Genomic DNA, 53,669 nt, shown 5'->3' on the forward strand with positions numbered 1-53,669 from the left:
CCGCGCCTGCGCGCCATGCGGACCCGTGTTCCCGCGGTGCAGCGACATGCACTGCCGCACCGCCGGGCGCAGCGCCGTATCGGGCGGCGCGGCACCCGCCAGCACCGCACGGCAGCGCCCTTCGGGCAGTTCCGCGGCGCCGCCGGCGACCCGACTCAGTAGCTCTTGTACGACAGGAACTTGCCCGACATGACGATGTTCACGCGGTCGCCCATCGGGTGGGCCTCGCGCTGCAGATCCATCTTGAAGTCGATGGCGCTCATGATGCCGTCGCCGAATTCCTCGTGGATCAGCGCCTTGAAGGTGCTGCCGTAGACGCTCACCAGCTCGTAGAAGCGGTAGATCAGCGGGTCGGTCGGCACCGAGGTGGGCAGCGAGCCCTTGTAGGGCGTGACCTGCAGCCACTTCACCGCGTCCTCGGACAGGCCGAAGACTTCACCGAGGATGAGCGCCTGCTCGCGGTCGAAGGTCATCTGGCCCAGGCAGCCAGCCGTCACCCACTCCTTGCTCAGGCCGACCTTGGCGGCCACGTCGGACCATTTGAGGCCTTTGATGACCTTGGTGGAGATGATTTTTTCGGTGACGGCAAGACGGGTCATGGAAGCTCCTGTGTGTGGAAAGTGAACCTCTGAGCTGAAGCACGCGTTGTGCCCGCCTCATGAGCAGTCTATGGTGAATGAAGCCATGAAGCCCTCACCGAACACGCGCTTACCCAGCGCGGCCGGCTCTTGGGATCACTCCACGCGCACGAAGGTCTGACGCACATGGCTGCGGTCCAGCATGTCGAAGTGCCACCACTCGTTGTCGATGCCGTTGAAGCCACCGGCCGCCATCGCACGGCGCAGCAGCTCGCGGTTGCGCAGCTGCGCCGGCGTGAGCGCACCGCTTGCCAGGTGCTGCGCTTCGAGCCGCGGGTGCGACAGCTCGGTCATCACGTCGAAACCGGTGCCCATGTCGAGCTCGCGGCCGCTGGCGTCCACGAGGGTGGCATCGAGCGCCATGCCAAAGGAATGGATGGAGCCGCGCGCCGGGTCGGCCACGTACTCGCGCAGGCCCGTGCCGTCGAGGTAATCCCACAGCTCCACCTGTACGCGGTGGGGGCGCAAGGCGTCGAGCACCAGCAGCCGATGGCCAGGCGCGGCGCTCGCCACCTGCGCGGCGCCACGCGCCAAGCCATCGGCCGCCAGGTGGTGCAGCCAGGCGCAGTCGAGTGTGCCGTAGAGATCGCGGCCCACGAAGTTGCGCGTGCCGGCATAGCGCAGGTCGACTACCACGCCGGGGATGGACGAGAGCGGGCGAAAGTGGGGGTGGGTGGCGATGTGCTCGCAGCGCATGGGGTGGGTGCAGAGGTCTTTGCACAAGCATAACGACGCCCCGACGCGCCCGGGGTTCTCTCAGCGTTGCAGCCGCCGGTATTGCGCAAAATGGCGCAGCGCCCGCTGCGCTTGGCCTTGCTGCTCGTGCAAACGAGCCAGGTTGAAGTGTGCGTCGGCGCAGTCGGGGGCCAATGCCAGGCACTGCTGGTAGCTCGCGATAGCATCGTCAAGGCGACTCAAGTCTTCCAGCGCAATGCCGCGGTTGAAGTGCAGCATGGGCTCATCGGGCAGGTTCTCCACCACGCTCGCCAGCAGGGCGGCGGCATCTTCGCAGCGGCCTTGTTCGCACAGCAGGGCGCTGAGGTTGAGGTAAGCGTCGGTGTCGCCGGCATCGGCTTCGATGGCACGGCGGTAGGCCTGCTCGGCGCCGAGCTTGTCGCGGGCTTCAAGCGCCTGGGCTTGAGCGAACCAGTCTTCGCCAGCAGGCGCTGCTGCAGCGTCTGCTGGCTCAGGCGTGCGCTCCAGGATGGCCACGCCGCCAGCGCCCGAGGCGATGTCGAAATCCATCAACAACTGGCCCGACTCGGCGGCCCATTGGATGGAGCCGTCGCGCACCGCCACGTCGCTGCCGACTGCCGTGATGCGCAGCCCGGTGAGTGGTAGCTGGTCGGGGAGCGTGGCCTTCAGGTGCGACAGCGCGCGCAAGAGCTTGCGCGGCGGAATGTGCGCCGCGCGTAGGCGGTGCGCCGTGCGCAGCAGCACCACGTCTTGAAAGGTGAAGCGGTAGGCATTGCGCGGGCCGCGCGCAGGCGACACAAAGCCGGCGTTGATGAGGCCAGCGACCACGCGAGCGGGCAGGCCCAGCATCGACTGCACGCTGCGCAGGCTGAAGCTCGTGTCGGGCGCTGCTGGGGTGCTCACTTCCTCGCTCGGCTGCGGGCCGGCGCCGGCTCGGCCGCGCTTGCAGCAGCGGCGCGGCGCACTGGCTTGCGTTCTTTCGAGGCTTCGGCAGGAACGGGCGCAGCCTTGACCGGCACCGCCTTGGCAGCGCCCTTGTTGCCCAGGCTGGCCCGCAGCGCTTCCATGATGTCGATCACCTGGCCGCCGCCCATGGGCGCAGCCTCGGGGTGCTCATTGACCACGATTTTCTTGCCGCTGATCTTCTTGTCGATGGCGGCGAGGATGCGCTCTTTCTCTTCGTCCTTGAACTGTGCCGGGTCATAGTTGTCGACCGAAATCTGCTCGATAAGCTGGGTGGCCAGCTGCACCTCGGCCGCCGAGACCGCTTGGGTCTCGATGCCGATCTCTTTCATCGAGCGCACCTCATCGGCGTAGAGCAACTGCTGCAGCACCAAGCCTTCTGCGGTTGGGCGCACCTGCACCACGTATTGCTTGCTCTTCCATGCCCATTTGGCGAGCGCGCAGCGCTTGGTCTTGCGCATGGCTTCCATCAGCAGCGAGTAGGGCTTGGCGCCGCGCTTGTCGGGGCCGAGGAAGTAGGCACGGTCGTAGTAGATCGGGTCTACGGCCTTGTCGGGCACGAAGGCCACGATGTCGATCACGTGGCTCGCCTCGGCTTCCAGCGCCTTCAGCTCGTCGGGCGCGAAGATCACGAAGCGGTCGGTCTCGAACTCGTAGCCGCGCACCATGTCGGCACGCTCCACCACTTTCTGCGTCTTCTGCGAAATGTATTGCTGCTTGACGCGCGAGCCGTCTTTGTCGAGCAGGTTGAAGCCGATGGCGCCCGAACTCTCGGTGGCCGAATACACCTTCACCGGGATGGAAACCAGCCCGAAACCGAGGGTGAGCGAGGCGATGGAACGGGCGGCCATGGTCGTGGGCGCGTTAAGTCTTGTGCGACTTCAGGTGCCGCTCCACATCGGCGGCTTGCGGACCGGCAGCTTTCACCGCCTGCTGCAATTGCTCGGCAGAGATGCCGAACTTGCGCGACCAATATTGCACTTCATGAACCTCTTTGAGGCTGATGCGCGAGCGATCGGGCTCGCCGCGGTTTTTCAGATCGTCTGCCATGGGCTTCTCCTGAGTCTTGGTATCAGGAAAGGCTACGCCCGCGCACTCATCAGCGCCGTCAGGGATGGTGCGCATCGCGTGTAGGACTTTGCGCACGCCGGCACCGCCTCATCGCTTCCAAAAATACGCCGCGGAACTGTCGATCTCTACGGCCCTCGAACGTCGTGTCACGACAGCGCACCTCTTTTTCGGAAGCTGCGTTTTGTTTATTCCAAAGGAGATGCCATGTTCTACATAGACGGGTTTGTCGTGGCCGTGCCCACGGCCAAGAAGGAGATCTATCGGCAGCAGGCTCAGGAGGCGGCCGCAGTGTTCAAGGAGCACGGAGCACTCACCATCGTCGAAGGCTGGGGTGACGACGTGCCCGAAGGCAAGCTCACCTCGTTTCCCATGGCCGTGAAGCGGGAAGAAGGCGAGACGGTGGTCTTTTCCTGGGTCACCTGGCCGTCGCGCAGCGTGCGCAACGCCGGCATGGCCAAGGTCATGGCCGACCCACGCATGCAGAGGGAAATGGCCTTCGACGGCAAGCGGATGATCTACGGCGGCTTCGAGGCCATCGTCAGCACCTGAAGGCCTGCACGCCTGACACGCAGCGAAAAGAAACGAAACAAACCGATCCCTGCGTGAAAGGACAACGCAGCCCAGCGCCTCGACCATCCTTCTCATGTTCAACCGACTGAGAAGGATTCCCCATGAGACCTTGGATCAAACGCACGCTGATCGGCGTGTTCGGCGCTTCGGTGCTGATGGGCGGCGTGGCCGCATGCTCACATCGCATGCACCATGGCCCCTGGGGCGGCCACATGACCGAGGCCGAGCAGGCCAAGTGGCGTGAGCGCATGGTCGATAGCGCGGGCCGCAAGCTCGACCTCGACGCGGCGCAAAAGGGCAAGCTCGCCATCCTGGCCGAAACGCTCAGCGCGCAGCACAAGGCCATTGCCGCCAACGGCGGCGAGCCGCGCAGCGCCTTGCAGGCGGTGCTGGCCGGAGCCCAGTTCGACCGTGCCCGTGCGCAGGCCCTGGTCGACGCCAAGGCCACGGCGGTGCGCGAGGCCTCGCCAGCGGTGATAGCCGCAGCGGCCGATTTTTACGACAGCCTGAAGCCCGAGCAGCAAAAAAAGGTGCGCTCGGTGCTGGAGCGTGGAGGCCGCCATGGCTGGCGTGGCTGACGCTGCCGGCGCGGTGAACGCGGTCACCGCCCGGCCGGTGTCGGCGGTGCCGACGGCCGCGCTGCGCTCGGGGCTGTTGGCAGTGCCACCGCCACTCGTCGCGCTCACGCTTGCCGGCGCGGCGCTCGCCGCACACTACGCACTGTGGGGCGCCACGGCGCCGTTTGGCCGCGTGGCACTGGCAGGCGCTTCGATAGCCGGGTTGGGCCAGGCCTGGGTGCTCTGGGCCTGGGCGCACTTTCGGGCGGCGCGCACGCCGCTGCGAACGGCCGACATGCCGCTGCAGCTGATCGAGGAAGGCCCGTACCGCTACGGGCGCAACCCGATGTACCTGGGCATCACGTTCATGCTGCTGGGCACCTCGCTGGGCTTGGGCGCGCCGCTGCTGGCACTGAGCGCCGGCTTGTTTGCGGCCACCGTGAGCGGCGCGCACATCCCGCACGAAGAGGCGCAGATGCTCAAGCGCTTTGGTGGCTGGTACCGCGACTACACCGCCTCGACCCGGCGTTGGCTTTGATGTGTCAGCATCGTGCCCATGCACCGCATCTTGCTGATCGACGACGACGAAGAGCTCGCGCCGCCGCTGGCCACGTACCTCAAGCGTTTCGACCTGGCGCTCGACAGCGCGGCGCGCCCCAGCCTGGGCCTGGCGCGGCTGGCGGCGCAGCCCTATGACGCCGTCATCCTGGACGTGATGCTGCCCGAGATGGACGGCTTCGAGGTATGCCGCCGCATACGCCATGACAGCGACATTCCAGTGCTGATGCTCACTGCGCGCGGCGACGTGACCGACCGCGTGGTGGGCCTGGAGCTGGGTGCCGACGACTACCTGCCCAAGCCCTTTGAGCCACGCGAGCTGGCGGCGCGGCTGCAGACGATCTTGCGGCGCCAGCGCAGCCCGGGCGGTGAAGCGGGGCGCAGCGGCAAGCTGGTGTTCGACGGGATCGAGATCGACCTGCTGCGGCGTGAAGTGCGCCGCCAGGGCGAGCTGCTGGAGCTCACGGGCACAGAGTTCGAGTTGCTCACCCTGCTGGCGCGCGAGCCGGGCCGCGTGTTCAGCCGCGATGAAATTCTCAACCGCCTGCGTGGGCGCGAGGCCGACCTTTTCACCCGCGCGGTCGACATCCTCATCAGCCGCCTGCGCCGCAAGCTGGAGCCGCTGCCGCTGATCAAGACCCTGCGCAACGCGGGCTACACCTTTGCCGGTGTGCTGCGCCCGTGATGCGCCGCCGGCAACGCGCTTGGCAGGCGCATCTGCACGCACACAAGCGCTGGCACCAGCGCTTCAGGCACTCGCTGCGCTGGCGGCTGGTGGTGCTGTTTCTCATGCTCGCCGCAGGCACGGTGGTGGTGTTTGTCGTGGGCACACGGCTGGCCCTGAGCGGTGGCTTCGAAGTGCTGGTGAAGCCCCTGCTCTCCGACTACGTCGACCGCCTCGCGGCCGAAGTGGGCTCACCGCCCGACGTGGAGCGCGCCAAAGCGCTGGTGGCACGACTGCCGGTGTCGGTGCGCATCGACGGGCCAGTCGTGCAGTGGGACTCCCGCCCATTGCACCGCAACGGCTGGGACGAGTGGCACGACGACGGCCGACACGGGGGCAATGGGGGCATGAGCAACATGCTGACCCGCACCACCGCCGACGGCCACCGCATTCAGTTCGGCCTGGGCGAGGTGGTGTGGCGCGACAAGCATCCCTGGCTCGGGCTGGTGCCGCTCATCGGCCTGCTGCTGCTCACGCTGGCCGCCTACGCCACGGTGCGCCGCATCTTCCGCCCGCTAGACGACATACGCGCCGGCGCACTGCGCTATGGCGAGGGCGATTTCAGCCAGCCCATCCCCTTGCGGCGCCGCGACGAGCTGGGCGACCTGGCCGAGCAGGTGAACGCGATGGCCACCGGCCTGCACGGCATGCTCAAGGGCCAGCGCGCGCTGCTGCTGGCCATCAGCCACGAGCTGCGCTCACCGCTCACGCGGGCGCGGCTCAACGCCGAGCTGTCGGCCGAAGGCGCCGAGCGGCAGGCGCTGCTGCGCGACCTGTCGCTGATGAGCGAGCTGATCACCGACCTCTTGGAAAGCGAGCGCCTGGCGGCCGGCCCGGCTGCACTGAAGCGCGAGGCCACCGACCTCAACACGCTGGTGCAAGAAGTGGTGGCAGGCGGGTTCAGCGAGCAGGCGGTGCGCCTTGATCTGGCTGAAGACCTGCCGCCGCTGATGCTCGACCGCCCCCGCGCCACGATGCTGGTGCGCAACCTGATCGACAACGCCTGTCGCCACGGCGCCGGCACGGGCGAGCCGGTGACGGTCAGCACGCAGGTCGATGGCGAGTTTGTGCGCTTCGCCGTGCGTGACCATGGGCCTGGGGTGCCTGACGACCAGCTGTCGCGGCTCGCCGAGCCGTTCCACCGCCCCGACACCGCCCGCACCCGCGCGGCGGGGGGTGTGGGTCTTGGCCTGTACCTGTGCAAGCTGGTGGCGCAATCGCATGGCGGCATGCTGGCGCTGCGCAATGCGACGCCGGGGTTGGAGGCCGAGGTGCGCTGGCCGGTGTGAGGTAAGCCCTGGCCAGCGCCGCCAGCGGCGGCGATATTCTTGTCCTGCTGTCGAAACCCGGCTGCCAGCCCCGTCATTGTCAGGCGAGGCAAATTCGCCTTGCGCTCACGACCTCACGGAGAACCACCATGCAATACATGCTGCTGATTTACGCTGACGAATCCATGATGCCCGCGCCCACGCCCGGCCAAACCGTGCAAATGCACCCGGCCTATGTGGCCTACACCCAGGCCTTGCACGACGCCAAGGTGTGGCGCGGCGGCGACCGCCTGCAGCCTACGGCCAACGCCACCACAGTGCGCATGGTCGACGGCAAAACCGAGGTGCTGAACGGCCCTTACGCCGAAACGCGAGAGCAGCTGGGCGGCTACTACCTGATCGACGTGCCCGACCTCGACGCGGCGCTGTCATGGGCGGCGCGCTGCCCCACGGCGAGCATGGGCGGCCGCGTCGAGGTGCGCCCGCTGTGGTTGATGCAGTAACCGCAGCTGCACGCACTACCGCCGAGGCGGTGGCGCGCCGCAGCTACGGCAAGTTGATCGCATTTCTGGCGGCGCGCACGCGCGATGTGGCGGGGGCCGAAGACGCGCTGTCGGAGGCCTTTGCGTCGGCGCTCGCCCACTGGCCCACGAGCGGCGTGCCGCACAACCCTGAGGCCTGGCTGCTCACCGCCGCACGCCGCAAGATGATCGACGCCGCGCGCCAGCGCCACACGCAAGACGGCACGGCCGAGCAGCTGGCGCTGTTCGCCGAGCTGGCCCCGTGGAGCGACAACACAGGTGACGACGTGCACATCCCCGACGACCGGCTGGCGCTGATGTTTGCCTGCGCGCACCCCGGCATAGAGCTCGGGGTGCGCGCGCCGCTGATGCTGCAGGTGATCCTCGGTTTCGACGCGGCGGCCATTGCGTCGGCATTCCTGGTGGCGCCGGCGACCATGGGGCAGCGGCTGGTGCGGGCCAAGGCCAAGATCCGCCACGCCGGCATTCCGTTTCGCGTGCCCGACGCGGGCGAGCTGCGCGACCGCCTGGGGGCCGTGCTCGAAGCCATCTACGCGGCTTATGCCGAAGGCTGGGTCGACCCCGCGGGTACCGACCTGCGCCGGCGCAACCTGGCCGAAGAGGCGATCTGGCTGGGCAGCCTGGTGGCCACGCTGCTGCCGCAAGAGCCCGAGGCGCTGGGGCTGCTGTCGCTGATGCTGCATGCCCATGCGCGGCGCGACGCACGGCGTGACGGGCAAGGCGGCTACGTGCCCCTGGCCGCGCAAGACGTGTCGCGTTGGGATGGCCGCATGATCGAAGAGGCCGAAGCGCTGCTGTCGCGGGCGGCGGTGCAGGGTGCCGTGGGCCGCTACCAGCTGGAAGCGGCAATCCAGTCGGCGCATGGTGTGCGGCGCCGCACCGGCCAGGCTGATTGGCCGGCCATCGAGCAGCTGTATGACGCGCTGCTTGCCATGACGGGCTCGCCGGTGGTCGCCATCAATCGGGCCATTGCAGTGGCCGAGACGCGCGGGCCGGCCCTTGCGCTGGCCTTGCTCGATGAACTGGCCGGCGATGCACGGCTGGCGCAGTACCAACCTTATTGGGCCGCGCGGGCAGGCTTGTTGGCACGCGTGGGCGACCTGCCTGCCGCCGACCGCGCCTATCTGCAGGCGATGGGGCTGGAGCCCGATGCCGCGGTGCGCAAGTTTCTGCAGCAACAGCGCGCCGCACTGGCCCCACGGTCTTCAGAGTAGCCCCAACAAAGCCGGGCTTTTCAAATGATCGAGAAACGGCAACCCCTTTAGAATCGCACCCATCCAAGGCGCAAACCGACCGCACGATTGGGCGGACACACGGGAACCCGTAACCCAGCGCCGAAGTGAGACCGTCAGGGCCGCGTACACGATTGAGTGACTCGCCGCTTTGCCCGGAAGACCGAGCCCGCCACCAGAAATGGTTGCGGGCTTTTCTTATGCCTGACCTTGCATGCTTTCGTTACGACACCATGCCGACCAGGGCGTCGACGATGACCGCTTGGCTGCTCGGCCGCACCAGACGTGACACTTCTCGCCCGTCGCGCAAGAAGACGAGCGTGGGCCACAACTTCACGCCGAACGAGCGCCCGAGGGGGCGGCCCGAGCCGTCTTCCACCTTCAGGTGCTGCACGTCAGGGTGCGCGGCCAAGGCTTGCTCCACGAGCGGTTGCGCGGCGCGGCAATAGCCACACCAAGCGGTGCCGAACTCGAGCACGACGGCGCCTTGCAGCGCATCGACCTCGCTGCGTGAAGGGGCAGTGTTGGCGTCATCACGGGGCATCGTCATGGTGGTGTGCGCAGATGCGTTTTGTAGCAACCGCGACAGTCTAGAGAAGGTGGCGCGAGCGTGCTTTTGCTCACGATTTCTCCACCCCCGCGGCAGTCTCTTTTCCCTAGCATTCACGCCGTGAAAGCCATGGCGCACGGGTGCCCGGCACAGCGCGGGAATCACGATGCGTTTTGGTTGGAAGGCCCTCATCGGGCTGCTGGTGGCGGGGTGTGCGGCCGTCTCGCCGACAGGCGCAGCGGCGTCGTCGCCTGACGCGTGGCCTGCCACCGAGCCGGACACCTCTTCCGTCACGGCACAGGCCCTCACGCCCGACGTCCGCTACTTGCTGCAATGGGCGCTCGAAACGGGCGACCCCCATCACCAACCGTTTGCCGTCGTCGACAAAAGATCGGCGCGCATCTTCGTCTTCGATGCCAAAGGTGAACTCGTCGGCGCGGCCCCTGTGCTGCTGGGCCAGGCGGTGGGCGACCACACGCTGCCCAGCGTGAGCGACGAAGAGGTGTCGCAGCTCGCACTCGCCAACCGCACCACACCGGCCGGTCGCTTCGCGTCGCAGCCCGGGCGCAACCTCAGCGGCGAGGCCATCGTGTGGTTCGACTATGCAGCGGCACTTGCGATTCACCGCGTGCGCCCCGGCGCCACGCACGCACGGCGGCTGGCAAGTCTGACAACCGCCACACCCGCCGACAAGCGCGCGTCGCTGGGCTGCGTGGTGGTCTCGCCCGCCTTCTATGAGACGGTGCTGCAGCCCACGCTCGGTCAACGGCGGGGTGTTGTCTACGTGCTGCCCGAGCGTCAGCCGGTGCAGGCGATGTTCGGCCGGCCGCAGCCGGTTGCGCACGCTCCCTGAGATCGCCTCGACCCGAAGGTCAGCGCGAAGACAGGGCTTGCGACGACACCGGGTGCGAAAGCACCCACGACATGGTCACGCTGCCATGATGGGTTCGAGACCCCAACCGTCAATCGTCGCGGCCGCCAAAGATGCCCAGCAGGGCCAGCAGTGACTGAAACACGTTGTAGATGCTCAGGTAGACGCCCAGCGTGGCGGTGATGTAGTTGGTCTCATGCCCGTCTTGCACGCGCTTCAGGTCGTACAAGATGAAGGCTGAGAAGATGCCGATGGCCAGCACCGACAGCGAAATCATCAGCGCGCTCGACTGCAGGAAGATGTTGGCGATGCCCGCCACCAGCAGCATGATCGCTCCGATGAAGAGCCACTTGCCCATGGCCGACAGGTCGCGCTTGATGATGGATGAGAGCGTGGCCATGCCGAGGAATATGGCACCCGTGCCGGCAAACGCCGTCATCACCAGGCCCGCGCCATTGGCAAGGCCGAGCACCGAGCCCACCAGGCGCGACAGCATCAAGCCCATGAAGAAGGTGAAGCCCAGCAGCACCGGCACGCCGGCGGCGGAGTTCTTGGTCTTTTCGATGGCAAACATGAAGCCAAATGCACCGACCAGGAACACCACCAGCCCGATGCCGGGCGACATGGCGCGGGTGATGCCGGTGGCCACACCGATCCAGGCACCCAGCACCGTGGGCACCATCGACAGCGCGAGCAGCCAATAGGTGTTGCGCAGCACCTGGTTACGTTGCTGCACCGAGCTGTTACCGCCAGCGTATGCAGATTGAAGGTCGTAGTCCATGGAGAACTCCTTGGTTGGTTGAACGTGAAGGAAGAAAGAATGAGTTCGGATCAAGAAGCGGTGGCCAGCGCGCGGCGCTTGCCACGCGCGCGGATGTTGAGCGCCTCCACACCGAGCGAGAAAGCCATGGCGGCATAGATGTATCCCTTTGGCACGTGGGCGTCGAAGGCCTCGGCGGTGAGGGCCATGCCCACCATCACCAGAAAAGCCAGCGCCAGCACCTTGACCGACGGGTGCTTGTCCACAAAGTCACCGATCGGCTTGGCAGCAAACAGCATCACCGCCACAGAGGTGATGACGGCCGCGACCATCACGTTCAAGTTGTCGACCATGCCCACCGCGGTGATCACCGAGTCGAGCGAAAACACGATGTCGATGATGGCGATCTGGCCCACGATGCCCCACAGCATCTTGCGGCCGGCAGCCTTCAAGGCCACCGGGTCGCTGGGCGCCGGGGGCCCGGCCTGGTCACGCGCTTCCACCTCGATGAAGATCTCGTGCGAGGCCTTGTAGAGCAGGAACAGGCCGCCCAGCAGCAGCACGATGTCGCGCCCGCTGATGCCTTGGCCGACCAGGTTGAACAAGTCGCTCGTCAAGCCCATCACCCAGCTCAGCGAGAACAGCAGCAACAGCCGGCTGAGCATGGCAAAGCCCAAGCCGAGGCGGCGGGCCAGGTCGCGCTGTGCAGCGGGCAGGCGGCCGACGAGGATGGAGATGAAGATGATGTTGTCTACGCCCAGCACGATCTCCAGTGCGGTGAGCATCGCAAAAGCGATCCAGAGGTTGGGGTCGAATAGGAATTCCATGCATGGCAATCTACGCAACGCAACACTTCGCGTAAAGTCGTCATTTCAGAAGAACGACTTCGCGTAAAGCGAACTGTTGCAGGGCACACGCATGAACTTCAAGCACCTGTACTACTTCTGGGCCACGGCCAAGGCGGGCGGCATCATGCGGGCCGGCGAGCAGCTGCACACCACGCCGCAAACGCTGTCGGCGCAGATCAAGCTGCTTGAAGAGCGGCTGGGCTGTGCCCTCTTCCGCAAGCGGGGCCGCCACCTGGAGCTGACCGAAGAAGGCCGCACGGCGCTGGGCTATGCGGACCAGATCTTCGCGCTGAGCGCCGAGCTTGAAGGCGCCATCGGCAAGGCGCGCACCGGTCCAGCGGCGCTCGACTTTCGGGTGGGCATTGCCGACCAAGTGCCCAAGGCCATCGCTTACCGGCTGATCGAACCGGCGCTGCGCGTCTCGGGCGTGCGCCTGATCTGCCACGAAGGCAAGATGCAAGACCTGCTGGCGCAGATCTCGGTGCACCGGCTCGACCTGGTCATCGCCGACGAACCCATGGGCAAGACGGTCAGCGTGAAGGCCTTCAACCACGCGTTGGGCACCACGGCCATGAGCTTTTTTGCCACGCCCAAGCTGAAGCAATCACTCAAGGGAAAATTCCCTCAGTGCCTGGATGGCGCGCCCATGCTGTCGCAAGGCGCGGCCTCGGCCATGCGGCAGCGGCTCGACATCTGGCTGGCCGAGCAAGGCCTGCACCCTCGGCTGGTCGGCGAGTTTGACGACGCGGCGCTGATGAAAGCCTTCGGCCGCGAAGGCCAGGGCGTGTTCATGTCACCCACGGTGCTGGAGGCCGAGACCTGCGAGCAATACGGCGTCAAAGTGCTGGGCCGCACCCCCGCGCTGGTGGAAGAGTTTTTCGCGATCTCGGTCGAGCGGCGCATCACCCACCCTTGCGTGGTGGCGATCACCGAGGCGGCGCGCGGGCGCTTCCTCAGCTGACGACCCCGTGCTCAGGCCTGCATGAGCTCTTGCCGCACCGCATAGAGGGCGAGCTCCACGTCCCGCAAAGGCCTGCACGGCCAAGCGCTCACGCGCTACGCGGCCGGCGCCTTGCGCGGCCTGAGCTTGGGCCACACCATGTTGAGCGCCAGGCCGCAGAGCACCAGCGCCGCGGCCCCGAGCTTCCAGCCCGGCAGTGGCTCGGCCAACATCATGCTGGCCGCCGCCATGCCAAACACCGGCACCAGCAAGGCCATGGGCGTGATGCTCGCGGCCGGGTGGCGGGCCAGCAGCCAGCCCCAGGCGGCGTAACCGAAGAGTGTGTTGCCCACGGCCTGCCACGCCACGGCCGCCCAGGTGGCGGCGTCGGCATTGCGCACACCGGCATCGATGGCCGGCCAGCCCTCGAACACCAGCGACAGCGCGAGCAGCGGCGGCACGGCAGCGGCGCTAGACCACACCACATACGACAGCATGTTGATGTCACCGGCGCGCTTGCTGACCATGTTGGCGCAGGCCCAGCTGAAGGCCGCGCCTAGCACCATCAACAGGCCCAGCACGCTGGTGTCACCGCCCGTGTGCGCGCCGATCACGGCAATGCCACCGCCCCCCAGCAACAGCGCCAACCACTGATAGGGCTGCACGCGCTCGCGCGCCACGCGCATGGCCAGCACGATGGTGAAGAAGACCTGCGTCTGGATCACCAGTGACGCAAGGCCGGGCGAGATGTTGCCCTTCATCGCAAGGTAGAGCACGCCGAACTGGCCCACGCCGATCAGCAGGCCGTAAGCCACGAGGTTGCGCCACGACGCAGCTGGCCGTGGCAGAAAGAGCACGGCCGGGAAGAAGGCGAAGGTGAAGCGCAAGGCCGCGAACAGCAGCGGGGGCAAATGCGCCAGCGCAAGCTTGATGACGACAAAGTTGGTGCCCCACACGGCCACCACCGCGAGTGCCAGCAGCAGGTGCCGCCAGGGCGGTGTGTGGTGGGTCGTCAACCCCGCGCCCTGGCCGCGTTCATCCGAGCACCACCCTGCTTTGCCCGCCGGCCTTGGCGTTGAGCAAGGCATGCTCGGCGCGCTGCACCGTGTCGGCCACCGTCTCACCTGCGCGGTGCTCGGTCACACCGGCCGAGAAGCTCATGTGCAGCGACACCCCTTGCGCCTCCACCTGCAGCGCCTTGATGCGCTCACGCAAGCGTTCCAGGCTGATGCGGCCGAGCGAGGCGCGGGTGTTGGACAGCATCAGCAAGAACTCTTTGCCATCCCAGCGGCACAGCAGGTCGGAGATGCGGATGGCGTTGAGCGCCTCATTGGCAAAGCGCCGCAGCAGCTGGTCGGCAAACGCGTGGCCATGCTGGTCGTTGATCTGGCGGAACTCGTCTATGTCGATCACCGCGATGCAAAACGACTGGCCCGAGCGCACGCCGCGCTGGCGCTCTTGCTCCATCAACTCGAGCATGTGGCGGCGGTTGATGAGGCCGGTGAGCTCGTCGCGCGTGGCCAGCTCTTGAATGCGAGCGAGCGCAATGGCGATGTCTTTTTTTTGCCGGCGCAGGCGGTCGCGCAAGCGGCTCAACTGGCCGGCCAGTACCGCGATGGCCGGCACCATGACGGCGATCATGATGAAGTGGCCCCACTCCACTTCTGGCTCGAAGACCGCGGGGTTGCGGTAGCTCATCGCCGCCATCGTGATGCCGAACACCGCCACCGCGAAGAAGCTGGTGCGCAGCACTGTGGCCGGCGCCAACGAGTACATGCTGAACATGAAGATCACCATCAGGATAGGGAAGGCGCTGCCGCGCCCGCGGCCCGCGATGGCATACGCGACCGCGCTGCACACGATGGCAAACACCATCTGGGCCACAGTCAGCGAGGGGTCCTCGAAGCGCAGGTTGCGCCCGCTGCGGATGGTGATGAAGAACAGCGCGAAGCCGCCCATCAGCACCAGCGTCCACCAGGCGGTGGGCACCGCCGGCGCGAGGCCGGCCCACACCAGGTACTGCATGTTGAGCACGCTGCCCAGCACCAGCAGCATGGCCGTGCCGCACTGCACCAGCCGCAAGCGTTGCTTGGGTTCGGTGCCGAGCAGGCGGTCGGCCAGGTGGTGCAGTGGCGACATCAGCGCGACCTTGGCTTGGCGGTGTGCAGGTGGTTCAGCGGCAAGGCGGCACCAGCCTTCACCTCACCCAGCGAGAAGCTGGTGTGTATGTCTTTGACGTTGGGCAAATTGAGCAAGGTCTCGATCGAAAAACGAGAGAACGCGTCCAGGTCAGTCGCCATGACTTGCAGCTCGAAAGTGCCGGTGCCTGAAATGTAGTGGCAGGCGATCACCTCAGGCAATTTGCGGATGGCGTCTTCGAGAGCGCGTGTTGCTATTCCGGTGTTGCGGTCGGCGTCTACTCGCACGAAGGCCAGCACGCCCAGGCCGATCTTGCGGCGGTCGATCTCGGCCCGATAACCAATGATGAAGCCCTGGTCTTCCAGCCACTTCACACGCCGCCAGGTGGGTGCGGCCGACAAGCCTATGCGCGCCGCCAGCTCGGCATTGGACAGGCGTGCGTCTTGTTGAAGCTCGCGCAAGATGAGCACGTCGTAGCGGTCCAGGTCGTTGCCGTGGGGTTCAGCCGCGTCGTCGGCGGGTTTGCTGGTTTTCCCTGGGAACGGCTTTTTGAGCGTCATTTCATCTCCAGATGCCGGTTTGGAGAAAGATTATTGCCGCAATGCCACGATGGGCGACTCACAAGGAAAGGACATCCAGGGCCCAACTCTCTACACTGACTCGTCAAAATCAGAGGCGTTCCGCGGTCACAAGCTGCAGCAACGCACTTCACCAGGAGTTTCAAAAAGCCATGAATGCACCGCTACCGGAATCGATCCGCAAAGCCCTGGAGAGCGTGACGCTCGACGACAAGTATTCGCTGCCCACGGGCCAGGCTTTCATGAGCGGGGTGCAGGCCCTGGTGCGGCTGCCCATGTTGCAGCGCACACGCGACGCAATGGCGGGCCTGAACACCGCCGGCTTCATCAGCGGCTACCGCGGCTCGCCGCTAGGCACCTACGACCAGGCGCTGTGGGCAGCCAAGAAACACCTGGCGGCACAAAACATCGTCTTCCAGCCCGGCGTGAACGAAGAGCTGGGCGCCACCGCGGTGTGGGGCACGCAGCAGCTCGACCTCTACCCCGAGAGCAAGAAGTTCGACGGCGTATTCGGCATCTGGTACGGCAAGGGCCCAGGGGTCGACCGCTGCTCTGATGTTTTCAAGCACGCCAACATGGCGGGCACCGCGAAGCACGGTGGCGTGATCGCACTTGCCGGCGACGATCACATCGCCAAGAGCAGCACCGCCGCGCACCAGAGCGACCACATCTTCAAGGCCTGCGGGCTGCCGGTGTTCTTCCCGTCCAGCGTGCAAGACATTCTTGACATGGGCTTGCATGCATTCGCCATGAGCCGCTTTGCGGGCGTGTGGTCGGGCATGAAGACGATTCAAGAAATCGTGGAGTCGTCGGCCAGCATCAGCGTAGACCCCGACCGCGTGAACATCGTGCTGCCCGAAGACTTCGTGATGCCCGAGGGCGGCCTGCACATACGCTGGCCCGACGCGCCGCTGGAGCAAGAGGCGCGGCTGATGGATCACAAGTGGTACGCGGCGCTGGCCTATGTGCGCGCCAACAAGCTCAACCACAACGTGATCTCTGGGCCTAACGACCGCTTCGGGCTGATTGCTTCGGGCAAGGCCTACAACGACACGCGCCAAGCCCTGCACGACCTGGGCTTGAGCGACAGCGACTGCCGCCGCCTCGGCATACGCCTGCACAAGGTCAACGTGGTGTGGCCACTAGAGGCCACCATCACACGAGACTTCGCGCGTGGCCTGCAAGAGATTCTGGTGGTCGAAGAGAAGCGCCAGGTCATCGAATACCAGCTGAAGGAAGAGCTCTACAACTGGCGCACCGACGTGCGGCCCAACGTGCTCGGCAAGTTCGACGAAGCCGAAGGCGACCAGAGCGGCGGCGAGTGGTCGCAGCCCAACCCGGGCAGCAACTGGCTGCTGCGCGCGCAGGCCGACCTCACGCCGTCAATCATTGCGAAAGCCATCGGCAAGCGCCTGAAAAAGCTGGGCGTAGACGCCGACACGCGGGCCCGCATCGATGCCCGCCTGGCACTGATCGACGCCAAGGAGCGCGCGCAACAGACGATGAGTGTGGACAGCGGTGACCGCCTGCCCTTCTTTTGCAGCGGCTGCCCGCACAACACCAGCACCAAGGTGCCCGAAGGCTCGCGCGCGGTAGCCGGCATCGGATGCCACTACATGGTGGTCTGGATGGACCGCAGCACCAGCACCTTCACCCAGATGGGCGGCGAAGGTGTGCCCTGGGTCGGGCAAGCGCCCTTCACCACCGACCCGCACATCTTCGCCAACCTGGGTGACGGCACCTACTTCCACAGCGGCAGCCTGGCCATACGTCAGAGCATCGCGGCGGGCGTGAACATCACCTACAAGCTGCTCTACAACGACGCAGTGGCGATGACCGGCGGCCAGCCTGTGGGCGAGCGGCCCGAGGGCCACTCGGTGCTGCAGATCATGAACAGCCTGAAAGCCGAAGGCGTGAGCGCCCTGTGCATCGTGACCGATGAGCCCGAGAAGTACGACGGCGTGGCGCTGGCCGAAGGCGTGACAGTGCACCACCGCGACGAGCTCGACCGCATCCAGCGCGACTACCGCGAACTGAAAGGCACCAGCGTCATCATTTACGACCAGACCTGCGCCACCGAGAAGCGCCGCCGCCGCAAACGCGGCACGCTCGTCGAGCCGAGCAAGCGCGTGGTGATCAACGAGCTGGTGTGCGAGGGCTGTGGCGATTGCTCGGTGCAAAGCAACTGCCTGAGCGTGGAGCCGGTCGAGACCGAGTTCGGCCGCAAGCGCCGCATCAACCAGAACAGCTGCAACAAGGACTACTCCTGCGTGAAGGGCTTCTGCCCGAGCTTCATCACGGTGGAAGGCGGGCAGATCAAGTCGGCGAAGAAGGGCCAGGCCGAGCGGCCCAACCCGTTCTCGTTACCCGCCCTTCCCGAGCCGTCATTGCCGCGCACGGACACAGCCTGGGGCATCGTGGTCGCTGGGGTCGGCGGCACCGGTGTCATCACCATCGGCCAGCTGCTGGGCATGGCGGCTCACATCGAGGGCAAGGGCATCGTCACGCAAGACTCGGCCGGCCTCGCGCAAAAAGGCGGCAGCACCTGGAGCCACATCCAGATCGCCGAGCGCCTGGACGCGATCTACACCACCAAGGTGGGTCTGGCCGAAGCCGACTTGGTGATTGCCTGCGACCCCATCGTCGGCGCCAACAAAGCCACGCTGGCCGTGATGCGCGAGGGCCGCACCTACGTGGCGCTGAACACCCACGGCTCGCCCACCGCGGCCTTCGTGAGCAACCCCGACTGGCAGTTTCCGCAGGCGAGCTGCGAAGCGGCCATCGGTGCAGCCGCCGGGGCGTCGCATGTCGGCATGTTTGACGCCGACCAACTGGCGGTGCAACTGGTGGGCGACTCGCTCTACACCAACCCGTTGATGCTCGGCTACGCCTGGCAGCAAGGCCGCGTGCCGCTGAACCACGCCTCGCTGATGCGCGCGATCGAGCTCAATGGCGTGCAGGTCGACAACAACAAGGCCGCCTTCGAGTGGGGGCGCCGCGCGGCGCACGACCTGGCCGCCGTGAAAGCACTCACGCAAACGGCGCAGGTGATCGAGTTCGTGCGCAAGACCTCAGGGCTCGAAGACCTGGTTGCCAAGCGCGTGGCCTTCCTCGCCGACTACCAGAACCCAGCCTATGCGGCGCAGTACCAGGCCTTTGTCGAGAAGGTGCGCGTGGCTGAAACACCATTGAACAACAGCAAGCTCAGCGAAGCCGTGGCGCGTTACCTCTTCAAGCTGATGGCCTACAAAGACGAGTACGAGGTGGCGCGTTTGCACACCGACAAGACCTTCCTCGACAAGGTGGCCGGCCAGTTCGAAGGTGACTACAAACTGCACTACCACCTGGCACCGCCACTGCTGGCGAAGAAGAACGACAAAGGCGAGTTGCAGAAGCAATCGTTCGGGCCCTGGATGCTCAGCGCCTTTCGCGTGCTGGCCAAGCTCAAGGGCTTGCGCGGCACCGCCTTCGACGTGTTTGGCTACACCGAAGAGCGCAAGACCGAGCGCGCCTTGATCGCCGAGTACCGCAGCAGCATCGATGAGCTGCTTCAAGGCCTCAATGCCGGCAACCTGTCATTGGCCGTCAGCGTGGCCAGCATCCCCGAAGACATCCGTGGCTACGGGCATGTGAAGGCGCGGCACCTGGTGGCGGCTCGCACGAAATGGGATGGGCTGATGACGCAGTGGCGCGCAGGGGATCGGCGGGCCGCTTGAGCTACGTTGCGAGTGCTGCTGATAGAGGGAGCGGTGCGCGAAAGCGGCAATCCACCACACGCCTCAAAACTGCATAAACACCAGCCCGAGTGCAAAGCTCTTCTGGCGGAAGTTGTAGTCGGTGAGCGTTTCGCCATAGCCACTGAAGGCCTGCACAAACCAGCGCAGGCCGTTGGGCTGCATGCGGTTGACTGGGTAGGTCCACTCCAGCTGCAATGCGCCGTACTTCGGGCCTTGCACTGAAGTGCGAAACAGCAGCGAGGTGGTCGAGGCCCCCGGCGTCCAGCCCAGCTGCACCTCGCCCCGCCCCCGAAAGTCCACCAGGTCGGGGTTGTTGTCGCTGGACAGGTGCTCGTTGAAGCGCTGCGACAGGCGGCCGATCACCGTCCAGTCGCCGCGCTCCATGCCGGCACCCGCGTAGACGCGGTTCCAGCTGCGCGACAGCGGGTCGGATTGACCGTTGGACTGGTGGGCGATGGCGAACTGGGTATAGCGCCACTGCCAGCCCCAGGGCAACGCACGCAGGCCTGGCTTGGTGGGCAAGACGAAGGCCGCCTCGGGCTCGTAATCGGTGTTGCGAAAGGGCTTGGAGTCGCGCCCATTCCAGATCTGCCACATGGCCTGCTGGGTGAAGGCGACCCAAAGATCACCACCGCTGTCGAACACGTTTTGCAGCACCTTGGTGCGCAGCGAGATCTGGAACTTGGCTTCGACGCTGCGGTAGTTGGGTTGCTGCACCGGCGTCTGCGTGGGCGACTGCGGCGCACGGTTGATGCGGCTCGTCTTGTGCACCGGCGCCACGTAGTTGGCGCGGTAGCCCAGCAGGTTGAAGGTACCGCGCTTGTCGGCTGCATCGAGCTCCCAGTACTGCGACAGCAGGCTGGTGTCAGGGCTCAGCTCGTTGGCGGCAGCAATGGCCACGCCTTTGGGCGCCATCTGCGAGGTGGCAAAGGGCACCTCGGCCGGTGGTGGGGTGGGCAGCGCGCGACCGGCCAAGCGGTCGTAGCAGGCAAGCCGGTCGGAAGGCGCGCCGATGGCGGCGCACTCCTGCAAGGTGGGGGGTGTTTGTGCCACGGCTGGCAAGCCGATCAGCAGCAAGGCCGGCGCAACAAGAGCGGAAGCGAAAGTGCGTGAAAGATTCGACAAGGGGCGACAGGGCGAGCTGAGCAGCCGCGATGGTAAGGGCGACCCATTGGTGCGATCATTTCGCCCATGAACACCCAAGTACAAGAACTGGTCGAGATGCTGCAGGTGGAGCAGCTGGAGCACAACCTCTTTCGCGGCACCAGCGGGGACATCGGCAGCCCGCGCGTCTTCGGCGGCCAGGTGTTAGGCCAGGCGCTGATGGCGGCCGCGCTAACGGTAGAGCCTGGGCGCAGCGTGCATTCGCTGCATGCCTACTTCCTGCGGCCCGGCGACAAGGCCGCCAAGATCGTCTACGACGTAGAGCGCATACGCGACGGCGGCAGCTTCACCACGCGGCGTGTGGTGGCCATACAGCATGGCCAGCCCATCTTCAACTTCGCAGCCTCGTTTCACGTGAAGGAAGAAGGCCCGCAGCATCAGGCCACCATGCCGCAGGTGCCGCCGCCCGAGGGCCTGATCAGCATGCACGAGCTGCGCCGCCAGAACATTGCGCGCCTGCCCGAGCGCATGCGCGCGGTGCTGCACGCCGAGACCGCCATTGACATCCGCCAGTGCGAGCCCTTCGACCCCTTCGACCCGCCCACGCGCGGGCCCAACAACAACTCTTGGTTCCGCGCCTCTGACCGCCTACCCGACGACCCGGTGTTGCACCAAGCCATGCTGGCCTACTCGTCAGACTTTGGCCTGCTACATGCTGCCCTGCTGCCGCACGGGCTGAGCTTCATGAACGGCAGTGTGCAGGGCGTGAGCCTGGACCACGCCATGTGGTTCCACGACGATTTCCGCATGGACGAGTGGCTGCTCTACGCCACCGACTCACCGGCGGCACACGGCGCGCGGGGGTTTTGCCGCGGCAGCATCTTCACGCAAGACGGGCGCCTGGTCGCCTCGGTGGCGCAAGAGGGGCTGATGCGGCCTCAGCCGGTGAAGCCCAAGGCTTGAGAGACGTGGCGGATGTGGCGAGGTTTTGAGACTGCGCCCACCGCCATATCACCGAATCACTTGACGCGATCGCCGTACTTGACAGTCCGCAGCGCGCCCGATTCGAAGCGCAGCGTCGTCATGAACTGCCCGCGTCCGGGGTTGTAGGTCCACTCCTCCACCTGCTCGCAAGGCAGCACGTTGACCGAAGACGCCGCCGGCTGCGGGAATTGATCGGCCGGCTTGCAGAACGCGTCCTTCGCCATCGGTTCGCCGCACTTCTGCAGCACCGAGGCCTTGTTGTCACCCACCTGGGCGAGGTCGTTCTTGCAGCGCATGGTCTGCGTCTGCGCCTGCGCCAAGCCGCTGGCGAGCACGAGGGCTGCGCCGCACAGGGCGATTCGAATCTTCATGGGGTTCTCCGGGGTGACAGCAGGGCAGCGCGGCGTTCGAGGCTCTCGGCCGGCCAGAGTTCCGACGCCTTGTAGTACTCGTCCACCACCGGCGTGCCGGGTGGCAGCACGACCCAGGGCTGCTTGGTGGTGGTGAAGATGTGGACGTCGGGCGGCCAACGGTCGGGCTCGTCCAGCGTGCCCACGCGCAGAAAACTCAGCGCCTCACCTGCGCCCGCGTAATGGCTCCACACCGTCACGCGGCAGGTGGGGCAGCGGCAGATGGTCTGGCCGCGTCCGCTGGCCGATGGGGTGTGCACCCGCTCGACCTGGCCGCTCAGCAGCTGCAGGCGGTCGGCTTCGATCATGGCGTTGAGTGCAAACGAGGCACCGCTCTCGCGCTGACACCAGCGGCAATGGCAGCAGTTGACGAACATCGGGCTGCTGGTCATGCGGTAACGCACCTGGCCGCAGGTGCAGCCGCCGTCGAAAGAAATGGATGCTGTCATTCGAGCCTCGCAATGGAATGGTGAAGCGCAATGGCATGTTCGACGCCCCAGCGGGGGCTCGTCAATGCCTGGATGCCCCGCTCGGCCAGCTGCTCGGCGGCCGGTGCCATAGAGGCCTGTGCCAGCACCACGGCTTCTTCGGCTGTTGTGGCCTGCGCCACCGCGGCCACGATGGCGGCGATGTAATCGCCCTGTCGGCCCGCCTGGAAATGCGCCCAAGCGCCGTCGACCACGAGGCTGCGGATCTCGATCGCCCGCCCCAGCCGCTGGGCCGATGATTGCAGCAGCAAGGTCGTGGGCTGCAAGGTGCTGGCCAAGGCTGCGACCAGCAACACCGCAGGCCCGCGGCGCACCGCTTCATCGGCCATGGCGCGGTCTATGCGCGTGGTGCGTTGGGCACCGGGCGTGTCGGCTTGCTCGGCAATGCCGCCCAGCGTCGAGCAGGTGCAGACCACCACCGTCGCGCCGCCAGTGCGGGCCTCGGCCAGGGCCGCGTGCACACGCTGGACCAAGGGCGGGCTGTCGATGCCTTCCACCTGCGCATCGGCCAGCAAATCTTCACGCACGCTGTGCATCACGCGCAGCCGGGGCGCCAGCATGCGCATCAGCGCGTCGAAGGTCGGCACGTGAACGGGCGAGGTGTGCAGGAAAGCAATGTCGTGCATGAAAGCTTGGACGCGTCAGGTCGAAGCGGCCAATGTAGCCCGGCCTCAGAACGACCACGTGCCCGCCACATACACCGTGCGACGCACCGGCAGCTGCGCGGCCACCGACTCGTCGGGGCCGCCATTCACGCGCCAGCCGGCGTCCACGCGCACACGGTCGCCTTGCCAGCCCAGCGCGGCGGTGAGCACACGGCCTCCATCGGCCGGCATGTAGAGCGCATCGAGCGCGGGCTGCCAGCCTTCGTGGTCCCACGACACGCGGGCAAAGACGTTGTTGCGCCGCAGGCTCTGGCCCCCGCTGAAAGCCCGCGCCTGCCAGCCCAGGTTGCCCGCCACGCCGCGGCGTAGCGCATCGGGGCCGCCTGCGAACCAGGTCTGCGCGAGCTGGTGGTTGCGCGCGTTCCAGGCGTCCCACTGTGCGTTGGATGCAGCCGTGCTGTCGTACCACCACTCGGCCATCAGGCTGATCTTGTTTTCGGCCGTCCAGGTGGCGCCCACGAGCGCCTGGGCCGTCTTGCCCTGGGTGATGGTGCGGTAGGGGCTGCTGCTCGCCAGGCCTTGCACCCCTGCGTCGAAGGCGAGCACGTCGGCACGCTCGGCTGCGCGCCCCGAGGCGTGCACTTCGAGGCTGTCGCTTGCCACCCACGACACCGCGCCGCCCACGCTCACGCGGGTGTGCTGCCCATAGCGCGCAAAGCCGTGCCAGTCGGCCTCGCCCACGTGGCGGTAGACGCGCGCAGCCAGCGCCTGCTCGTCGCCGCCAATGGCGTTGGCGGCGTCGCTGTCACCGACGCGTTGCGGGTTCACCCACACCAGCGACCACGCGGTGTGGGCATCGAAGTGCTCGGCCTGCACCACAGCGCGGCCTTGCGGCGTGCTGCTGAGCAGCGTGCGGCGGCGCTCTTGCTGCACGATGTCGTTGGGGCGAAAACCGTAGCCCACATCCCAGGCGACGATCTTGCGGCCGGCGCTGAGCTGCCAGCCGTCCGCATCGCCCGAGGCATAGAGCTCGTTCACCGTGCCGTCGCTTTGCCACACGCCGCCTTCGGCGCGTTCGCTGCGCCACGCCACGGCCGCGCTCAGCATCTTCCAGCGGCCGCGCAGTTCGCTCTCGATGTCACCGGAACTCGCCGGCAGGGGAATCAACTCAGGCGCGAGTTGCGATGCTTGCGCCAGCGGGCCGTTCGACGCGGCGCGGCGGTCGTCCCAGCGGGCGCGCACCTGGCCGCTGTAGTCTGCGTCGGCGCGCGCTTGCGTCACCGCGCCGGCCGCGAGCAAGGCAGCGAGCAGCTTGAAAGAGGTGTGCATGGCGTGGCTCAGTCCAGGCTCGGGTTGCGCGCCAGGAACATTGGGTTCAGCCAGGCCTCTGGCACTGCGCGCTCCTTGCGGGCCAGGTAGCGCACGCGCGTTTCCTTGTGATTGCTCAACTGGTCTTGCAGCACCATCTCGGCCACCGCGGTGGGCGCCGAGGGCTTGTCCATCACGAAGCGCGCCTGCTTGGCGAGCTTGTCCGACTGCACATAGAGATCAGCCTTGATGGGCTCGTGCCTGGGCTTGCCTATCCACAGCTCAATGCGCTGGTAGGTCACGCCCTTGCGCGCGGCCGTGAGGCTGAGGTGTGTGCAAGGCAGCGCGCCGCAGCTCTCGTCGCCCACCAGCGTGGCGCTGTAGTCGTCGGCCCAGCTCATGGTGGCGATGTCGCCGGTAGACGCATCGCCCAGCAGCTTTTGCATGGGCGTGATGCGCAGCGGGCGTTGGCTGTTGGGCATCAGCAGCCAGAAATCGTCGGCCAGCATCAGCACCTTCTGGCCTTTCTCCGCCGGGCTTTGCATCAGCACCAGCGACTGGTGGTTGGCCTGGGCAAACACCGTGTAGCGACGCTCCTTGTCGGGCGAACCATCGGTGTTGAAGGTGTTGATCTGGGTCTCGACCTGCATGTTGGTGGCGCTCACGCGGTAGCGGTCGGTCGCCTTGAGAAGGTCGGTCGTGCCTTGGGCCTGGGTTTGCAATGCGGCCAAGCTCAGAGCAGCCATAGCCAATGTGCGATTCGGATTCATGGGGTAGTCCTTGTGGGTCAGGTGTGTGCGAGTGCCGCCACCACCGGCTGGTGCACTGTCTTGCGGGCCACCCAGGCTGAGGCGAGCATCGCCAGGGCGACCATCACGATGAGGGTGTAGGCGTAGAGCGCCGGGTCCATCGCGATGTTGAGCGGGTAGCCGCCGGAGCGCCCGGGCGGCGGCGGCATCTGCACCGGGAAGAGGTAGAGCAGCACGCTGGTGACGAGCGCGATCAACGCCCCCAACACCGCGCCCGCACCGCCCAGCAACATGCCTTCGAGCGCCAGTGTGCGCAGCAGCTGCCCGGGCAGCGTGCCCATGGCACGCAGGGTGCCGATCTCGCGGGTGCGCTCGATGATGGCCATGGCCATCGCGTTGGTCACAACGAACACCACGATCACGCCGATGATGATGCCGAGCGCGCCGAAGATGCGGTTGTAGAGCGCCTTCACGCCTTGGTAGAACGCGGCCTGGTCGACCCAGGTCTGCACCGTGAGCTGCGGCAGCGCGGCCTGCAGGCGTGCCTGCGCGGGCTGCGTGAGGTTCATGCGGTTGAGAAACACCCCCAGGCTGCTCACGCGCTGCGTGTTGAGCAGCTTCTGCGCGGTAAGCACGTCGGTGTAGATGAGTCGCTTGTCGACCTCGGGCACGCCGGTGGAGAAAATGCCTTTCACCTGCACGTCCATCGCATTGAGCGCGCCGTCGGTGGTGCTGGCGAGCAGCGTGAGGCTGCTGCCGGGCTTGGCGCTCAGGCTCCGGGCCAGCGCTTCACCCAGCATGACCTCGGCGCTGGCGCTCTTGCCGCCGGCGAGTACCTCGCCCGCCTTGAGGGTGAGGAAAGGGCCTTTGACGGCGAACTCGTCATCGGGCGACACGCCCACGGCCATCATCACGGTCGACTTGTCGCCGTTGCTCACCAGGCCGCTGAACTCGACCTTGGGCAGCACCGCGCGCACGTCGGCATCGGCCAGCAGCTGGGCCTTCAGCGCGTCGGGGTTGTCCAGGCCGTGTTGCAGCGGCGTAGCCTCATCCTGGGTGAACTGCGCAGGCTTGCCCACGATCAGATGGCCGGTGTTGCGCGCCGAGGCTTGGGCCAAGGCTTCGTAGGTGAAGATGGCAAAGCCACCCGCCAGCAGGATAGAAGCCGTGCCCAGTGCGGCGATGGCCACCGTGACGGCCGAGCGCCGGCGGTTGCGCAGCGTGTTGAGCAGCGCGAATTTGAGCCATTCGAACTTCATTGCAGTGTCTCCGTGGGTTCAGTGATCTGGCCATCCAGCAACGCCACGATGCGGTCGCAGCGGCGCGTGAGCCGGTGGTCGTGTGTGGCGATCACGAAGGCCGCACCTTCGGCGTGGCCACGCTCGCGCATCAAATCGAGCACCTGGTCGGCGGTGCGCGAGTCGAGGCTGGCGGTGGGCTCGTCGGCGATCACAAGCTTCGGCCGCTTGACCAGCGCGCGTGCAATCGCCACACGCTGGCGCTGGCCGCCCGAGAGCGCATCGGGCCGGTGCTTCGCATGGTCTTGCAGGCCCACCGATTCGAGCACCTCGGCCACGCGGCGCCGGCGCTCCGAGGCCGACACACCGGCCAGGAACAGCGGGTAGTCGACGTTCTCGGCCACCGTCATCACCGGCACCAGATTGAAGCTCTGGAACACGAAGCCCAGCGCGTCGCGGCGCAAGAGTGCGGCGCGGGTTTCGTTGCGGGTGTCGACACGCTCGCCGCGCAGATAAATCTCACCCGCATCGGGCGAGTCGATCAAGCCCGCAAGGTTGAGGATGGTGCTCTTGCCGCTGCCCGAGGGCCCGGTGAGCGCCAGCATCTCGCCGGGGTAGACCTGCAGGTCGATGCCGCGCAGGGCAGGCACCACGTGGGCACCGAGGCGGTAGGTCTTGTGCACGCCGCGCAACTCGATCACCGGCTTGAAGTGCGCCGTGGCGTGGGTGGGGGTGTGCTTCATTGCGGCAACCCGGCGAGCTGCGCCTTGGCGGCTTCGGCCTGCGGCAGGCCGCGCTGGATCACGTCGTTCAGGTCACGGCGCGCCTCTGCCACGCGAAAGTCTTTCGCGGCCTGCTGTGCCGCGCTCATCAGCACGGCGCCCTGAAACCCCGGCGTGGCTTGCGCGAACACCGGGCTGGCCTGCACCTCGGACAGCAGCTTGGCGCCGCGTGCGCCGCGGTTGAAGAAGCCGGGCATGGCCAAAAAGGAGCTGGCGGCGGTGAAGCGCGTTTGCAGGCTCACCGGCGAGCGGTTGAGCAATGCGGTGTCATGCGCTGGCTGCAGCAGCGCCAGCGCCTTGTCGATCTGTGCCAGGCCGTCTTCGGCGTAGCCCATCTTCTTCCAGGGCAGCAGGCTCGACCTGGCCTTGAGCGCGGTGGCCGCGCCGGCGTAGGCCATCAGCATGGGGTGGCCGGGCTCTGCCTTCAGCAGCTCGTGAAACTGATCGGCCGCACGCTCGACGGCGTCGCTGTCGCCTTTTTGCGCGGCTTGAAAGGTCTGGAATGCCGACTGAAACTGCGCGTCAGTGGTGGCGGCTCGGGTTGAGCTCATCGCAAGAGACAGGGCAAGCGCGGCAAAAACGGCACTGCAACGCAGTGAAACGAGGGAACGGTTGAGCATGGAAGCCTCCTGAAGACAGACGTGGTTTGAGTGACAACACCGTCAGGCTAGGGAGGTGCGGCGAGTGCCGCTGCCGGGGTGCGACGAAACGCCGCAGCGTGTCGCGAAGTGGGGGTGGGTCGACGCGAGCGGTGGCCGGCCGAAACGGCTTCAGCGGCCCAAGGTCACCGTGGTGGTGATGGCGCCGGATGCCTGGCCACGAAGGCAAACTTCTCGCTCGACGAGAAGCCGCAGGCGCGGTAGAACTGGTGCGTGCTTTCACGCTGTGAACCGGTTTGCAGCATCACCTTGTAGCAGCCGCGCTGCCAGGCGCGGGCGAGCGCATGCGCCACCATGGCCTTGCCTATGCCCTGGCCGCGCAGGCGCTGCTCGGTGACCACGTTTTCCAGCACCGCATAGGGCGCAAGGCCACGGCTCAGGTTGGGGATGACATTGAGGTAGCAGGTGGCGACCACCACGCCTTCTGCCTCGGCCACCATCAACTCCAGCAGCGGGTTGCCAAGGATGCTCTCGAAGGTGGCCCGCGCGTGCGGCACATCCATCGGCGCGTCTTGCGGGTGCAACTGCTGATACAGCGCCAGCAAAGCCGGCAGATCGTTGGCGCCGGCGGCGCGAAGCACCAGATCCCCGGCCACGCTCATTTGGGCTTGCGCTGCTTGTCGAACTTGCGCCAGTACTGAAACTCGTCTTCGTGGATCTCGATGTCGAGCTCGGAGACGCGGGCCTGCAGCCGCTCTTGCACCGTGGTCACGGCCTGGTTGTAGACCAGCGGGCCGATCTCTTCGAGAAAAAAGCCGAGCAGCGCGCCGGCCGCGATGTTGCCGATCTTCTCTTCCATGTTTTCTTGGAAGTAGCGCTCGATGGAGGTGATGGCTTCCTTGCGGGCCTCTTTGGAGATTTCGATGGTCATGGGGTCCTTCGCAGCTTGTCATTCCCGCCTTCGACCCGCCCGAGACAGCCCGGCCGGCACCCGAGCAGGAACCTGATGGGCGACACGCCTCAGCCAAATTCCGTTCGCCCTGAGGTTAGTCGCGAATCAGGCGCGGGAATGACGGGGCGCTCACATTTTGCGCCGCTGCTGCCAGGCGATCAGCTCGCCGACGAAGCCGCGGCGGAAGGCGATCACGCAGACAACAAAGATCACGCCAATGATCACCGTGACCCACGAGCCCACGCGGTCGGCCAGGAAGTTTTGCAGGCCGATGATGGTGAAGGCGCCGATCACCGGGCCGGCGAAGGTGCCCAGGCCGCCCAGCAGCGTCATCAAGATCACCTCACCCGACAGCGACCAGTGCACGTCGGTCAGCGTGGCGAAGCCCAGCACCAGCGTCTTGAGCGACCCCGCCAGGCCGGCCAATGCGGCCGACAGCACGAAGGCGAGCAGCTTGTAGCGGGCCACGTCGTAGCCGAGCGAGATGGCGCGCGGTTCGTTCTCGCGTATGGCCTTGAGCACCTGGCCGAAGGGCGAATGCACGATGCGCAAGATGCCCAGGAACACCGCCACGAAGACCGCCAGCACCAGGTAGTACATGGCGAGATCGTTGCGCAGAGACAGCAGGCCGAAGAGCTTGCCGCGCGGCACGCCCTGCAGCCCATCTTCACCGCCGGTGAAGGGCACTTGCAGGCAGACGAAATAGATCATCTGCGCCATGGCCAGCGTGATCATGGCGAAGTAAATGCCCTCGCGCCGGATGGCGATCAGGCCCACCACCAGGCCCAGCGCCGCGGCGACCAGCACGCCGGCCAGCAGGCCCAGCTCGGGCGACAGGCCCGCGCTGCGCACCACCCAGCCCGTGACGTAGGCGGCCGAGCCGAGAAAGCAGGCATGGCCGAAGGACAAGAGGCCGGTGTAGCCCAGCAACAGGTTGAAGGCGCAGGCAAAGATGGCGAAGCACAGCGCCTTCATCATGAAGACGGGGTACAGGCCGACGAAGGGCGCGATCACCAGCAGGGCAAGCACCAAGCCCCAGATGATGCGCGCGTTGCGGGTTTGGGTTGGCAGCGTCATCTGTCTACTTCTCTTTGCCGAACAGACCGGCGGGGCGAATCATCAGCACGATGGCCATGATGACGAAGACGACGATGTTTGACGCCTCGGGGTAGAACACCTTGGTCAGGCCTTCGACCAGCCCCAGCGCGACGCCGGTGACGATGGAGCCGAGGATGGAGCCCATGCCACCGATGACCACCACCGCGAACACCACGATGATGAGGTTGCTGCCCATCAGCGGCGTAACCTGAATGATGGGCGCGGCCAGCACGCCAGCAATCGCTGCGAGTGCCGCACCACCGGCATAAGTGAACATCACCATCATCGGCACGTTGATGCCGAAGGCCTGCACCAGAGCCGGGTTTTCGGTGCCGGCGCGCAGGGTGGCGCCCAGGCGCGTCTTCTCGATCAAGATCCAGGTGCCCAGGCACACCGTCAGCGAGGCCACCACCACCCAAGCGCGGTAGTTGGGCAGCACCATGAAGCCGAGGTTGGTGGCGCCCTGCAGCAGCTCGGGCACGGGGTACGACTGGCCCGACACGCCGAAGTGTTCGCGGAACACGCCCTCGGCGATCAAGGCCAGGCCGAAGGTGAGCAAGAGCCCGTAGATCGGGTCTAGTTTGTACAAGCGCCTGAGCAGCGTGCGTTCAATCACCACGCCCAGCGCGCCCACCACCAGCGGCGCGATCACCAGCGCAAACCAGTAGTTGATGCCGAACTGCTCCAGGCTGAACCACGCCACGTAGGCGCCTATCATGTACAGCGCGCCGTGGGCGAAATTGACGATGCCCAACAGGCCGAAGATCACCGCCAACCCTAGGCTGAGCATGGCGTAGAACGAGCCGTTGACCAGGCCCAGCAAGAGCTGGCCGAGAAAGGCCTGGATGGGGATGCCGAAGATCTCAGTCATGGGCGGGTGGCGGTGCGGGTCAGTAGATTCCGTTCGCCCTGGGCCTGTCGAAGGGCTTCGACAGGCTCAGCCCGAACGGAAAACGCTTCACTTCCAGAGGGCGCACTTGGACTCGGCCTTGGTCGTCCAGGCCTCTTCACCCTTGAAGGTTTGCACCACCTTGTAGTAGTCCCAAGGTTCGGTTGACTCCTTCGGCGTTTTCACTTGCATCAGGTACATGTCGTGCACCATGCGGCCGTCGCCGCGGATGAAGCCGCCCTTGGCAAAGATGTCGTTGACCTTGGTCTTCTTCAGGTGCGCAAGCACCTTGTCGGAATCATCGCTGCCAGTGGCCTTCACGGCGGCCAGGTAATTCATGGCCACCGAATAGTCGGCCGCTTGCAACGACGACGGCATGCGCTTCATTTTGTCGAAAAACTTGCGGCTCCAGGCGCGCGTCTCGGCGTCGCGGTTCCAGTACCAGCTGTCGGTGAGGTACATGCCTTGCGTGGCCTGCAGGCCCAGCGAATGCACGTCGTTGATGAACATCAGCAGGCCGGCCAGTTTCATGGTCTTGGTGATGCCGAACTCGTTGGCCGCCTTGATGGAGTTCACGGTGTCGCCACCGGCGTTGGCCAGACCCAGGATCTGCGCCTTGCTGGCCTGCGCTTGCAGCAAGAAGGAAGAAAAGTCGCTCGCCGAAAGCGGGTGCTTGACTGAGCCGACGATGGTGCCGCCAGCGGCCTTCACGATGGCCGAGGTGTCGTTCATCAGCTGTGCACCGAAGGCGTAGTCGGCCTGCAGGAAGTACCAGGTTTTGCCGCCTGCATTCACCACTGCATTGCCCGTGCCCTTGGCCAGTGCCACGGTGTCGTAGGCCCAGTGCACGGTGTACGGGTTGCACTGCTCGTTGGTCAGCGCAGAGCTGGCCGCGCCCACCGAGATGAAGAGCTTCTTCTTCTCGGCGGCGACCTTGGCCATGGCCAGGTTGGTGCCGGAGTTGGTGCCGCCTATGAGCATGTCCACACCATTGGTGTCAAACCACTCGCGCGCCTTGGCGGCGGCGATGTCGGGCTTGTTCTGGTGGTCGGCAGAAACGAGCTCCACTGTCTTGCCGTTGACCTTGCCGCCCATGTCGGCAATGGCCATCTTGATCGCTTCGACGCCGGCCGGGCCGTCGATGTCGGAATACAAGCCCGACATGTCGGTGATGATGCCGATCTTGATCACGTCGCCCGAGACCTGGGCTTGTACGGGAGCGAGGGCTGCAGCGCAAGCGAGCGTGCAGGCGGCGGCGATTGTTTTCAGTTTCAGCATCAAAGTCTCCTTGGGGGTAGGTGGGAGGGTGTCAAACGCCGAGGTACTCATGGAGTTGAGCCATGCGATCCGGCAATTGATCTTTCGTGAATTCTTGAAGAATGCGACCGTGCTCCATCACGAGAAAGCGATCGGCCAGGGGGGCGGCGAAGCGAAAGTTCTGCTCCACCATCACGATGGTGTAGCCCTGTTTGCGCAAGGCCACGACCATCTCGCCGAGCTTTTGCACGATCACGGGGGCCAGGCCTTCGGAGATCTCGTCGAGCAGCAAAAGCTTGGCGCCGGTGCGCAGAATGCGCGCCACGGCCAGCATTTGCTGCTCACCGCCCGACAGGCGCGTGCCTTGGCTGCTGGCGCGCTCTTTCAGGTTGGGAAACATGGCGTAGATGGCGTCAACGGCCATGCCACCTTCTGCCAGGCGCGGCGGCAGCATCAGGTTTTCTTCGGCCGAGAGCGTGGAGAAGATGCCGCGCTCTTCGGGGCAGTAGCCGATGCCCAGCCGCGCAATGCGGTGCGTGGGCATCGCAATGGCTTCTTGCCCGCGGATGCGGATGGAGCCCTTGCGCGTGCCGATCAGGCCCATGATGGCGCGCATGGTGCTTGTGCGGCCGGCGCCGTTGCGACCCAGCAGCGTGACCACTTCGCCTTCGTTGACGTGAAAGTTCACGCCATGCAGCACATGCGATTCGCCGTACCAGCCTTGCAGCTCGCGCACTTCCAGGAATGGAGTACTCATGCGTCACCGTTGTGGAAAAAATGAGCCAGCCGCAGCCTGATCAAGCCAGGCCACCCGCCGGGCCGCCCCGTGGGCAGGCCAGCGCCCCCTCGGGGGGCAGGAGCGAAGCGACGTGGGGGCGCCATCAATGTGCTCCTTGCAATTCAACGTGGGCGGTGCCCATATAGGCTTCGATCACCGCCGGGTTCTTCGACACCTCGGCATACGGCCCTTCGGCCAGCTTGGCGCCGCGCTGCAGCACGGTGATGGTGTCGGCGATGCTCGCGACCACGCTCATGTTGTGCTCCACCATCAAGATGGTGCGCTTGGCCGACACCTTCTTGATCAGCTGGCGGATGCGGTCGACGTCTTCCAGGCCCATGCCCTGCGTGGGCTCGTCGAGCAGCATCAGCTCGGGCTCCATCGCGAGCGTGGTGGCGATCTCGAGCGCGCGCTTGCGGCCATAGCTCAGCTCGACGGTGGGCGTCTCGGCGTAGCTTTCGAGGTCGACCTCGCGCAGCAGTTGCAAGGCCCGGTCGTTCAGGCCGTGCAGCGAACTCTCGGGCTTCCAGAAGTGAAACGAGGTGCCGAGCTTGCGCTGCAAGGCCACGCGCACGTTTTCCAGCACCGACAGGTGCGGGAACACCGCCGAGATCTGGAACGAGCGGATGATGCCGCGGCGCGCAATGTGGGCCGGGCGCTCGCCGGTGATGTCGACGCCATTGAAAAGAATTTTTCCCGAGCTGGGCTTGATGAACTTGGTGAGCAGGTTGAAGCAGGTGGTCTTGCCGGCGCCATTGGGGCCGATCAGCGCATGGATCTGGCCACGCCGCACCTTGAGGTCGATGCTGCTGACCGCCACGAAGCCCTTGAACTCTTTGGTCAGGCTGCGTGTTTCGAGAATCGTGTCGTGTGTGGGCTGGTTCATTTCGACCTCTGCGAAAGGGGGGCCCCCAGACGCTGTGAAAGCTGGCGGGCCACATCGATCACGGTGTCGCGCTGAAGCGCCGCGAAGCGCGGCTTGAGCGCCGCCTTTTGCAGGCAGATGCCCACGCCAGCCACCACCGCGCCAGCGGCGTCGAACACCGGGGCGGCCAGGCAGTACACGCCCTGGCGCACGCATTCATCGTCGATGCTGTAGCCGCGCTCACGGGTGGCGGCCAGCTCGACCATCAGCTCGGAGCGGCGCATGGGCGGCAGGTTCATGAAAGCGGGCAGGCGCGGCGCGGGGTACAGGTGCTTGACCTGCGCTTCTTCGTGGAAGGCCAGCATGGCTCGCCCGGTGGCGGCGCGATAGGCCGGCAGGCGCATGCCCACACCGAAGGCCAGCCCCAGCGGGCGCATGCCGTTGCGCACCGCCACATAGACCACGTCAGTGTGGTCGAGCACCGAGAGGATGACGGTCTCTTGCGGTGCTGAGCTCAAGCTCGCCCACAAGCGCTCGAACTCCTGGGCAGGCGTGGTCTGCGCCGCAAAGGCATTGGCCAGGCTCATGACGCGCGGGCCGATGAAGAAGCCACCGTCGTCTTGCCTGCGCAAATAGCCCAATGCCATCAGGGTGTTGCAAAGCCCATGCACACTGCTCTTGGGCAAGGCCAGGCTCGTGGCCAGCTTGGCCAGGCTCATGGCCTCGCGCTCCTTCTCCAGCAAGTCGAGCATTGCCAAGGCCCGGGCGACAGCCGGCACCAGGGCAGGCTTGGCAGCAGGAAAGGGCGACGTGGCGTGCAGCATGAATGGGTGAGGCGAATGCCAGTTCAGCCAGTTGAATTTGATTCGACAGGTCGAACTTACGGGGTCGCAGTCTACGGTTGCAAGCCGCGACAGGCACGCGTTAACTCAGCACTAGCGGGAAAGTCCGCAAAGGGTTTGCACGTTGATACTTTTACGTAAGGCGCTTTTACGTAAGGCGCTTCTCGATGCGTCCGTGCGGCGGGCTGCTCCGTATGTCTTTTGCACATCGTCCAAAAATTTGAATACCCACGACAAGCCCCGTGAACCGGCAGGCCCCCGCTGCCCCTTAGAGTCCCTACCTCATGAACACGACCCCCTCCCGTTACAGCCCCGTGGCCATGCTCTTTCATTGGCTGCTGTCCCTGGCCATCGTCGGCGCCTTTTGCCTGGGCTTTTACATGGCCGACCTGCCGTTTTCGCCGCAGCGGCTCAAGCTCTACAACTGGCACAAGTGGGCGGGTGTCACCATCCTCGCGCTGTCGGCTGCGCGATTGCTGTGGCGGCTCACACACCAACCGCCCGCCGACCTGCCCATGCCGGCCTGGCAACGGCTTGCCGCCCACGGCACGCACTATTTGCTTTACATGCTGTTCTTCGCCGTGCCGCTGGTGGGGTGGGCGTACAGCTCGGCGGCGGGCTTTCCCATCGTGTGGTTCGGCGTGCTGCCGCTGCCCGATTTCGTGTCGCCCAACAAGGCGCTGGCCGAGGCCATCAAGCCCTGGCACGGCTACCTGGCGTATGCGATGGCCGCGCTGGTGCTGATGCACATTGCTGCCGCCCTCAAACACCATTTCATCGACCGTGACGGTTTGCTGTCACGCATGCTGCCCTCAAGGAAATCTTCATGAAAACCCACCTCACCGTGGCGGCGCTCGCTGCCCTCTTCGCCACTGCCCTGCCCGTCTACGCTCAGCAAAAGATCGTGCCAGCCCAGAGCGAGATCGCCTTCACCAGCAAGCAGATGGGGGTGCCGGTGGACGGCAAGTTCAAGACGTTCGACGCACAGATCGCGTTCGACCCGAAGAAGCCCGAGGCCGCCAAGATCGCCTTCACCATTGACCTGGCCAGCGTGAGCTTCGGCGCCAGCGAGACAGAAGCCGAGGTTGCCAAGCCCGACTGGTTCAACACCAAGGCCTTCCCGCAGGCCACCTTCCAGTCGAGCAGCGTGAAGGCCACCGGGGCGGGCAAGTTCGAAGTGAAAGGCAAGCTCGCCATCAAGGGCGCCAGCCAGGAGGTGACCGTGCCAGTCACGCTCACCCAGGCGGGTGCCACCACCACGGCCGCCGGTGCTTTCGGCATCAAGCGCCTTGATTTCCGAATCGGCGATGGCGACTGGAAAGACACCTCGATGGTTGCAAACGAAGTGCAAGTGAAATTCAAACTCACGCTGAACGGCGTACCAGCCCTCTGAACACCCCAACTCCCACAAAGGAACTCTCACCATGACCAAGACACTGATCGCCGCAGCCCTGTTCGCCGCCACCGGCCTCGCCCAAGCGGAAAGCGCCACCTACACAGTCGACCCGACCCACACCTTCGTGACCTTTGAGGCCAAGCACTTCGGCACCAGCACGCTGCGCGGCCGCTTCGACAAGAAGGAAGGCACGGTCACGCTCGACAAGGCGGCCAAGACCGGCAAGGCCGAGATCACGCTCGACACCAGTTCCATCAGCACCGGCGTGGGCCCGCTCGACGGCCACCTGAAGAGCAAGGATTTCTTCAACGCCGCCGAGTTCCCGACCGCGAAATTCGTGGGCGAACAGTTCAACTTCAACGGCGACAAGCTCGCGACGGTGGCCGGCACGCTCACGATGCGCGGCAAGACCCACCCGGTCACGCTGACGGCTTCCAACTTCAACTGCTACACCAACCCGTTGTTCAAGCGCGAGGTGTGCGGCGGTGACTTCGAGACCACGATCCAACGCAGCCTGTGGGACGTGAGCTACGGCGTGGGCAAGGGCATTCCGGATGACACGCGTTTGCTGATTCAGATTGAGGCGGTGAAGCAGTGAGATGACAGCCCCTCGTGCGCGGACTACCGCGCACGATCCCCCGAGGGGATGCCGGCCGGCTTGGGAGCGGCCCGGCGCTCGCCCGGCTCCTCTTCGATCAGCGCACCAGTGACATGACAGCCCCTCGTACGCGGACTACCGCGCACGATCCCCCGCGGGGATGCCGGCCGGCTTGGGAGCGGCCCGGCGCTCGCCCGGCTCCTCTTCGATCAGTGCACCGATCAGACCGGCACCAACAAGCGCCGCAGCACCGCACGCAGCTCTTCATCCCTGAAAGGCTTCGCCAGATGATCGTCCATGCCCGCTGCCAGGCTGTGCTCGCGGTCTCCCTGCAAGGCGTTGGCGGTAAGCGCCACCACCGGCGTGCGGGCCAAGCCCTGCTCGCCCTCGTGCTCGCGCATGCGGCGCACGGCTTCAAAGCCGTCCATCACCGGCATCTGGCAGTCGAGCAGCACCAGGTCGGGCGGCTGCGCGCGAAACGAGGCCAGCGCCTGCAGGCCGTCTTCAACCAGCTCGACGGTGAGGCCCATGTTCTTCAGCGCGGCTTCGGCCACGAGGGCGTTGACGGGGTTGTCTTCGGCCAACAACACATGGCCTTTGAGGGGCCGCGCGGCCTCGACAGCACCAGCCCGCGCCACGGGGGCGGGGTCGGGTGCCGGTGCCAGGTCAACGGTCACGGTGAAGCACGAGCCGCGCCCCTGCTGGCTGGTGCAGACGAGGTCGCCATCCATGGCGCGCGCCAGCTCGCGGGCAATGGTGAGCCCCAGGCCCGTGCCGCCGAAACGGCGCGTGAACGAGCTGTCGGCCTGATGAAAGGCATCGAAGATGCGCGGCAGCTCGTCGGCCGAAATGCCCACGCCGGTGTCGTGCACGGCAATGCGCGCGCGCGCGCCGCGGTGCTTGGCCACCACCGTCACCGCACCGGCTTCGGTGAACTTGATGGCGTTGCCCACCAGGTTGTGCAGCACCTGGCGCAGGCGCGAGGGGTCTCCCCGCACGAAGCATGGCCGCGGCATGTGCAGCCGCGTGGTCAGCGTGAGGCCGGTCTGGAAAGCCGACGGCACCGACAACGACACCACGTCGTCGATCAGCGCCGCCAGGTCGAACACCTGCGGCGACAAGCGCACTTGCCCGGCTTCGAGCTTGGAGAAATCGAGTATGTCGTTGATCAGCGTCAGCAGGTGCTCGCCCGCGCGCTCGATCAGCGCGAGTTGCTCGCCGGGCTGCTCGGGCTTCTCGTTTTGCAGCATGCGCGTGAGCCCGAGGATGCCGTGCAGCGGCGTGCGCATCTCGTGGCTCATGGTGGCCAAGAACTGGCTCTTGACGCTGCTCTGGCGCTGCGCCAGGCGCAAGGCCTCGGCGCGCTCTTCGGCAATGCGGTCGGTGCTGAAGCGCAGGGTGAGCAGCTCACGAATGCGCGCTTCTGCGCGCAGCGCCTCCACCAGCACCAAGATCAGAAAAATCAGCAGGCCTATGCCCGCGAACAAGCCGAAGCGGGTGCCGTTCGCGAGCTCGAAGCCCGCCACCGGCAGCAGCACAGACAGCAGAAAAGCAGCGCAGGCGTGAAAGCTCGGCTGCAAGACGAACACGCCCACTGCGGCCACACCCACCAGCGAGGTGAGCAGCAAGGCCGAGACATAGGGGTCAACGTGCGGTGCCAGCCAGATGGCGCACAGGCCCCAGGCGAAACCATCGAAGACCAGCGCCAGCACGAACCAGCGCCGCCACACGCCGTCGCTTTTCAGCGTGGTGCGGAAAAACCGGTGGGTCAGCAGCAGGCGGGTCGCCGCCACCCCGCATCGGATGATGAACCACCCCCAGGCGAACTGTTGGTTCACGTAGGGCATGAGGCCCAGGCAGATCAGCAGCGCAAAACCGACGCCGGTGAACGTGGAGATCTGCGCACGCTCGTAGAGCATCACCGTCTGCGCGTCGACGACGCGACGTGCAAGCCCGACCTCTTGAGAGGCAGACACGGCGGGCGACATTGGCAAGGCTCCCGGCATGAACGCGCTCTCTACCCTCTGCTTGAAGATGCCGCATTATCTCGGGCCGCCCTCGTTTAGACACCCCAAAGTTCAAGCACACACATGCCATTGATCACACTTACCCATCGTTTCTGCACCACTGTGCGCACTTGTGCACGTGTGGGTGTGTGCCTGCTTGCACTGCAGGCATTCGGCGCCGCGGCCCAAAGCGTGAACTACGCCATCGACCCTGGGCACACGCGCGTGCACTGGGAGGTGTTGCACTTCGGCACGTCAACCAGCCGCGGCCGCTTCGACGACATCACCGGCAACCTGCGCCTGGATGCCACGACGGGCACCGGTGAGGTGTCGATCAGCATCGCCACGGCCTCGGTCAACACCGGCGTGGCGCCGCTCAACAGCGTGCTGCGTGGCAGCTACCTCGCCACCGCCGAGCACCCGCAGGCCTACTTCGTGGCCAGCGGCTGGCGCTGGAAGCCCGAGGCACCGCTCGAAGTGCGCGGTGAGCTCACGCTGCGCGGCGTGTCGCGCCCGGTGGCGCTGCGCGCACCGCTGCTGCACTGCTACACCCACCCCCTGCTCAAGCGCGAGGTGTGCGGCGCCGATCTGGAGGCCGAGCTGCAGCGCAGTGATTTCGGCATCACCGACGGCCTGCCCTTCATCGCCGACCGGGTGCGGCTCGTGATCCAGATCGAAGCCATCCGCGAGTGATTGCGTGCAGCTTGCGCTGCTGGTTCTTGAGCATCGATGACGCCACCCACAGCGCAAGCCTTCGGTGAGCCAGTCGATTTGGGTCACGACGTTGAGGCAGGGCTCGCCGACGAAGCGCAGCTTGTCGACACTGGCCGACAGGCTCCAGATCTCGCTGCGAAACTCCAGTTCTGTCACCGGGTCATTGCCTTTGAGACAATGCAACGATGACTTCGACCGACCTTCAAGCCACCATTGCCCACATGGGCGCGGCCGCGCGCGCAGCCAGCACGCGCATGGCACGTGCGCCGGTGTCGACAAAAAATGCTGCCCTGATCGCGCTGGCGCGTTTCCTGCGCAGCGAGACCGCTGCGCTGGCCCAGTCGAATGAGCAAGACATTCAGGCGGCTGTGGCGGCCGGCCTGGCCGAGACCATGGTCGACCGCCTGCGCCTGACCGAGAAGGTGATCGCCACCGTGGCCGAAGGCTGCGAGCAGATTGCCGCCATGCCCGACCCGGTGGGCGAGATCACCAACGTGCGACGCCAGCCTAGCGGCATCAGCGTGGGCCAGATGCGCGTGCCATTGGGTGTCTTCGGCATGATCTACGAGAGCCGGCCCAACGTGACCATCGAGGCCGCGTCGCTGGCCATCAAGAGCGGCAACGCCTGCATCTTGCGCGGGGGCTCCGAAGCCATCCACTCCAACCTCGCGCTGTGGAAGCTGGTGCAGGCCGCGCTCAGCGAAGCCGGGCTGCCGCCCGAGGCGGTGCAACTGGTGCAGACCACCGACCGCGCCGCCGTGGGCTACCTCATCGCCTCGCCCGAAGCGGTGGACGTGATCATCCCGCGCGGTGGCAAGGGGCTGATCGAGCGCATCAGCCGCGAAGCAAAGGTGCCCGTCATCAAGCACCTGGACGGCAACTGCCATGTGTATGTCGATGCCGTGGTCGACCTCGACATGGCGGTGCGCGTGGCCGACAACGCCAAGACGCAGAAGTACAGCCCCTGCAATGCAGCCGAGTCGCTGCTGGTGCACACGGCCATTGCCTCAGCCTTCTTGCCGAAGATCGGCGCGGTGTACGCCGCCAAGGGCGTGGAGATGCGCGTCGACGGTGCCAGCCGCGCGCTGCTGCAAGACGTGCCCAAGGCGCAGCTCGCCACCGCCACCGAGCACGACTGGAGCGAGGAATACCTGGCGCCGGTCATCAGCGTGAAGGTGGTGAGCAGCCTCGACGAAGCCATCGCCCACATCAACCGCTATGGCTCGCACCACACCGACGCCATCCTCACCGACAGCCACGCCAACGCCATGCGCTTCTTGCGCGAGGTCGACTCGGCCAGCGTGATGGTCAACGCCAGCACGCGTTTCGCCGACGGCTTCGAGTACGGGCTGGGCGCCGAGATCGGCATCAGCACCGACAAGCTCCACGCCCGCGGGCCGGTGGGGCTGGAGGGGCTCACGTCGATGAAATGGGTGGTGCTGGGACAAGGCGAAATCCGCACATGAAAAGAGCCTGCACATGACCCCACGCAAAGCCCTGGTGCTCTTCTCGGGCGGGCAAGACTCCACCGTCTGCCTGGCCTGGGCGCTGGAGCGTTTCCATTACGTCGAAACCATAGGCTTCGACTACAACCAGCGCCACGACGTGGAGCTCGAATGCCGGCTGGCCGTGCGCTCGCAGCTCTATTCACAGTTCCCGCGCTGGGGCGGGCGGCTGGGCGAAGACCACATGGTCGACCTGTCGCTGCTGGGCCAGCTGTCTGACACCGCGCTCACGCAAGAGCGCGAGATCGAGATGACGTCGACCGGCCTGCCCAACACCTTCGTACCGGGGCGCAACCTGCTGTTCTTCAACTTCGCGGCTGCCGTGGCCTACCGTCGCGGGCTCAACGTGCTGGTGGGTGGCATGTGCGAGACCGACTACTCGGGCTACCCCGACTGCCGCGACAACACGCTCAAGTCACTGCAGGTGTCGCTCAGCCTGGGGCTGGACACCCCCATGGCCATCGAGACGCCGCTGATGTGGCTCGACAAAGCGCAGACCTGGGAGCTGAGCGCCACGCTAGGCGGCGAAGCGTTCAACCAGCTCATCGCCGAATACACCCACACCTGCTACCTGGGCGACCGCGAGCACCGCCATGCCTGGGGATACGGCTGCGGCCAGTGCCCGGCCTGCGCGCTGCGCGGACGCGGCTACAAGGCCTGGCGCTCGCGCGGCGAACCGCCTTCAGCGCCCCCGGCTTTCGAGACAACCGACCGTATGGATTTCTCTTGACCGAGCCACGGCGCCCAGGCCTTGCGGCCTGAGGGCGTGATCGACACCGCGCGCGAATCTTTGGCGCGCAGCAGCCACCCCTTCTCCAAACCCAGATCGAGCAAGGCCACGGCCAGACTGCCGGCCAGGTGGTCGCGCCGCTCCGACCAGTCGAGGCATGGGTAGGCAAACCGCCGCGTAGCCCTTGCGGTGGGCAGAGCCAAGCCGATAGCCTCGAACTGCTCACGGCCGGCGGGTGTCAGCAAGAAGTGGCCGTCGTGAGGCGAGATGGCCCCGCTGCCCAACAAGCCCTCGAACAGCTGCACGCCAAGCTCGCCCGCCAGGTGCCCATAGCAAGTGCGCGCAGCCTTCAGCGGCTTGTAGGCGCCGTGCGCCCACTTGTCGGCGCTGACGTTGCGCTCGGCCACCACCGACAAGGCTTCGAGTGCATGTGCAATGTTGGCATCGGCCAGCTTGAAGTAGCGGTGCCTGCCCTGGCTGCGGGCCATCACCAGCTCGTTCTCGACCAGCTTGGCGATGTGGCTGCTGGCCGTCTGCGCCGTGACGCCCGCGGCCCGTGCCAGCTCGCCGGCCGCGATGAAGCTGCCGTTCATCAACGCCGACAGCATGCGGGCACGGGTGGGGTCGCCGATCATGGCGGCGATCTTGGCAAAGCGGGGCTCGGGTGAGGTCATGGCTTGCAGCGTAGTGGATTGTTTTAACGGGAATGACCGGGGGATCGGTCAGATTGCACAGATTCGCGCACATGCCGTCGTATAGAGTGCACGCGGGTTCAACCTGAGGGAGTGTTCATGAGCACCACACAAATCGTCAGCTGGGTCGTCGTCGCCGTCTTGGTCTTCTGGGGTGTCGGCGCCTACAACCGGCTGGTGCGCTTGCGCAATGTGATCGGCAACTCGTTTGCGCAGATCGACGTGCAGCTCAAGCGTCGCTACGACCTGATTCCCAATCTGGTGGAAGTGGCGCGCAAGTACGCGGCCCACGAGCGCGAGACGCTGGAGGCCGTGACGGCCGCGCGCAACCAGGCCAAGTCGGCTGCCGACCTGGCGCGCACCCGGCCCACCGCGGCCGGCGCGATGACCAGCCTGTCGATGGCCGAGCAGGTGCTGGGCTCGGCCATGACCAAGCTGATGGCGATCGTCGAGGCCTACCCCGAGCTGAAGGCCGACCAGAGCCTGCGCGAGCTTTCGGAAGAACTCACCAGCACCGAGAACAAGGTGGCCTTCTCGCGCCAGCTCTTCAACGACGCCACGCTCGACTACAACAACGCGGCGCTGCAGTTCCCCACCAGCCTGATGGCCAACCTGTTCGGCTTCCGCGAGGCGGCCATGCTGCAGTCGACCACCAGCGAAGCCGAGCGGGCCGCGGTGCGCGTGCAGCTCTAGCAGCGCTGCGCGCAGCCCATGCGCTTTCGCCAACAGCAAGACGACGCTCGCAGCGCCACGCAGCGCCTGCTGGCGCTGTTTGCCGTGCTGCTGCTGGCGCTGATCCTCGCTGTCAACGGCCTGCTGATCGGCCTGTGGTGGCTGCTCGGCGCCTGGCTGTACGACGGGCTGCCGCCGCTCTTCATCGAAACCAACACCGCCTTGGTACTGCTCTTCGTGCTGGGCGGTGCGGGGGTTGAGCTGGGCCGCTTGCGCGAAGGCGGCGGTGTGCACGTGGCCGAGTGGGCCGGCGGGCGGCTGCTGACCGACCCGCGCGACATCGGCGAGCGCCGCCTGCTCAACGTGGTCGACGAAATGGCCCTCGCGAGCGGCCTGCCGCGCCCGGGCGTGTTTGTGCTTGAGCGTGAAGACGCCATCAACGCCTTTGCCGCCGGCTGGTCACCCGAGGCCTCGGTGGTGGCGGTGACGCGCGGCGCGCTGGAGCGGCTCACCCGCGACGAGCTGCAAGGCCTGGTGGCGCACGAGTTCGGCCACATCCACCAGGGCGACCTGCGGCTCAACATGCAGCTGCTGGCGCTGGTGTGGGGCCTGTCGCTGGTGCACGGCTACGGCCACTCGCTGATGGAGCCCAACGAGGCCGGCCACCGCTCGGTCTTCGGCGTGCTGGTGGGCGCCGTGTTCGTGGCCGCCGGCAGCCTGGGCTGGCTCGCCGGCCAGGTGCTGCAGGCCGCGGTGTCGCGCCAGCGCGAGCTGCTGGCCGATGCCTGCGCGGTGCAGTTCACCCGCAGCCGTGACGGGCTGGGCGGCGTGCTGCGCAAGGTATGGCACCAGGCCCAGCACCGCGAAGACCGGCTGCTGCGGGTGCCGGCGCGGCTGCTGGCCGCCATGCTGCTGCAAGCGCCGCCCAGCTGGCTCGCCAGCCACCCGCCACTGCCCGAGCGCTTGCGCCGGCTGTACGGCCGCGGTGTTGAACCCCTGCCGGCCCCACGGTTAACGGCCCCCGATGGGCCAGACGAGCCCTACAGGCCAGCAGCACGGGGGCCAAGCGGCATGGCCGCGCCCATCGCCTATGCTGTTCCCATGGCCGAACACGCACCAGACCCCGCCGCCACGCCCCAGCCTGTGCCGCGCGCTGTCACCGCCGAAGACGAACGCGAAGCGATCGAGCGGCTGTCGCGGCTGAACGGGCCGGGCGAGTTGCGCGCCGCCATCCTGGCCCTGCTGGCCACGCCCGGCAGCCAACGCGAACGCCGCGCCTGGCGCGATGAAACCCGAGGCCTCAGCACCGCCGAGGCGGTGCGCAGTGAGGTGAAGAAACTCGGCCCGGCAGTGCGCCTGCCCTGGCTGGAGCACCTGCTGTCGCGCGTGGCCCGCGCGCCGCTGCTCGACCGCCAGACGCTGATGGAATCGGCCCGCCGCGTGATGGCCGCCGACGGCCAGGTGCGCCCCATCGACCGCCTGCACCTGCTGCTCTTGCGCCAGCGGCTGGGCGAGGCCCAGCCCGTGAAGCCGTCAACCGATGCGCACAACGACATGGCGCAGCTCTCGCTGCACATGCTGCGCCAGATCGCGCGGCTCACTGCCTTTCTGGCCCGCCTGCAGCCCGAAGGCGAGGCCTGGTATGCGAGCGTGATGAAGCCCTGGCTGAAAGGCGACGCCCTGCCACCCTGCGAAGCGCCCGACGCCGACGGCCTGGTGCACGCCCTGCAAGACGTGCAAGCCCTGCCGTGGATGCTGAAGCCGGTACTGGTGCGCGCCTGGCTAGACGCGGCCTTACAGCACAAGGCGCCCGGCGCCCTCGAACCCGACGCCGCCGACGCCCTGCGCCTGGCCAGCGTGCTGCTCGATTCGCCACTGCCGCCCGAGCTGGCGCGGCACTATGTGGAGCCTGGGGCGTAGGCTTGAGGCGAGAAAGTAGACCTGGCCCTGGCTCCCGACCACGCTCTTGCCCTACCAGACGCGGCTTTGGCTGCCAGAGCAGAGCATCTGCGGCCGGGGCTAGAAGGTGACTCGCAGGTGGACGAAGCCGCAGTCGGACTCCAGAGGTTTGGTGTCAAAGATGAGGCCGTGCGCTTCTTGCTGCTGCCGTCAGACAGAGCAGCGCTGAGCGTGATGCGCTTGCCCAGCAAGGGCTTGGTGAGTACGTTCGCATCGAGCGTCAGCACCTCGCGGCGGATGGCGAAGGGCAAAAGGCAAGGTCTGGCCCGTCCTGAGGTGACTTGCAGGCGCACGAAGCCGCCGTCGGACTCGAGCATTTTGGCGTCGAAGATGAGGCCGGTGTGCCGCTTGGTGCTGCCGTCTGAGAGCGCCGCGCTGAGCGTGATGTGCTTGCCCAGCAGGTCATTGATGGCGATGTGCGCGCTCAGTGCGAGGGCGGTCAGCTGAACGGTGAAGGGCTCACTGATGCTGTCGATTGAGATGAACTTTCGACCAGCAGGTCGGCCACCGGGCCTTCGCCGCTCACGTTGAAAAGTCGCTGGCTTTGCGTCCAGCTCGCCAGCAGGCCGGCTGGCTTTGACTGCACGCTGCTGAGGGCGTCGCTCAGCCGCCCAGTCAAGGGGTCGTTCATGGTTGTTTTGCTTCCCTGGTGAGTGCCTATGGATTTTCGTTGTCTTCGCCATCGAAAACGGCGACCACAACTTCTTGTTACCCAGCTCCCCTCTTCAGGGGGGCACCTTGGCGCAAGCCTGGCGAGTCGCACACCGGCCTGCTGAGTACATGGTGATCGAGAACCCGCGCCCTGCCCGAGGCGGCACACCCGTTTACGCACTCGCTCACCGATTTTTCGGCGGCGCTGCGTCTGTCGGCGGGGCCACTCCGTAGGTCTTCACGGATGCACCACGTCAGCAGCAAGGCGTGGTGCGCTCGGGTTCTTCAGAACCTCCCCACCCGCTCAACCCCGCCGATGAGCACCCCGCCATCGGCCCCACCTTCAAGGACGTTTGCCATGACCCTGAACCGATTGACGTTGGTGCGATGCGCACTGACCGTCTCTTCCCTCGCCGTGATCGCCGCCTGCGGTGGCGGTGGCTATGGAAGCGGCTACGACAGCCCGCCGCCGCCGCCCAACAAAGCACTCAGCCGCGGCGCCAACAGCTCCGGCCCCATTCAGCTCAGCGCCGACGACCGCACCCTGTGGGTGGCAAACCCCGAGACCAACACCGTCAGCGCAACCTATGTGTACGGTGATGCGAAGACGCCGATGGCTGAGATCGCTGTGGGCGCCGAGCCGCGCAACCTGGCCGTCTCGCCCGACGGCCAATATGTGTTCGTGGCCAATGCGGGCGGCAACACCCTCACCGTCATCAGCACCGGCACGCTCAAGGCAGTGGGCACCGTGAACGTGGGCACCGAACCCTATGGCCTGGCCTTCACACCCAGCGGCAAGAAGCTCTACGTGGCCAATGCGCGCTCTAACACCGTCTCGGTGGTCGACCCGGTGGCGATGAGGGTCGTGACCACCATCAGCGGCGTGGGCCAAGAGCCGCGCGGCGTAGCCGTCACCAACAACGGCGACAACCGCGACGACGACGAGAAGGTCTACGTGACCCAATTCCAGGGCGTAGACCGCGCGGGCGTGTTCGACGGCAGCATCAAGATCGGCGCCGACGACTACAAAGAAGGCCACGTGGCCGTCATCTCCACCGCCAACGACGCCGTGCTCAAGCAAGCCGTGCTCAACCCCATGGCCGACACCGGCTTCAGATCCAACGGCTCCACGCTGAAGAAGCTCGCGCCCAAGTTCACCGCCGACACCCCACCCGCCCCGATCTTTGACGTGGTGACCGGTGCCTTCCCCAACATGCTGCAGGCGATTGCCATCAAGGGCACGCACGCCTACCTGCCCAACACCTGCGCCTCGCCCGACGGCCCTGTGCGCTTCAACGTGAACGTGCAGTCGTGCTTGTCGGTGCTCGACACCACCACCGATGCCGAAGGCCTGGCCGCTGGCCTGCCGCAAACCCTCAACATGAACCGCGGCATCAACTTCGAAGTGGGCGACGCCGCCGATGAGCGCAAGCGCCTCTTCTTGGCCGTGCCCTGGGCGGTGGCGTTCAAGAACAAGAGCGACGAAGGCTATGCGGTCTCGTTGTCATCGAATGTGGTGGTCAAGGTGGTGCTCGACGCCAACGGCACGCCCACCATCAATGCCCCCAAGGCCAAAGACGACCCGGGCGCCATCGTGCGCATCATGGTGGGCCAAGGCCCGCGCGGCATCGTGATCAACTCGACCGACAGCCGCGCCTTCGTGGCCAACGAGAACTCACGCGATGTGTCGGTCATCGACCTGGCCAAGAACGAGGTCATCGCCACTTTTGCCACCGCCGCGCTGCCGGCCAGAGACAGCGACGCCGCGCGCCGGCTGATCGGCAAGGCCACGTTTGAAAGTTCCACCGGCCTCGCTCTGCCCGGGCTCTCAACCCAAGCCCTGGTGCCGCGCTTCCCGGCCAAGCTCTCGCACGAAGGCTGGGGCTCTTGCGTGGCATGCCACGGCTTTGGCCGCACCGACAACGTGGTGTGGATGTTTGGCACCGGCCCGCGTCGCTCATCGCCGCTGAACTGGACCTTCAACCCCAAAGACCCAACCGACATCAAGGCCCTGAACCACTCGGCCATCAATGACGAAGTGCAAGACTTCCAGAACAACATGCTCGACGTGTCGGGCGGTAGCGAATCATTCGACGCCAACAAAAACCCGATCGGCGGTTTGATTGTGGACGCCACCACCGGCTTCACCGCGGGCGGCGCTGCCGGCGCGGGCGCAGGCGGCAGCAAGCCGCCGCTGGTCGTGAAGAACGCAGGCCGCAGCTTTGAGCTGGATGCGCTGGCCTTCTACGTGGCCACCGGCATCAAAACCCCCAGCTCACCGCTGGCAGGCGAACCCGGCAGCACCGCCGTGGGCCAGCAAATTGCGCACGGCCGCAGCTTGTTTGCCGAGGCCAACTGCGCCAGCTGCCACGGCGGCCCAGGGTGGGCCTCGGGCCGCATGAATCGCATCGTCGGCACCCCCGTGCTGGCCACAGACGCCGGCGCATCTGTGCTGCGAGACATCCTGCGCAACGTAGGCACCTTTGACGTGACCGCGTTCAACGAGCTCAAGCAAAACGGCAGCACCGCTGCAGGCGCGCTGGGCTTCAACCCGCCTTCACTGCTGGGTGCCTTTGCAATGGGCCCTTACTTGCACAACGGCTCGGCGCAAACGCTGAGCGACGTGATGCAGCTCAAGCCCCATCGAACCAGGGGCCTGCTGATCGGCCAGCCCGACCCGTTTGAGACCGACAGCAACCGCGCTGACATCGTCAAGTTCTTGGAGTCCATCGACACCACCACGGCGCCGTTTGACATCACGCCTTGACGGTATGAGCCCGCAGCCCGCGCTGCTGAAGCGCGGGCTGCGCGCCATTCGACCGGATGAGCTGCAGGCGCAGCTCTCGCTGCACACGCCGCGCCAGATCGCGCGGCTCACTGCCTTTCTGGCACGCTTGCTGCCCGACGGCGAGGCCTGGTATGCGAGCGTGATGAAGCCCTGGCTGAAAGGCGACGCCGTGCCACCCTGCGAAGCCCCCGACGCCGACGGCCTGGTGCACGCCCTGCAAGACGTGCAAGCCCTGCCGTGGATGTTGAAGCCGGTGCTGGTGCGCGCCTGGCTCGACGCGGCTCTGTTGCACAAGGCGCCCGGCGCCCTCGAACCCGATGCCGCCGACGCCCTGCGCCTGGCCAGCGTGCTGCTCGATTCGCCACTGCCGCCCGAGCTGGCGCGGCACTATGTGGAGCCGGTGGCGCAGGCTTGAGGCGAGAAGCGAGACCTTAGCCTGCCAGACGCGGCTTTGGCGGCCCAAGCACAGCATCTCCACCCCGGGCTGGAAGGTGACTTGCACGTGCGCTAACCAAACAACGCGTCCAGCTGTAACCCCTTACGCATTTGCGTTGGGGCTTACCTGCCGGACGCGTTTCATCGCGGAAGATTCGACGCCCCAACATAGGGTGGTCTGAACGAGGAAACCGCGATGATGAAACTGAACACGCACCGTGCGGCGCTTGAGCGCGCCGGTCACACCATGACCCGCGGCGCTGCCTTGGCCTTGGCCGCCACGCTGGCTGCCTGCGGCGGCAGCGAGCCGACCAGCAGCGATGGCGCGCAGGCCGCCCAAGCCGGCCTCACGGCCGCGGCGGTGGGTGACCCGATCTGCTTCTTCGAGCATGTCAACTACCAAGGGCAGAGCTATTGCGCGAGTGCCGACTCGGCCTGGGTGGGCTCGGCCTGGAATGACCGCATCTCCTCGGTGCGCGTGCCCGCCGGCTACCGTGTGGTGCTGTTCGAGCACATCAACTACGGTGGCCGCTCGGTGACCCTGACGGCCGACACCGCCAGCCTTGTGCCGCTGAACAGCAACGACTTCGCCTCCTCGTTCCGCATCACCCCGCCTGTGGCGGCGCCCTCGCCGGTGGCGAGCGTCCAGTTGGCGCAATCGCTGCTCTTCAACAGCGACGACAGCGCGTTGGTGCTGGTCGCCAACAAGGCGGTGCTGGTGAAGGTCAACGTGACCAGCGGTGCCACGCAGGGCGCCAAGCCCAGCGGCGTGCTGCGGGTGGACAACGTGAATGGCGGCGCGAGCCGCGACCTGCTGCTGGCCGTGCCCAGTGGCGCGCTGCCCGCCACGGTGCCACAGGTGCCGAGCTTCAACGATTCGTACACCGTCACCGTGCCGGCCGAGCTGGTGCGCGCGGGCCTGCGCATCAGCGCGCAGATCGGTACCGGCCAGGCCAGCACGCTCACCCCGCGCGTGGGTGGCGGGGTGACGATGAAGTTCATTCCGATCTCGGTGCAGATCGCCGGCACCAGCGGCGTGCTGCCGGCCAACCAAGGCCCCCACGTGCAGGCGCTGTTCCCGGTGTCCAGCGTGGCGGTGCAATCGCACCCGACGTACGTGTCCAGCCGCGTGGGCACGCTGCCCACCACCGATGCCGGTTGGAGCGATGCCTTCGGCAAGATCCTCGGCGAGCTCGCCGACCTCCATTCGATCGAAGGTGCGGCCTCGCACGACCATTACTTCGGCTTCATTCCAAAGCGCAGCTGGGGGCTGGCCGGCCTGGCCTATGTGCGCGGCAACAGTGGCGTGGGCTTCGACATGCCGGGCTCGCCCACCACCGTGCGAGACGTGGTGGCGCACGAGTTGGGCCACAACTTCTCGCTGCCGCACGCGGCCTGCGGCGGCGCCGGCAATCCCGACCCGAACTACCCCTACCCAGACGCCACGCTGGGCAAGCCCGGCCGCTACATCTGGCCCTACCTGGCCGACAGCAACACCTTCTACGACCCGCGGCCCACCGACCGCCACGACATGATGAGCTACTGCGGTGGCCAGGTCTTCTCCGACTACAACTACCGCTTGATGCAAACCTACCTCACGCCGGCCGACCGGCTGGTGGTGACGGAGCAAGCGGCAGCGGTGGCCACCACACAAGAGCTGTTGTTGATCAGCGGCGAGATCGGCGCCGGCACGGCCACGCTGAACCCGGTGAAGTCGCTGGTGGGCCGAGCCCAGGCCCCGGCGGCCGGGGCTTACCTGTTGCGCATCGTCACGACCAACGGCACCACCGTTGAGCTGCCGTTCGCACCGCGCGTGATCGACCACGAGCCCACGCTGCAGCACTTCGGCTTCACCATCCCCAACCCCGGCACGATTCAGAGCCTGAGTATTCTGCAAGGCAGCAAGACGCTGTTGACGTCGCAGGCACGTGCAGCAGCCGGTACCGAGCGGGCGCAAGCCGCGAGCACTGCGCCGCAGGTGCAGGAGGCCAACGGCAGCGTGAGCCTGAGCTGGGATGCTGCGCGCCACCCGTACCTCACGCTCACCTGGGTCAGTGGCAACGGTGAGCGTCGCAACCTGGCGCAAGACCTGCGCGACGGGCGCGCGACGCTCTCGACCGCGGAGCTGCCAGCAGGTGGCAGCTTCGAGATCGTGTTGTCGGATGGCTTGAATGCGGTGCGGCTGACGCGCGCACGATGATGGATGGGCCGAGCGAGCCTGCGAGAGCAGGCTCGCTCACTGAAGCTGCGATTGCCCTTGGCCTCAGGACGAGATGAGCGGCATGCCGGTTTCGTTCAACACCTTCACTGGCACAGCACCGAGGCCGTGGCCACCAGCTCATTGAACAGCGCCATCGACACCGCGCCCGACACCGCATACGGGTCGAGCTTGGCCGTTTCGGAGTACTTGAGCAGCAGCGACGCGTTGAGGTCGGACAAATTCACCTGCCCCATGCCCCAGCCCGCAAAGCGGCGCTCGCCGATCTCTTCGTAGCTGAGCAGCATCACGTCGCGGTGGCGGGGGTCGCATGCGATGCGGTTGTAGAGCTGGCTCACCGGCAGGCGGCCTCCTTCCAGCACCTGCAGAAAGAGCCCGTCGGAAACGCACAGCACACCGGTCACGCCGATGGCGGGGTTGTGCAAGCGGGCTTTCTTGAGAATCGCGCCCAGGGCGTCTGGGTTGACCGAATCGGTCGCGCGGCTGGCGTACATCAGGCGGACAAGCATGGGGCACCTCTTCAGTTCTTCTTGCTCAGCAAGGACAGGAATTCGCGGCGCAAGTTCGCGTCTTTCAGGAACGCCCCGCGCATCACGCTGTTGGTCATCATCGAGTTGTCGTCTTTGACACCGCGCCAGTGCATGCAGAAGTGGTCGGCCTCCATCACGATGGCCAGCCCGTCGGGCTTGACGCGAGACTGCAGCTCGTTGGCGAGCATGGTGACCGCCTCTTCCTGGATTTGCGGGCGCGACATGATCCAGTCGCAGATGCGTGCGTACTTCGACAAGCCGATGAGGTTGGAATGCTCGTTGGGCAAGATGCCCACCCACACCCGGCCCATGATCGGGCACAGGTGGTGCGAGCAGGCGCTGCGCACGGTCACCGGGCCCACGATCATCAGCTCGTTGAGGCGCTCTGCGTTGGGGAACTCGGTCACCGCCGGCATGGGCACGTAGCGCCCGCGGAAGACCTCGGTGAGGTACATCTTGGCCACACGCTTGGCGGTCTCGTGGGTGTTGTGATCGCTCTCGGTGTCGATCACCAGCGACTTGAGCACCTCTTGCATCTTGGTGGCGATTTCATCGCGCAACTCGTCGATCTCGCCATCGCGTATGAAGGCCGAGATGTTGTCGTTGGCGTGGTAGCGCCGCCCGGCGCCGACCACGCGGTAGCGTATGCGCTCAGAGGCGCTCAGCAGGGCAAGCTCTGCCTCGCTTCTGAAAATCGGGGCGGGGGTTTCGCCGGGCATGGCGGTTCCTGGGCGGGTGACGGAAGCGTTGATTGTGACGGCGATGCTCAGGGCCGTGCTCGCGCAGGGGTTGCTCAAGCTGCCACCCTGCGCCGCCCCACCCTCCTGACACAACGCTGTCAGCAGCGGCCGCGCAGCATCACGTCTCCCAACAACCACAGGAGAGACGCAATGGCCCAACACACCCAACACCATGCCGTGAACTGGTTCGAGATTCCGGTCAAAAGCATGGACCGCGCCCAGGCCTTTTACGAGACGCTGCTGGCCGCCAAGCTGCACCGCGAAAACATGGGCGAGCAGACGATGGCTGTCTTCCCTTACGACGACAACGCCGTGGGCGGCTGCCTGCTGGCCGCTGCCGGTGTAGAGCCATCGACCCAAGGCGCGCTTGTGTACCTCAACGCCAAGCCCTCGCTCGACGTCGTGCTGGCCCGGGTAGAGGCCGCCGGCGGGCGCATCACCACACCCAAGGTGCAGCTGCCCGGCGACATGGGCGTGTTTGCCCACATCACCGACACCGAGGGCAACCGCCTCGGCCTGCACGCGCTCGCGTAGCATTCCCTTGACCACCCAGGAGACGTCGCCATGAAGCTCGGCTACACCATCGTCTACGTGAGCGACGTCGCGGGCTCGCTCGATTTTTTCGAGCGAGCCTTCGGCCTGAAGCGACGCTTTCTGCATGAAAGCGGCAGCTACGGTGAGGTCGAGACCGGCCACACCGCGCTCGCCTTTGCCGACCACGCCACCGCACGCGGCAACCTGGGCCACGACTATGTGGCCGCCGGCAGCTCTAAGCAGCCGCTCGGCATGGAGCTAGGCCTCGTCACCTCCAACGTGGCCGCCGCCTGCGAACAAGCCGTGAGCGCCGGCGCCACGCTGCTCTCGCCACCCGTCACCAAACCTTGGGGCCAAACCGTCGCCTACGTGCGCTGCCCCGATGGCACGCTCGTGGAGCTGTGCACTTCCATGGAGGCCTGAGCATGGCGCACACCAACTGGATCGCCGTGGCCTGCGCCGAGCACGTGGCCCATGGCCGCACGCAAGGGATCATGCAGGTTGGCCATGGCAAAGAAGCGCCGCTCAAGCGCGTGCATGCCGACGACCGCATCGCCTACTACTCACCGGTGCAGCGCCTGGGGGAGAAAGAGCCTTGCCAGGCGTTCACCGCCATCGGCACAGTGCGCGACGAGCGCGTCTACCAGGCCGACATGGGCAATGGTTTCAAACCATTTCGCAAAGACGTCAGCTACGACCGCAGCGCCTGTGCAGCACCCATTCGCCCGCTGCTGAGCGAGCTCTCGTTCACACGCGACAAGCTGAAAAACTGGGGCTATGCGTTTCGCTTCGGCCTCATCAAGGTAAGCGATGACGACATGGCTCTGATCGCACAGGCGATGGGTGCCGACATGGCTGCTGAAACGGCCGACCATGCGCCGCGCTGACCGACTGTTCCAGATCGTCCAGCTGATACGCGGGCGCCGCCTGAGCACCGCGCAATTCCTGGCCCAACGCCTGGAGGTGTCTGAGCGCACGGTCTACCGAGACGTGGCTGAGCTGATGACACAGGGCGTGCCCATCGAGGGCGAGGCTGGTGTCGGCTACCGCATGCGCTCGGGCTTCGACCTACCACCGCTCATGTTCACCCACGAAGAAGCCCAAGCCCTGGTCGCCTCGGTGCGCATTGCCCAGCCAAGGCTGGACCCCACGCTTGCCGCCCAGGCCGAAAACGCGCTGTCGAAAATCCTCGCCGTGCTGCCGGTGGCGGCGCGCGCCGCGGCCGAAAGCCTGGCGGTGTATGCGCCGCCCATCGAGTTTGACCCCGGCACGCGCGCGCGCCTGGAGCCGCTGCGCCTGGCCGCCGAGGGG

Annotated in this window: 59 protein-coding genes (1 of these 59 running past the window's edge); 26 read left to right on the plus strand and 33 right to left on the minus strand. The window is 66.2% G+C overall.

Going from position 1 to position 53,669, the window contains the following annotated elements; all coding sequences use genetic code 11:
* Window positions 1-155: 155 nt before the first annotated feature.
* The 5 genes from cynS to AC30QB_RS01315 form a co-directional block, all read right to left on the minus strand.
* Complete coding sequence (gene cynS / locus AC30QB_RS01295; RefSeq protein ID WP_489544375.1) at window positions 156-599, minus strand: cyanase; 444 nt, start codon at window positions 597-599, stop codon at window positions 156-158.
* A 135-nt stretch (window positions 600-734) separates the two neighbouring features.
* Window positions 735-1,334 (minus strand): M15 family metallopeptidase, encoded by a 600-nt coding sequence (locus AC30QB_RS01300; RefSeq protein ID WP_489544376.1) that lies wholly within the window; start codon window positions 1,332-1,334, stop codon window positions 735-737.
* Window positions 1,335-1,394: 60 nt separating this feature from the next.
* Window positions 1,395-2,237, minus strand: a complete 843-nt coding sequence (locus tag AC30QB_RS01305; protein WP_489544377.1) for a tetratricopeptide repeat protein — start codon at window positions 2,235-2,237, stop codon at window positions 1,395-1,397.
* Window positions 2,234-3,148, minus strand: a complete 915-nt coding sequence (gene ku, locus AC30QB_RS01310; protein WP_489544378.1) for a non-homologous end joining protein Ku — start codon at window positions 3,146-3,148, stop codon at window positions 2,234-2,236. The genes AC30QB_RS01305 and ku overlap by 4 nt, the downstream gene beginning before the upstream one ends.
* A gap of 13 nt (window positions 3,149-3,161) precedes the next feature.
* Entirely contained in the window at window positions 3,162-3,347 is a 186-nt protein-coding gene (locus AC30QB_RS01315) for a DUF3606 domain-containing protein (RefSeq protein ID WP_489544379.1), read from the minus strand.
* A 225-nt stretch (window positions 3,348-3,572) separates the two neighbouring features.
* Here AC30QB_RS01315 and AC30QB_RS01320 point away from each other — a divergent pair, with 225 nt between their 5' ends.
* From AC30QB_RS01320 to AC30QB_RS01350, 7 genes are all read left to right on the plus strand, one after another.
* Window positions 3,573-3,917, plus strand: a complete 345-nt coding sequence (locus AC30QB_RS01320; RefSeq protein ID WP_489544380.1) for a DUF1428 domain-containing protein — start codon at window positions 3,573-3,575, stop codon at window positions 3,915-3,917.
* A 122-nt stretch (window positions 3,918-4,039) separates the two neighbouring features.
* A complete protein-coding gene (locus tag AC30QB_RS01325) occupies window positions 4,040-4,516 on the plus strand; it encodes a Spy/CpxP family protein refolding chaperone (protein ID WP_489544381.1) in 477 nt (158 codons plus the stop codon).
* Complete coding sequence (locus tag AC30QB_RS01330) at window positions 4,500-5,033, plus strand: methyltransferase family protein (protein ID WP_489544382.1); 534 nt, start codon at window positions 4,500-4,502, stop codon at window positions 5,031-5,033. The genes AC30QB_RS01325 and AC30QB_RS01330 overlap by 17 nt, the downstream gene beginning before the upstream one ends.
* Before the next feature lie 18 nt (window positions 5,034-5,051).
* Window positions 5,052-5,738: a response regulator transcription factor gene (locus AC30QB_RS01335; RefSeq protein ID WP_489544383.1), complete on the plus strand. Its 687-nt coding sequence runs from the start codon at window positions 5,052-5,054 to the stop codon at window positions 5,736-5,738.
* The gene (locus AC30QB_RS01340; RefSeq protein ID WP_489544384.1) at window positions 5,738-7,066 is read left to right on the plus strand and encodes a sensor histidine kinase; all 1,329 of its coding nucleotides are present in this window, start codon (window positions 5,738-5,740) and stop codon (window positions 7,064-7,066) included. Before AC30QB_RS01335 ends, AC30QB_RS01340 begins: the two co-directional genes overlap by 1 nt.
* A 128-nt stretch (window positions 7,067-7,194) precedes the next feature.
* Complete coding sequence (locus AC30QB_RS01345) at window positions 7,195-7,548, plus strand: YciI family protein (protein ID WP_489544385.1); 354 nt, start codon at window positions 7,195-7,197, stop codon at window positions 7,546-7,548.
* Window positions 7,533-8,801 carry an RNA polymerase sigma factor gene (locus tag AC30QB_RS01350; RefSeq protein WP_489544386.1) on the plus strand — a complete coding sequence of 423 codons (1,269 nt, stop codon included), beginning with the start codon at window positions 7,533-7,535 and terminating at the stop codon, window positions 8,799-8,801. Before AC30QB_RS01345 ends, AC30QB_RS01350 begins: the two co-directional genes overlap by 16 nt.
* Window positions 8,802-9,042: 241 nt before the next feature.
* Here AC30QB_RS01350 and AC30QB_RS01355 read toward each other — a convergent pair whose 3' ends face one another.
* The gene (locus AC30QB_RS01355; RefSeq protein WP_489544387.1) at window positions 9,043-9,369 is read right to left on the minus strand and encodes a thioredoxin family protein; all 327 of its coding nucleotides are present in this window, start codon (window positions 9,367-9,369) and stop codon (window positions 9,043-9,045) included.
* 166 nt (window positions 9,370-9,535) lie between these two features.
* Between AC30QB_RS01355 and AC30QB_RS01360 the strand changes: the two genes are divergently transcribed.
* Window positions 9,536-10,222, plus strand: coding sequence for a L,D-transpeptidase (locus tag AC30QB_RS01360; RefSeq protein ID WP_489544388.1), 687 nt, complete (start codon window positions 9,536-9,538; stop codon window positions 10,220-10,222).
* A 109-nt stretch (window positions 10,223-10,331) separates the two neighbouring features.
* On the opposite strand, the gene AC30QB_RS01365 is transcribed toward AC30QB_RS01360, so the two are convergent.
* A complete protein-coding gene (locus AC30QB_RS01365; protein WP_489544389.1) occupies window positions 10,332-11,021 on the minus strand; it encodes a Bax inhibitor-1/YccA family protein in 690 nt (229 codons plus the stop codon).
* Between the two features lie 50 nt (window positions 11,022-11,071).
* Window positions 11,072-11,827 carry a TerC family protein gene (locus tag AC30QB_RS01370; RefSeq protein WP_489544390.1) on the minus strand — a complete coding sequence of 252 codons (756 nt, stop codon included), beginning with the start codon at window positions 11,825-11,827 and terminating at the stop codon, window positions 11,072-11,074.
* 91 nt (window positions 11,828-11,918) lie between these two features.
* On the opposite strand from AC30QB_RS01370, the gene nhaR reads away from it, so the two are divergent.
* The gene (gene nhaR / locus AC30QB_RS01375; protein WP_489544391.1) at window positions 11,919-12,809 is read left to right on the plus strand and encodes a transcriptional activator NhaR; all 891 of its coding nucleotides are present in this window, start codon (window positions 11,919-11,921) and stop codon (window positions 12,807-12,809) included.
* Window positions 12,810-12,904: 95 nt separating this feature from the next.
* Here the strand turns inward: nhaR and AC30QB_RS01380 are convergent, their stop codons facing one another.
* Genes AC30QB_RS01380 through AC30QB_RS01390 form a run of 3 tightly spaced genes read right to left on the minus strand, consistent with a single transcriptional unit; the run spans window position 12,905 to window position 15,487 of the window.
* On the minus strand, window positions 12,905-13,804 hold the full coding sequence (locus AC30QB_RS01380; protein WP_489544392.1) for an EamA family transporter: 900 nt from the start codon (window positions 13,802-13,804) through the stop codon (window positions 12,905-12,907).
* A 19-nt stretch (window positions 13,805-13,823) separates the two neighbouring features.
* Window positions 13,824-14,927 (minus strand): GGDEF domain-containing protein, encoded by a 1,104-nt coding sequence (locus tag AC30QB_RS01385; RefSeq protein WP_489544393.1) that lies wholly within the window; start codon window positions 14,925-14,927, stop codon window positions 13,824-13,826.
* Entirely contained in the window at window positions 14,927-15,487 is a 561-nt protein-coding gene (locus tag AC30QB_RS01390) for an Lrp/AsnC family transcriptional regulator (RefSeq protein WP_489544394.1), read from the minus strand. Before AC30QB_RS01390 ends, AC30QB_RS01385 begins: the two co-directional genes overlap by 1 nt.
* A 170-nt stretch (window positions 15,488-15,657) precedes the next feature.
* Between AC30QB_RS01390 and AC30QB_RS01395 the strand changes: the two genes are divergently transcribed.
* Complete coding sequence (locus AC30QB_RS01395; protein WP_489544395.1) at window positions 15,658-19,221, plus strand: indolepyruvate ferredoxin oxidoreductase family protein; 3,564 nt, start codon at window positions 15,658-15,660, stop codon at window positions 19,219-19,221.
* 63 nt (window positions 19,222-19,284) lie between these two features.
* Here AC30QB_RS01395 and AC30QB_RS01400 read toward each other — a convergent pair whose 3' ends face one another.
* Window positions 19,285-20,295 (minus strand): phospholipase A, encoded by a 1,011-nt coding sequence (locus AC30QB_RS01400; protein WP_489544396.1) that lies wholly within the window; start codon window positions 20,293-20,295, stop codon window positions 19,285-19,287.
* 138 nt (window positions 20,296-20,433) lie between these two features.
* On the opposite strand from AC30QB_RS01400, the gene tesB reads away from it, so the two are divergent.
* Entirely contained in the window at window positions 20,434-21,309 is an 876-nt protein-coding gene (gene tesB, locus AC30QB_RS01405; RefSeq protein WP_489544397.1) for an acyl-CoA thioesterase II, read from the plus strand.
* A 56-nt stretch (window positions 21,310-21,365) separates the two neighbouring features.
* Here the strand turns inward: tesB and AC30QB_RS01410 are convergent, their stop codons facing one another.
* The 16 genes from AC30QB_RS01410 to AC30QB_RS01485 all read right to left on the minus strand — a co-directional run bounded on the left by AC30QB_RS01410 (window position 21,366) and on the right by AC30QB_RS01485 (window position 34,172).
* On the minus strand, window positions 21,366-21,701 hold the full coding sequence (locus AC30QB_RS01410) for a DUF2845 domain-containing protein (protein ID WP_489544398.1): 336 nt from the start codon (window positions 21,699-21,701) through the stop codon (window positions 21,366-21,368).
* Window positions 21,698-22,189 carry a GFA family protein gene (locus AC30QB_RS01415; RefSeq protein WP_489544399.1) on the minus strand — a complete coding sequence of 164 codons (492 nt, stop codon included), beginning with the start codon at window positions 22,187-22,189 and terminating at the stop codon, window positions 21,698-21,700. Before AC30QB_RS01415 ends, AC30QB_RS01410 begins: the two co-directional genes overlap by 4 nt.
* Window positions 22,186-22,854, minus strand: a complete 669-nt coding sequence (locus AC30QB_RS01420) for an Asp/Glu/hydantoin racemase (protein WP_489544400.1) — start codon at window positions 22,852-22,854, stop codon at window positions 22,186-22,188. Before AC30QB_RS01420 ends, AC30QB_RS01415 begins: the two co-directional genes overlap by 4 nt.
* A gap of 45 nt (window positions 22,855-22,899) precedes the next feature.
* The gene (locus AC30QB_RS01425; protein WP_489544401.1) at window positions 22,900-24,162 is read right to left on the minus strand and encodes a hypothetical protein; all 1,263 of its coding nucleotides are present in this window, start codon (window positions 24,160-24,162) and stop codon (window positions 22,900-22,902) included.
* Window positions 24,163-24,170: 8 nt separating this feature from the next.
* Window positions 24,171-24,911 (minus strand): outer membrane lipoprotein-sorting protein, encoded by a 741-nt coding sequence (locus tag AC30QB_RS01430; RefSeq protein ID WP_489544402.1) that lies wholly within the window; start codon window positions 24,909-24,911, stop codon window positions 24,171-24,173.
* Window positions 24,912-24,928: 17 nt separating this feature from the next.
* Window positions 24,929-26,149, minus strand: a complete 1,221-nt coding sequence (locus tag AC30QB_RS01435; RefSeq protein WP_489544403.1) for an ABC transporter permease — start codon at window positions 26,147-26,149, stop codon at window positions 24,929-24,931.
* On the minus strand, window positions 26,146-26,871 hold the full coding sequence (locus tag AC30QB_RS01440) for an ABC transporter ATP-binding protein (protein ID WP_489544404.1): 726 nt from the start codon (window positions 26,869-26,871) through the stop codon (window positions 26,146-26,148). Before AC30QB_RS01440 ends, AC30QB_RS01435 begins: the two co-directional genes overlap by 4 nt.
* Window positions 26,868-27,530: a hypothetical protein gene (locus AC30QB_RS01445; protein ID WP_489544405.1), complete on the minus strand. Its 663-nt coding sequence runs from the start codon at window positions 27,528-27,530 to the stop codon at window positions 26,868-26,870. Before AC30QB_RS01445 ends, AC30QB_RS01440 begins: the two co-directional genes overlap by 4 nt.
* Window positions 27,531-27,694: 164 nt before the next feature.
* Complete coding sequence (locus AC30QB_RS01450; protein WP_489544406.1) at window positions 27,695-28,171, minus strand: GNAT family N-acetyltransferase; 477 nt, start codon at window positions 28,169-28,171, stop codon at window positions 27,695-27,697.
* Window positions 28,168-28,440 (minus strand): DUF2164 domain-containing protein, encoded by a 273-nt coding sequence (locus AC30QB_RS01455; protein WP_489544407.1) that lies wholly within the window; start codon window positions 28,438-28,440, stop codon window positions 28,168-28,170. The genes AC30QB_RS01450 and AC30QB_RS01455 overlap by 4 nt, the downstream gene beginning before the upstream one ends.
* Before the next feature lie 150 nt (window positions 28,441-28,590).
* A complete protein-coding gene (locus AC30QB_RS01460; protein ID WP_489544408.1) occupies window positions 28,591-29,538 on the minus strand; it encodes a branched-chain amino acid ABC transporter permease in 948 nt (315 codons plus the stop codon).
* Between the two features lie 4 nt (window positions 29,539-29,542).
* Window positions 29,543-30,430 (minus strand): branched-chain amino acid ABC transporter permease, encoded by an 888-nt coding sequence (locus AC30QB_RS01465; RefSeq protein ID WP_489544409.1) that lies wholly within the window; start codon window positions 30,428-30,430, stop codon window positions 29,543-29,545.
* An 87-nt stretch (window positions 30,431-30,517) separates the two neighbouring features.
* Window positions 30,518-31,723, minus strand: a complete 1,206-nt coding sequence (locus AC30QB_RS01470) for an ABC transporter substrate-binding protein (protein ID WP_489544466.1) — start codon at window positions 31,721-31,723, stop codon at window positions 30,518-30,520.
* Between the two features lie 34 nt (window positions 31,724-31,757).
* On the minus strand, window positions 31,758-32,462 hold the full coding sequence (locus AC30QB_RS01475; protein WP_489544410.1) for an ABC transporter ATP-binding protein: 705 nt from the start codon (window positions 32,460-32,462) through the stop codon (window positions 31,758-31,760).
* A gap of 124 nt (window positions 32,463-32,586) precedes the next feature.
* Window positions 32,587-33,369 carry an ABC transporter ATP-binding protein gene (locus tag AC30QB_RS01480; protein ID WP_489544411.1) on the minus strand — a complete coding sequence of 261 codons (783 nt, stop codon included), beginning with the start codon at window positions 33,367-33,369 and terminating at the stop codon, window positions 32,587-32,589.
* Window positions 33,366-34,172 (minus strand): IclR family transcriptional regulator, encoded by an 807-nt coding sequence (locus tag AC30QB_RS01485; RefSeq protein WP_489544412.1) that lies wholly within the window; start codon window positions 34,170-34,172, stop codon window positions 33,366-33,368. The genes AC30QB_RS01480 and AC30QB_RS01485 overlap by 4 nt, the downstream gene beginning before the upstream one ends.
* A 302-nt stretch (window positions 34,173-34,474) precedes the next feature.
* Here AC30QB_RS01485 and AC30QB_RS01490 point away from each other — a divergent pair, with 302 nt between their 5' ends.
* Genes AC30QB_RS01490 through AC30QB_RS01500 form a run of 3 tightly spaced genes read left to right on the plus strand, consistent with a single transcriptional unit; the run spans window position 34,475 to window position 36,184 of the window.
* Window positions 34,475-35,020 (plus strand): cytochrome b, encoded by a 546-nt coding sequence (locus tag AC30QB_RS01490; protein ID WP_489544413.1) that lies wholly within the window; start codon window positions 34,475-34,477, stop codon window positions 35,018-35,020.
* Entirely contained in the window at window positions 35,017-35,583 is a 567-nt protein-coding gene (locus AC30QB_RS01495) for a YceI family protein (RefSeq protein WP_489544414.1), read from the plus strand. Before AC30QB_RS01490 ends, AC30QB_RS01495 begins: the two co-directional genes overlap by 4 nt.
* 31 nt (window positions 35,584-35,614) lie before the next feature.
* Window positions 35,615-36,184: a YceI family protein gene (locus AC30QB_RS01500; protein ID WP_489544415.1), complete on the plus strand. Its 570-nt coding sequence runs from the start codon at window positions 35,615-35,617 to the stop codon at window positions 36,182-36,184.
* Between the two features lie 221 nt (window positions 36,185-36,405).
* Here AC30QB_RS01500 and AC30QB_RS01505 read toward each other — a convergent pair whose 3' ends face one another.
* Window positions 36,406-38,160, minus strand: coding sequence for an ATP-binding protein (locus tag AC30QB_RS01505; RefSeq protein ID WP_489544416.1), 1,755 nt, complete (start codon window positions 38,158-38,160; stop codon window positions 36,406-36,408).
* Between the two features lie 114 nt (window positions 38,161-38,274).
* Between AC30QB_RS01505 and AC30QB_RS01510 the strand changes: the two genes are divergently transcribed.
* From AC30QB_RS01510 to queC, 3 genes are all read left to right on the plus strand, one after another.
* Window positions 38,275-38,883 carry a YceI family protein gene (locus AC30QB_RS01510; RefSeq protein WP_489544417.1) on the plus strand — a complete coding sequence of 203 codons (609 nt, stop codon included), beginning with the start codon at window positions 38,275-38,277 and terminating at the stop codon, window positions 38,881-38,883.
* A 206-nt stretch (window positions 38,884-39,089) separates the two neighbouring features.
* A complete protein-coding gene (locus AC30QB_RS01515; protein ID WP_489544418.1) occupies window positions 39,090-40,370 on the plus strand; it encodes a glutamate-5-semialdehyde dehydrogenase in 1,281 nt (426 codons plus the stop codon).
* A 13-nt stretch (window positions 40,371-40,383) separates the two neighbouring features.
* Complete coding sequence (gene queC, locus AC30QB_RS01520; protein WP_489544419.1) at window positions 40,384-41,139, plus strand: 7-cyano-7-deazaguanine synthase QueC; 756 nt, start codon at window positions 40,384-40,386, stop codon at window positions 41,137-41,139.
* Here the strand turns inward: queC and AC30QB_RS01525 are convergent.
* Window positions 41,058-41,813 carry an ArsR/SmtB family transcription factor gene (locus AC30QB_RS01525; RefSeq protein ID WP_489544420.1) on the minus strand — a complete coding sequence of 252 codons (756 nt, stop codon included), beginning with the start codon at window positions 41,811-41,813 and terminating at the stop codon, window positions 41,058-41,060. The two genes, queC and AC30QB_RS01525, sit on opposite strands and share 82 nt — an antisense overlap.
* 117 nt (window positions 41,814-41,930) lie before the next feature.
* Here AC30QB_RS01525 and AC30QB_RS01530 point away from each other — a divergent pair, with 117 nt between their 5' ends.
* Together AC30QB_RS01530 and AC30QB_RS01535 are read left to right on the plus strand one after the other, a co-directional pair.
* The gene (locus tag AC30QB_RS01530) at window positions 41,931-42,524 is read left to right on the plus strand and encodes a LemA family protein (protein ID WP_489544421.1); all 594 of its coding nucleotides are present in this window, start codon (window positions 41,931-41,933) and stop codon (window positions 42,522-42,524) included.
* 18 nt (window positions 42,525-42,542) lie between these two features.
* Window positions 42,543-44,423, plus strand: coding sequence for a M48 family metalloprotease (locus AC30QB_RS01535; protein ID WP_489544422.1), 1,881 nt, complete (start codon window positions 42,543-42,545; stop codon window positions 44,421-44,423).
* A gap of 478 nt (window positions 44,424-44,901) precedes the next feature.
* Here AC30QB_RS01535 and AC30QB_RS01540 read toward each other — a convergent pair whose 3' ends face one another.
* On the minus strand, window positions 44,902-45,093 hold the full coding sequence (locus tag AC30QB_RS01540; protein ID WP_489544423.1) for a hypothetical protein: 192 nt from the start codon (window positions 45,091-45,093) through the stop codon (window positions 44,902-44,904).
* 378 nt (window positions 45,094-45,471) lie between these two features.
* Between AC30QB_RS01540 and AC30QB_RS01545 the strand changes: the two genes are divergently transcribed.
* From AC30QB_RS01545 to AC30QB_RS01555, 3 genes are all read left to right on the plus strand, one after another.
* Window positions 45,472-47,880, plus strand: a complete 2,409-nt coding sequence (locus AC30QB_RS01545; RefSeq protein ID WP_489544424.1) for a beta-propeller fold lactonase family protein — start codon at window positions 45,472-45,474, stop codon at window positions 47,878-47,880.
* Window positions 47,881-47,884: 4 nt separating this feature from the next.
* A complete protein-coding gene (locus tag AC30QB_RS01550) occupies window positions 47,885-48,316 on the plus strand; it encodes a hypothetical protein (RefSeq protein ID WP_489544425.1) in 432 nt (143 codons plus the stop codon).
* 216 nt (window positions 48,317-48,532) lie between these two features.
* Window positions 48,533-50,536, plus strand: coding sequence for a peptidase inhibitor family I36 protein (locus tag AC30QB_RS01555; RefSeq protein ID WP_489544426.1), 2,004 nt, complete (start codon window positions 48,533-48,535; stop codon window positions 50,534-50,536).
* Window positions 50,537-50,640: 104 nt separating this feature from the next.
* Here the strand turns inward: AC30QB_RS01555 and AC30QB_RS01560 are convergent, their stop codons facing one another.
* Both AC30QB_RS01560 and folE read right to left on the minus strand, forming a co-directional pair.
* The gene (locus tag AC30QB_RS01560; protein ID WP_489544427.1) at window positions 50,641-51,063 is read right to left on the minus strand and encodes a BLUF domain-containing protein; all 423 of its coding nucleotides are present in this window, start codon (window positions 51,061-51,063) and stop codon (window positions 50,641-50,643) included.
* A gap of 11 nt (window positions 51,064-51,074) precedes the next feature.
* Window positions 51,075-51,803, minus strand: coding sequence for a GTP cyclohydrolase I (gene folE, locus AC30QB_RS01565; RefSeq protein WP_489544428.1), 729 nt, complete (start codon window positions 51,801-51,803; stop codon window positions 51,075-51,077).
* A gap of 171 nt (window positions 51,804-51,974) precedes the next feature.
* On the opposite strand from folE, the gene AC30QB_RS01570 reads away from it, so the two are divergent.
* The 4 genes in view from AC30QB_RS01570 to AC30QB_RS01585 are tightly spaced (at most 30 nt apart) and all read left to right on the plus strand, a layout consistent with a single transcriptional unit that may run on beyond the window.
* The gene (locus AC30QB_RS01570; protein ID WP_489544429.1) at window positions 51,975-52,358 is read left to right on the plus strand and encodes a VOC family protein; all 384 of its coding nucleotides are present in this window, start codon (window positions 51,975-51,977) and stop codon (window positions 52,356-52,358) included.
* Between the two features lie 30 nt (window positions 52,359-52,388).
* Window positions 52,389-52,781: a VOC family protein gene (locus tag AC30QB_RS01575; protein WP_489544430.1), complete on the plus strand. Its 393-nt coding sequence runs from the start codon at window positions 52,389-52,391 to the stop codon at window positions 52,779-52,781.
* A 2-nt stretch (window positions 52,782-52,783) separates the two neighbouring features.
* Entirely contained in the window at window positions 52,784-53,245 is a 462-nt protein-coding gene (locus AC30QB_RS01580; protein ID WP_489544431.1) for an EVE domain-containing protein, read from the plus strand.
* Window positions 53,232-53,669 carry the 5' portion of a helix-turn-helix transcriptional regulator gene (locus AC30QB_RS01585; RefSeq protein ID WP_489544432.1) on the plus strand. 282 nt of this gene lie beyond the right edge of the window, so only the first 438 of its 720 coding nucleotides appear in the window; it begins with the start codon at window positions 53,232-53,234; its stop codon lies beyond the right edge, outside the window. The genes AC30QB_RS01580 and AC30QB_RS01585 overlap by 14 nt, the downstream gene beginning before the upstream one ends.

The organism is Rhizobacter sp. (genome assembly GCF_046595475.1).
GTDB lineage: Bacteria > Pseudomonadota > Gammaproteobacteria > Burkholderiales > Burkholderiaceae_C > Rhizobacter.

What these genes read in the sequence shown, in the direction of transcription:
- cynS (WP_489544375.1), bottom strand. Translation starts at nt 599, where the DNA reads ATGACCCGTCTTGCCGTCACCGAAAAAATCATCTCCACCAAGGTCATC.
- AC30QB_RS01300 (WP_489544376.1), bottom strand. Translation starts at nt 1,334, where the DNA reads ATGCGCTGCGAGCACATCGCCACCCACCCCCACTTTCGCCCGCTCTCG.
- ku (WP_489544378.1), bottom strand. Translation starts at nt 3,148, where the DNA reads ATGGCCGCCCGTTCCATCGCCTCGCTCACCCTCGGTTTCGGGCTGGTT.
- AC30QB_RS01315 (WP_489544379.1), bottom strand. Translation starts at nt 3,347, where the DNA reads ATGGCAGACGATCTGAAAAACCGCGGCGAGCCCGATCGCTCGCGCATC.
- AC30QB_RS01320 (WP_489544380.1), top strand. Translation starts at nt 3,573, where the DNA reads ATGTTCTACATAGACGGGTTTGTCGTGGCCGTGCCCACGGCCAAGAAG.
- AC30QB_RS01325 (WP_489544381.1), top strand. Translation starts at nt 4,040, where the DNA reads ATGAGACCTTGGATCAAACGCACGCTGATCGGCGTGTTCGGCGCTTCG.
- AC30QB_RS01330 (WP_489544382.1), top strand. Translation starts at nt 4,500, where the DNA reads ATGGCTGGCGTGGCTGACGCTGCCGGCGCGGTGAACGCGGTCACCGCC.
- AC30QB_RS01335 (WP_489544383.1), top strand. Translation starts at nt 5,052, where the DNA reads ATGCACCGCATCTTGCTGATCGACGACGACGAAGAGCTCGCGCCGCCG.
- AC30QB_RS01340 (WP_489544384.1), top strand. Translation starts at nt 5,738, where the DNA reads ATGCGCCGCCGGCAACGCGCTTGGCAGGCGCATCTGCACGCACACAAG.
- AC30QB_RS01345 (WP_489544385.1), top strand. Translation starts at nt 7,195, where the DNA reads ATGCAATACATGCTGCTGATTTACGCTGACGAATCCATGATGCCCGCG.
- AC30QB_RS01355 (WP_489544387.1), bottom strand. Translation starts at nt 9,369, where the DNA reads ATGACGATGCCCCGTGATGACGCCAACACTGCCCCTTCACGCAGCGAG.
- AC30QB_RS01360 (WP_489544388.1), top strand. Translation starts at nt 9,536, where the DNA reads ATGCGTTTTGGTTGGAAGGCCCTCATCGGGCTGCTGGTGGCGGGGTGT.
- AC30QB_RS01365 (WP_489544389.1), bottom strand. Translation starts at nt 11,021, where the DNA reads ATGGACTACGACCTTCAATCTGCATACGCTGGCGGTAACAGCTCGGTG.
- AC30QB_RS01370 (WP_489544390.1), bottom strand. Translation starts at nt 11,827, where the DNA reads ATGGAATTCCTATTCGACCCCAACCTCTGGATCGCTTTTGCGATGCTC.
- nhaR (WP_489544391.1), top strand. Translation starts at nt 11,919, where the DNA reads ATGAACTTCAAGCACCTGTACTACTTCTGGGCCACGGCCAAGGCGGGC.
- AC30QB_RS01385 (WP_489544393.1), bottom strand. Translation starts at nt 14,927, where the DNA reads ATGTCGCCACTGCACCACCTGGCCGACCGCCTGCTCGGCACCGAACCC.
- AC30QB_RS01390 (WP_489544394.1), bottom strand. Translation starts at nt 15,487, where the DNA reads ATGACGCTCAAAAAGCCGTTCCCAGGGAAAACCAGCAAACCCGCCGAC.
- AC30QB_RS01395 (WP_489544395.1), top strand. Translation starts at nt 15,658, where the DNA reads ATGAATGCACCGCTACCGGAATCGATCCGCAAAGCCCTGGAGAGCGTG.
- tesB (WP_489544397.1), top strand. Translation starts at nt 20,434, where the DNA reads ATGAACACCCAAGTACAAGAACTGGTCGAGATGCTGCAGGTGGAGCAG.
- AC30QB_RS01410 (WP_489544398.1), bottom strand. Translation starts at nt 21,701, where the DNA reads ATGAAGATTCGAATCGCCCTGTGCGGCGCAGCCCTCGTGCTCGCCAGC.
- AC30QB_RS01415 (WP_489544399.1), bottom strand. Translation starts at nt 22,189, where the DNA reads ATGACAGCATCCATTTCTTTCGACGGCGGCTGCACCTGCGGCCAGGTG.
- AC30QB_RS01420 (WP_489544400.1), bottom strand. Translation starts at nt 22,854, where the DNA reads ATGCACGACATTGCTTTCCTGCACACCTCGCCCGTTCACGTGCCGACC.
- AC30QB_RS01425 (WP_489544401.1), bottom strand. Translation starts at nt 24,162, where the DNA reads ATGCACACCTCTTTCAAGCTGCTCGCTGCCTTGCTCGCGGCCGGCGCG.
- AC30QB_RS01430 (WP_489544402.1), bottom strand. Translation starts at nt 24,911, where the DNA reads ATGAATCCGAATCGCACATTGGCTATGGCTGCTCTGAGCTTGGCCGCA.
- AC30QB_RS01435 (WP_489544403.1), bottom strand. Translation starts at nt 26,149, where the DNA reads ATGAAGTTCGAATGGCTCAAATTCGCGCTGCTCAACACGCTGCGCAAC.
- AC30QB_RS01440 (WP_489544404.1), bottom strand. Translation starts at nt 26,871, where the DNA reads ATGAAGCACACCCCCACCCACGCCACGGCGCACTTCAAGCCGGTGATC.
- AC30QB_RS01445 (WP_489544405.1), bottom strand. Translation starts at nt 27,530, where the DNA reads ATGCTCAACCGTTCCCTCGTTTCACTGCGTTGCAGTGCCGTTTTTGCC.
- AC30QB_RS01450 (WP_489544406.1), bottom strand. Translation starts at nt 28,171, where the DNA reads ATGAGCGTGGCCGGGGATCTGGTGCTTCGCGCCGCCGGCGCCAACGAT.
- AC30QB_RS01455 (WP_489544407.1), bottom strand. Translation starts at nt 28,440, where the DNA reads ATGACCATCGAAATCTCCAAAGAGGCCCGCAAGGAAGCCATCACCTCC.
- AC30QB_RS01460 (WP_489544408.1), bottom strand. Translation starts at nt 29,538, where the DNA reads ATGACGCTGCCAACCCAAACCCGCAACGCGCGCATCATCTGGGGCTTG.
- AC30QB_RS01465 (WP_489544409.1), bottom strand. Translation starts at nt 30,430, where the DNA reads ATGACTGAGATCTTCGGCATCCCCATCCAGGCCTTTCTCGGCCAGCTC.
- AC30QB_RS01475 (WP_489544410.1), bottom strand. Translation starts at nt 32,462, where the DNA reads ATGAGTACTCCATTCCTGGAAGTGCGCGAGCTGCAAGGCTGGTACGGC.
- AC30QB_RS01480 (WP_489544411.1), bottom strand. Translation starts at nt 33,369, where the DNA reads ATGAACCAGCCCACACACGACACGATTCTCGAAACACGCAGCCTGACC.
- AC30QB_RS01485 (WP_489544412.1), bottom strand. Translation starts at nt 34,172, where the DNA reads ATGCTGCACGCCACGTCGCCCTTTCCTGCTGCCAAGCCTGCCCTGGTG.
- AC30QB_RS01490 (WP_489544413.1), top strand. Translation starts at nt 34,475, where the DNA reads ATGAACACGACCCCCTCCCGTTACAGCCCCGTGGCCATGCTCTTTCAT.
- AC30QB_RS01495 (WP_489544414.1), top strand. Translation starts at nt 35,017, where the DNA reads ATGAAAACCCACCTCACCGTGGCGGCGCTCGCTGCCCTCTTCGCCACT.
- AC30QB_RS01500 (WP_489544415.1), top strand. Translation starts at nt 35,615, where the DNA reads ATGACCAAGACACTGATCGCCGCAGCCCTGTTCGCCGCCACCGGCCTC.
- AC30QB_RS01510 (WP_489544417.1), top strand. Translation starts at nt 38,275, where the DNA reads ATGCCATTGATCACACTTACCCATCGTTTCTGCACCACTGTGCGCACT.
- AC30QB_RS01515 (WP_489544418.1), top strand. Translation starts at nt 39,090, where the DNA reads ATGACTTCGACCGACCTTCAAGCCACCATTGCCCACATGGGCGCGGCC.
- queC (WP_489544419.1), top strand. Translation starts at nt 40,384, where the DNA reads ATGACCCCACGCAAAGCCCTGGTGCTCTTCTCGGGCGGGCAAGACTCC.
- AC30QB_RS01525 (WP_489544420.1), bottom strand. Translation starts at nt 41,813, where the DNA reads ATGACCTCACCCGAGCCCCGCTTTGCCAAGATCGCCGCCATGATCGGC.
- AC30QB_RS01530 (WP_489544421.1), top strand. Translation starts at nt 41,931, where the DNA reads ATGAGCACCACACAAATCGTCAGCTGGGTCGTCGTCGCCGTCTTGGTC.
- AC30QB_RS01535 (WP_489544422.1), top strand. Translation starts at nt 42,543, where the DNA reads ATGCGCTTTCGCCAACAGCAAGACGACGCTCGCAGCGCCACGCAGCGC.
- AC30QB_RS01540 (WP_489544423.1), bottom strand. Translation starts at nt 45,093, where the DNA reads ATGAACGACCCCTTGACTGGGCGGCTGAGCGACGCCCTCAGCAGCGTG.
- AC30QB_RS01545 (WP_489544424.1), top strand. Translation starts at nt 45,472, where the DNA reads ATGACCCTGAACCGATTGACGTTGGTGCGATGCGCACTGACCGTCTCT.
- AC30QB_RS01550 (WP_489544425.1), top strand. Translation starts at nt 47,885, where the DNA reads ATGAGCCCGCAGCCCGCGCTGCTGAAGCGCGGGCTGCGCGCCATTCGA.
- AC30QB_RS01555 (WP_489544426.1), top strand. Translation starts at nt 48,533, where the DNA reads ATGATGAAACTGAACACGCACCGTGCGGCGCTTGAGCGCGCCGGTCAC.
- AC30QB_RS01560 (WP_489544427.1), bottom strand. Translation starts at nt 51,063, where the DNA reads ATGCTTGTCCGCCTGATGTACGCCAGCCGCGCGACCGATTCGGTCAAC.
- folE (WP_489544428.1), bottom strand. Translation starts at nt 51,803, where the DNA reads ATGCCCGGCGAAACCCCCGCCCCGATTTTCAGAAGCGAGGCAGAGCTT.
- AC30QB_RS01570 (WP_489544429.1), top strand. Translation starts at nt 51,975, where the DNA reads ATGGCCCAACACACCCAACACCATGCCGTGAACTGGTTCGAGATTCCG.
- AC30QB_RS01575 (WP_489544430.1), top strand. Translation starts at nt 52,389, where the DNA reads ATGAAGCTCGGCTACACCATCGTCTACGTGAGCGACGTCGCGGGCTCG.
- AC30QB_RS01580 (WP_489544431.1), top strand. Translation starts at nt 52,784, where the DNA reads ATGGCGCACACCAACTGGATCGCCGTGGCCTGCGCCGAGCACGTGGCC.